The organism is Ferruginibacter yonginensis (genome assembly GCF_042651465.1).
Taxonomy (GTDB): domain Bacteria; phylum Bacteroidota; class Bacteroidia; order Chitinophagales; family Chitinophagaceae; genus Ferruginibacter; species Ferruginibacter yonginensis.
Genome location: NZ_JBHSCZ010000001.1, coordinates 288,357 through 346,027 on the forward strand (window position 1 = coordinate 288,357; position 57,671 = coordinate 346,027).

Below are 57,671 nucleotides of genomic sequence, written 5' to 3' on the forward strand. Positions count from 1 at the left end.
TCATTACTTGTTTTACCTGGTGTAGTGGCATTGGTTTTTGTGATGTTTCAGGGTTTTCAAGACCCTACTAAAATGATGGTAGGACAAACAGGTGACCAAAAAACCATTAACAACATTCGTAAAGCGTTGCATTTAGATGCTCCAAAATGGCAGCAATTTTTATATTATTGTAATGATGTTTCACCCATTGCCTATCATTCTGTAACAGAAATTGAGCAAAAGCAACTCAAAGGTTTTTTTTGGGGTGGCGAACATAAAATAGGTTTAAAAGTACCTTATTTAGGCAGCAGTTATCAAACCAAAAAACCAACTACTAGTGTATTGGCAGAGGCATTACCAGCCACTTTAATATTAGCACTTACAGCTATGCTATTTGCTTGTTTTGTAGGCATTTCATTAGGTGTAATAGCAGCCATTAAAAAAAATACTTGGGTCGATCGGTTTGCTATTATCACTAGCATTGCTGGTATTTCAGCACCTTCATTTTTTATTGCCATTTTAATCGCATATGTATTTGGCTTTTTATTACAGCCATACTTAGGTTTACACATTACTGGTAGCTTATATGCTTTAGATGAAGTAACTGGTGAGCAATATTTGTCGCTCAAAAATTTAATTTTACCAGCTATAACATTAGGTATCCGGCCAATGGCCGTCATTGCACAATTAACGAGAAGTACTTTATTAGAAGTGTTACAGCAAGATTATATAAGAACAGCTTATGCAAAAGGGTTACCAACACGAACCATCATATTTCGACATGCACTTAAAAATACCTTAAACCCAGTAATAACAGCTATAACAGGTTGGTTTGCTGAACTATTAGCAGGTGCTTTTTTTGTTGAGTATATTTTTGGGTGGAAGGGGTTGGGTAAAGTAACCGTGACAGCTTTAGAAAAATTAGATTATCCTTTAGTATCAGGTGCTGTATTGTGTAGTGCAGTTATTTTTATCGCCATTAATATTCTGGCAGATGTACTTTATACGCTTATTGACCCTCGGGTACGTTTATGAAAAAAGCCGTTGAATTAACAACGGCTTTTTTGTATAATGTAAAAATTAGTTTTTCTTGTTATCATCACCTAAAATTACTATTAAGGCATAAATAACACCTGGTAAAAAGAATAATAAAGTTAATAATAAAGAAATCCAGAATTTACTATTGATTTCACCTTCATGTAAATAAACAGCTAATGGTGGTAATAAAATAGCTAATATCACTAATAACAAAGTGTTGGTACTTGGCTCTTTACCAGCTTTTTTTGCTTTTTTGTACTCTTTTAAAGCAATTTTTGCATCTTTTATTCTTGATTTTTTTTCTGCTTTGCTCAAGCTTGAAAATCCTTTAACAGCTTCTTTTACTGAAATTGATTGTGGTTTGGCTACTGGCGCAAATGGTATAACTACATTGGGTGCAGGTGTAATAGTAGGTACAAATGGAACTATTATACTGGTATTGGTAATAAAATTGGCAGCGTCAACAGAACTAGCTAATAAACTTACCATCGTAAATGCTAATAAGCTTTTGAGGATAATTTTTTTCATGTGTTTGATTTTTAGTGAATGTATTTTAACACAATTTAACAAATTTCGTTCCAACAATAAAAAGTATTGGTAACTGATTATTTCTATTGAAAATGTTCAACTTTTAGGTAGTATTAAAATAAAAACTTCACAACTTATCTCAATTGAGTAAATCGTTACACAATTTCATTATAGTTGATGTAATTGCATCATGTTGCATCAATTTTAAAACTAACTTTGCGACACAAAAAAATTAAACCATGCAAGAAGTATATATTTTATCAGCCGTACGTACACCACTCGGTAGTTTTGGAGGTTCACTTAAAAGTATGACTGCAACTCAATTAGGTGCAGTGGCTATAAAAGGCGCCTTAGAAAAAAGTGGCGTAGCACCTGAAATGGTGAACGATGTATTAATGGGTTGTGTAATACAAGCCAACTTGGGGCAAGCGCCTGCAAGGCAAGCCGCAAAATTTGCTGGCTTACCAAATGAAGTAAATTGTACAACCGTAAATAAAGTATGTGCTAGTGGAATGAAAGCCATTGCACAAGCTGCCCAAAGCATTATGCTGGGCGATGCTGATATTGTAATTGCTGGTGGTATGGAAAGCATGAGTAATGTACCATTCTATTCTGAAAATGTACGATGGGGCAATAAATATGGTAACGTTACAATGGTTGATGGTTTGGCCAAAGATGGTTTAACTGATGTATATGATGGTAACGCCATGGGTAATGCAGCAGAGTTTTGTGCCACTACTTGTAACATTTCAAGAGCTGATCAAGATGCGTTTGCCATAGAAAGCTACAAACGTTCACAAGCAGCGGTTAACGAAGGCAGGTTTGATGCTGAAATTGTACCAGTAAGTATTCCACAACGCAAAGGCGACCCTATTTTATTTGCGAAAGATGAAGAACCGTTCAACGTAAAATTCGATAAAATTCCAACTTTAGGAGGTGCATTTGTAAAAGATGGTACCGTTACAGCAGCCAATGCCAGTACTATGAACGATGGTGCAGCTGCGTTGGTGCTTATTAGCAAAGCGAAAGCCGATGCATTAGGTTTAAAACCCATTGGTAAAATTGTGAGTTATGCAGATGCTGAGCAAGCGCCAGAGTGGTTTACTACTACACCAAGTATTGCTGTACCCAAAGCTGTTGCAAAAGCAGGTTTAAAAATGGAAGATATTAGCTACTGGGAATTAAACGAAGCTTTTAGTGTAGTTGGTATTGAAAATACCAAACGTATGGGGTTAGATGCTGCCAAAGTAAATGTAAATGGAGGTGCAGTTTCTATTGGTCACCCATTAGGTGCAAGTGGTGCAAGAATCATTGTAACATTGTTACATGTACTTAAACAAAACAATGCACAATATGGTGCAGCAGGTATTTGTAATGGTGGCGGCGGTGCAAGTGCAATGGTGATAGAAAATATTTAGTTTAAATTTTATAAACGTATCAATAACAATGAAAACTTTTTTAGTAATCATTGCAACAGCTTGTTGCTCATTTGTATGTGCACAAGATAGTGCTTATGTAATTAAGGGTAACGTTGGCACTGGTGTTAATGGTAAATTGGTATTTGCATATTTTAAAAATAGCATGTACAATTACGACACTGCTGTTGTAACAAAAGGTCAATTTACATTTAAAGGTTTTACCACCGAGCCGTTGCAGGGAACCATGTTTTGGGTAAAAAAACAATACCCTGGTAATGTGCAGTTTTATGTGGAGCCTGGTGGTACTACCATTTTAAATGGCAGTGCAGATTCTTTAAAAAATATAACCATAACTGGCGCTAGTATTAATAAAGATATGGTGGCATTGAAAGCTCTTTTTGAAAATGAAGATAAAGCATACGAAGCCAATGCGAAAGGCTACGATTTACCTGAAAATAAAACCAATAAAGCAGCGCTTGATAGTTTAGATGAAGTTGAAAAACAAATACAACGTAACAAACGAGCATTGTTGGTATCATTTATAAAACAACATCCACAATCATTATTAGCCGCTTACAGTGTTATTGAAAATTATAGTTATGATGTTGAGCCTGCTGAAATTAGGAACGTTTATAACCTGTTTCACAGCAACATAAAAAAAGCAGCAATAGGTAAAAAAATAAATAACATTGCTACTATTTTTGAAAAATACAGCGTTGGTAAAAAGTTAGATAAAATCAATCAACCTGATACAAGCGGCCAAATGATTAGCTTGGCCTCTTTAAAAGGTAAGTATGTATTGGTTGATTTTTGGGCTAGTTGGTGTGCACCTTGTAGGGCTGAAAACCCAAATATTAAAAAAGCATACGACATGTATCATTCCAAAGGGTTAGAAATATATGCTGTTTCGTACGATGATGCTAAAGGCAAAAAGAAATGGATCAACGCTATCAATAAAGATGGTTTGCCATGGATACAAGTGAGTGAATTAAAAGGCTGGTCAAATGAAACATCAGAAAATTTTTACATAAAATCAATACCAGCAAATTTTTTGCTTGATAAAGATGGTACCATTGTAGCAAAAAACATTTTTGGTGATAAATTATTAGCAAAGTTGGCAGTATTATTACCTTAGTTTTAATGTCATTTGTTATTTTTAAATTTTAAAGATAATTTCGCATTCATTAAAAGTTTAAAAATTATTTCAACAATAGTAATATGAGACAAATTGCGTTTAGAGAAGCCCTAAGGGAAGCCATGCAAGAAGAAATGCGTAAGGATGATAGGGTGTTTTTAATGGGAGAGGAGGTTGCTGAGTACAACGGTGCTTACAAAGTGAGCCAAGGTATGTTGGAAGAGTTTGGTGAAAAGCGCATTATTGATACACCTATTGCTGAACTGGGTTTTTCAGCTATTGCAGTAGGTGCAGCTCAAAATGGGTTACGTCCTATTGTTGAATTCATGACATGGAATTTTGCTGTATTGGCGTTAGATCAGATATTGAATACTGCCTCAAAAATGTTAGCCATGAGTGGCGGACAAGTGGGTTGCCCTATTGTATTTAGAGGTGCTAACGGTAGTGCTGGTCAGTTAGGCGCTCAACATTCAACGGCATTTGAAAGTATGTATGCTAATATTCCGGGTTTAAAAGTAATATCTGTAAGTAACCCTTACGATGCTAAAGGCTTATTAAAAGCTGCTATTAGAGATGATGATCCGGTAATGTTTATGGAAAGTGAAGTGATGTATGGCGATAAAGGTGAAGTGCCAGAAGAAGAATATGTATTACCTATTGGAAAATGTTTTGTAAAACGCCCTGGTAAAGATGTTACCATTGTATCATTCAATAAAATGATGAAAGTGGCATTAGGTGCGGCTGAAGCATTATCAAAAGAAGGTATAGAAGCTGAGGTTATTGATGTTGCCACTATTCGTCCGTTAGATTGGTTTACTATTTTAGAAAGTGTGAAAAAAACCAATCGTTTGGTAATTGTTGAAGAGCAATGGCCGTTTGCTTCAGTAAGTTCAGAAATTGCTTACCGTATACAAAAAGAAGGGTTTGATTATTTGGATGCTCCTATTAGAAGAATTACATCTGCTGATGCACCCATGCATTATGCACCCAATTTAGTAGCTGCTTATTTACCAAATATTGAAAGAACGGTAAAGTTGGTAAAAGAAGTTATGTATATGAAAAAGTAATTTAATTACATACCATATTTTAAAACCCCACTTTTTTGAAGTGGGGTTTTTTATTGAAATCAACTTAATCATGTTTAATCAACTGTTACATAGCTGTTGTATAACTGTTACATAGCTGTAATACAGCTGTTAGTACGGAGTAAGTGGGCTGTTGTGGTGCAATGATACTACTCTTAATTAGCTTTTACTGTACGCTATTGTATCTTCTTTTTTAATTTTTCTGCTAGTGCAGCATCAAGTGGAAGTAATTCGTTGTACATTTTTTGAGCATTGGTTTTGTCTTTCATTGCTATATAAACCAAACCAGCATAATACCTACACAGGGTTGATTTATTATCATAGCTAATACCTGTTTTTAAAGTTTTTAAAGCATCATCATTTTTTGAAGTCATGTATTCAGCATATCCTAATTCAGTATAAGCTGCCACTAAAGTATTATCAAGTGCTAAAGCTTTTTTTAAATAATACACTGCTTCTGAATAATTATTTTTTTCGTTGTAGCACCAGCCTAACCCATAATAAGAACCGGAACTATTGGGATTATATTCTATTGCTTTTTTATAATTTTCTAAAGCTTCATCAACTTTTGCTGGCGAAAAATTTCTGCGGTATACATCGCCAATGCCTTTGTAAGAAGTACCGTTATCGTATTTTAAATTAATCGCTTGATTATATGCATTGATGGCATCATCATTACGTTTAAGTTTATAAAATGCAAACCCTAGTTCATTGTAAGTAGTGTAATCTTTTTTTACATCGTTGCTTTTATTCAACCAATAAATAGCATCTTCATACTTTTGCGTTCCATTGTAGAGGTAGCCAATCTTGTAAAGCGCTATGTCATTTTTTGGATTATACTCCACACATTTTTTATAATTTGTAATAGCCGTTTCAGGTTGCTTTAATTGTTCGTACACATCACCTAGTTGTTTATACGCTAATGCATAATTTGGTTTTATAGCCACTGCTTTTTCTAATGCTTTTTGGGCTTCAGCATATTGCAGCGTTTTTTTGTAAGCATAGCCAAGTTCTTGATAGGCTAGGTGGTTATTTACATCAATTTTTACCAAATTATTGAGTGTTTTAATAGCAGCTTCAAATTTATTTGCATCATTATAACACCAGCCAAGTTTATATAAAACGTCTTTATTTTCTGCATCTAATGCTATAGCTTTTTCATAATATGGAATAGCCGCAGTATATTTTTTTTCATTATAAGCAGTATTACCTTTTACAACCCAGTCAGAGGCGTTTATTTGAGCAGAAAGGCTTGTAGCGATGCATATCGTTAATATGAGGCTCAATAATTTCATGTTAATTATTTTTAATCAAAAGTAATGAGATGGGGTAATAAAAAAATTACCCATTGCAGGGTATTTTAGTTGATTAATGGTATTTTTAGAAATATCAAACAAACGCTTCAGCATAATCATTTTTAGCTTGTTCAATAATGCTATTGGTTACATTTTTTGCTGCTAAATAATAAATGGTACCCAAATAAAGTAATGTCATAAAGTATATTCTAAATGCCGTACTATCAACATATTCTCCTGTAAATACATCACTAAAACAAAACATCATAAATTCTAAGTAAATAAACGTGCCTATACTAAAACCGGGAAACGTTGCTAACATTAATAATTTTTTACCTGTTTTTTTTGTGGGATTGATGAAGTTCCATCTTCTAAATAAAAAAACATCTACCAAATAACAAACAATATAAATAATCAATAAATTTTCTAGTGTTACATTAAAAGTTAGTGTAGCAATCAAGCATAGCAACCCCAAACTTCTTATAACATTTGGCCAAGTAAATTGTTTTTTTACAGCTTGCCATAATAATTGGTTGTTTTTTTTACGAAGATTAGCTTCTTTTTGCTGAACAATATGAGCAAATCCAAATATTCCAAAACTAGCATATACATTTCCAAGTGCTCTTTCAAAACTGAGCGTTTTATCTGCTTCCATTTCTGCTTCAATTTTAGAAGCTAAATGATCTACCAACTCCACTTGTAAATCATACCATCGTACCATTTTCTTTTCAGTAAAAGCAAATAATGTTGCTATTTCATGCGGTTGTAATGCCATTTTACATTTGAGGTTTTAATTGTAATAATTGTTGCATTTGGGCAATAAATTGGTGTACTTCCTGCAATTTATATTGCGTTTCTTTTTTACCATTTTTGCTTAGTGCATAATACTTTCTTTTACGATTATCTACCATTTCAATACTTGCCGTTACCAATCCATCTGCTTCTAATTTGTGCAGCGCAGGGTATAATGCACCTTCTGTAAGCTGCATTTCATCATTCGTTAATGTCTTTACTTTTTTGGTGATTTCGTAACCATACATTTTATCTTGTTCGGATAATAATTTTAAGATAATAGTACTCAACGAACCTTTAAATAACTGTTGTGCGGTATTCATAAATCAAATATACATAAGAAACTTATGTATACAACTTTTCCTCTTTCGATTACCGAAATTTACCTAACAACCATTCGTATTTCATCTAAATTTGTAAATCAAATAATGATGTGTTATGGCTTATCGTTCGTTAGAAGATTGTTTGTTAGATTTAGAAAAAAATGGACAACTACTCCGCATTAAGGAAGAAGTGGATCCATATTTGGAAATGGCTTCTATACATTTAAGGGTATTTGCTGCAAAAGGCCCAGCAATACTTTTTGAAAAAGTAAGAGGTTCAAAATTTAGGGCCGCCTCCAATATTTTTGGTACGTTAGAAAGAAGTGAATTTATTTTTAGAAACACTTTAAACGAAGTACGCAACCTTATCGATGTTAAAAATGATCCAATCAACGCCTTAAAACATCCCATCAAAAATTTTAAAACGCTATTGGCTGGTGCTAAAGCGTTGCCGCTAAAAAATCCGTTACAAAAACCAGTGATGTATGAGCAAATCAACATCAGCGATATACCACAAATTGTGCATTGGCCTATGGATGGGGGTGCTTATGTAACCCTACCACAGGTATATACTGAAGATATTGATAAGCCCGGTATTATGAATGGCAACATGGGTATGTATCGTATACAACTTTCTGGCAACTATTATGTAAAAAATGCAGAAATTGGCTTGCACTATCAACTACACAGGGGCATTGGTGTACACCAAACAAAGGCCAATAAAAAAGGGCAACCTTTAAAAGTGAGTGTATTTGCAGGTGGACCACCAGCACATTCCGTAGCAGCAGTAATGCCATTGCCCGAAGGTTTGGGTGAAGCTACTTTTGCAGGTGCGTTGGGAGGCAGGCGTTTTCGTTATACATACGATGATGGTTTTTGTATAAGCACCGATGCTGATTTTGTAATTACGGGAACGGTTGAACCCCAACAAAATAAGCCAGAAGGACCATTTGGTGACCACCTTGGTTATTATAGTTTGCAACACGATTTTCCTTTAATGAAAGTACATAAAGTGTATGCCCGTAAAAATGCCATTTGGCCTTTCACCGTTGTAGGTAGGCCACCGCAAGAAGATACTAGTTTTGGTCAATTGATACACTCAATTACAGGCAGTGCATTGCAAAATGAAATACCTGGTTTAAAAGAAGTTCATGCAGTGGATGCTGCAGGTGTACACCCCTTGTTATTGGCCATTGGAAGCGAACGTTATACACCGTATACACCTGCAACGCAACCAGCAGAAATATTAACGATTGCGAATCATATTTTGGGTACCGGACAATTAAGTCTTGCCAAATTTTTATTCATTACTGCCGATGCGTCTAACACAATTCATACGCATGATATTCAAGCTTTTTTTACTTATTTATTAGAGCGTATTGATTTAAAAAGAGATATTCACTTTTATACCAATACCACCATTGATACATTAGATTACTCAGGCACCTCTATAAACAGCGGTAGCAAAGTTGTGTTTGCAGCTAATGGCGCTGTAAAGCGGAGCCTTGGTACAACCATTCCTGATTGTGTGGCAGCCTACCAAGCACAATTGGTAATGCCTGGGGTGCTTTCAATACAGTTACAACCGTTCACCACTTATGAGCAATCGCACCAATTGCTAGAGCAATTGAACAATACATTGCAAGCGTATACCAATGAATTAGCCGCATTTCCGCTTATTATTTTAAGTGATGATGCCGCTTTTACCGCTGCTACACTCAACAATTATTTGTGGGTGGCGTACACAAGGTGTAACCCATCACATGATATTTATGGCATTAATCATTTTACTGAAAATAAACATTGGGGTTGTACCAATGTTATTTTAGATGCTCGTATTAAGCCGCATCATGCACCTGCATTGGTGTTAGATGCTGCTGTGGAGGCTCGGGTAGATGCTATTTTGCACAAAGCAGGTTATTAATATTATATTGAGCCTAAATTCAATTTAATTTGTTTGAATATCATCTACTTAAAATAAAATTATGAAGCCCATTGTTGTATGTTTTTTTGCTATTATAATGTTGAGTTGTAAGGCCCAACAGCAGCCCATTCAATTGCCAGTTAATAAAGATGATAATACGCTTTTATGGCAAATAAGCGGTAAAAATATTACAACACCTAGCTATTTGTTTGGTACGTTTCATATACTTTGTAAAGATGATATTTTACTGAGCAACCATTTAAAAACGGCTTTGCAAAACAGTGCAACAGTGTATTTTGAAATGGATTTAGATGACCCTGCTAATACCATGGGTGGTATCTTTTTCATGAATATGAAAGATGGAAAAAAGCTAACTGATTTTTATACGCCTACTGAGTATGAAAAGCTTAGTAATTTTTTTAAAGATTCGCTCAAAATTAGTTTGACGAGTCTGCAAAAAATGAAACCAATGATGTTAGAAGCCATGTTGTTTCCTAAAATGATGCCCTGCAAAACCACGAGTGGGGTAGAGCTGGTATTGATGGATATGGCTAAAAAAGCCAATAAAGAAATAAAGGGATTTGAAACCATTGCTTTTCAATCAGCTATGTTTGACAGTATACCTTATGCAGAACAAGCTAAAAGTTTATTGAAAGATATTGATAGCCTCAACAATTATAAAACCATGTTGAACAACATGATTACGGTATACAAAAACCAATCGGTAGGTGCTTTAATGAAAATTATGAACGATACCAGCAGTAATAATGTATTGGCTAATAACGATGCTTTTTTAAAAAATAGGAACATCAATTGGGTTAAACAATTGCAACAAATTTTGCCTAAAGAAAATATATTTATGGCAGTTGGTGCAGCACATCTTTTTGGTGAAGATGGTTTAATTGCTTTGTTAAAAAAAGAAGGATATACTGTTACACCTTTGCTTAATAAATAAATGTTGTAAATTGTAACATTAACAATCAGCACAAAGCATCAACACACATGAAAAAGTTTTTTAAATATTTTATTTGGATTTTGGTCATTGGTTTTATTATAATTCAGTTTTTTCAACCTAAACAAAATAAATCGGATGTTGTTGCTGTAAACGACATTGCTACTAAATATGCAGTACCTGCAGATGTAATGGCTACTTTAAAAACGAGTTGTTACGATTGCCATAGTAACAATACCAAATACCCATGGTACAGTAAAATACAACCCGGTGCTTGGTTTTTAAGTGATCATGTAAACGAAGGAAAAAGAGAGTTAAACTTCAACGAGTTTGCATCATATAGAATAGGTCGCCAATACCGTAAGCTTGAAGAAATTGGTAACGAAATAGATGATGAAATGCCATTAGCATCGTACACATTCATTCATAGAGATGCTGTACTTACTCCAGAACAAAAATCAGCTATTAAAAATTGGGTTATAGCTACGAGAGATAGTATTAAAGCTCATTACCCTGAAGATAGTTTGAAACGCAAAGCACCACCAAAACCAGTAGCAGTAAAGTAACTATCTAACTACCACTTCTTTTATTATTTTTTCGCCAAGGGCTTCGTTCACTCGTTGGATGATGGTATCTTTTTGGTACAATAATTCGTTTTTTAGTGGCGCTACATTGGTGTTTATAAACAGCGTACTGCCTACAATTTGTATTTTATCAGTGTATTTGGCAACAGTTTTACCCATAAGGGTTTCCCAAATGGTTTCAATTTGTACCGCTTGTACACCAGCTTTGAGCTTACTTTTTTTTAAGAAAAGCTGTAATGCTTCGCCAATTGATAATTCTGCCATACCATAAATTTATAATGCTATAATTTGCCCTTTAATATCCAAAGCATCAAAGATAGCTTCTAAACGTTGTTGGTGCGTATCTGTTATAAAAACTTGTCCATTATTTTCTTTACATACCCAATGTAACAACCGGTACATGCGCTTTTCATCAAGTTTTTCAAAAACATCATCTAGCAATAACAATGGGCTATAGCCTTTATCATTTTTCAATAACTGGTACTGTGCTAATTTTAAAGCAAACAACAAACTTTTGCGTTGCCCTTGGCTGGCAATGGTTTTAAATGGTTGTGCGTTTAGTGTAAAATGAATATCATCTTTATGAATACCAGCATTGGTTCGTTGTAATACGGCATCTTTGGTTTTATTGATTTGCAACCAATTGGCTAGTGTGTTTTGTTGTAATGGACTTATATATTCAAATGAAATGGCTTCATCATTGTCTGCAATATTTTTATAAAACGACGTAATTAATGGAATGAGTTGTTGGGTGTACAATGTACGTTTGTTAAAAACTATTTCAGCAGGGGTAATGAGTTGTTGATTAATAATGTCAAGCAAAGTTGCATCAACCATACCTTGCTCTGCAAAACGTTTTAATAAACTATTGCGTTGTTGCATTACTTTGTTGTATTGCATTAATTGTTGTAAATAATCGGCATCTAACTGGCAAATTATGGTATCTAAATAACGTCGCCTGCCTTCGCTACCAGCAATTATAATATCAACATCATCTGGCGCAATAATTACAGCTGGCAAAGTGCCTACATGCTGCGAAAGTTTTTCGTAGGGAATATCATTTACTGAAAACTCTTTTTTACTATTACCCCGGTTAATGCAAATTATTTTTTGTGGTATATCGTTATTGTAAAAATGGGCTTCAATTCTAAAACCATCTTTATCAAAATTGATATTTAAAGCATCGGTACTAGTAAAATAGCTTTTGGTGAAACAACAATAATAAATGGCATCAAGTAAATTGGTTTTGCCCTTGCCATTTAAACCACAAATGCCCACTACATTTTCATCAAAATTAAAACCATTAAAGGTGTAATTTTTAAAATGAGTAATGGCTATTTTTTTTAAAGTGAGCATCAGTTTGCAAAGGTAATTGTTCAAGTTGCAACAAAAATAGTTCTATCTAAATTCTTAGTAATTACAGCGTAATATGTGCTTTTTTACAAATAAAGTCCGAGATAAAAATCTTAGTATCAATATCATTTATCTAAAATAGTTTTATCCCTTATATTTGCAACCTAAATTATACTGCATTGGCAACAAAGTTTTCTAAAGAAACTTACCTTTATTGGTACGAAATGATGTTATTGCTTCGCAAATTCGAAGAAAAAACGGGGCAATTGTATGGTATGCAAAAAATACGTGGCTTTTGCCATTTGTATATTGGGCAAGAGGCTATAGCTGCTGGCTGTATGACGGCTACAACACCTGATGACAAGTTTATTACAGCTTACAGAGATCATGGTTTGGCTATCGCCAAGGGCGTTAGTGCAAAATCATGTATGGCTGAGTTGTATGGTAAAGCTACTGGTTGTAGCAAGGGCAAGGGTGGTAGTATGCACTTTTTTGGTGTTGAACAAGGCTTTTTTGGTGGGCATGGTATTGTGGGTGCTCAAATAGGAACTGGTGCTGGTATTGCATTTGCAGAAAAATACAAGGGTACTAAAAATGTTGTATTAGCATTTTATGGTGATGGCGCATCTCGTCAGGGTATGTTACATGAAACCTTTAACATGGCCATGTTATGGGATTTACCAGTTGTGTTTATTTGCGAAAACAACCACTACGCTATGGGTACTTCAGTAGCACGTACAAGTAAAACATTAGACATTTATAAAATGGCTGATGCTTATGAAATGCCTGCTGATACAGTTGATGGTATGTCGCCAGAAGATGTACACAACGCAGTTTTAAGAGCCGTTAACAGGGCTAGAGAAAAAGGTGGACCAACTTTATTAGAAATTAAAACATATCGCTACAAAGGGCATAGTATGAGTGACCCTCAAAAATACAGGACCAAAGAGGAACTTGAAGAGTACAAATTAAAAGACCCTATTGAGCATGTATTGAAAGTATTACAAACAGAATACGCAGTTGATGATGCAAGTATTGAAGCCATCAATGAAAGAGTAAGGTTAGAAGTAGAAGAGAGCGTACAATTTGCAGAGGAAAGTCCTTGGCCTTCTGATGATGAATTGTTGAAAGATGTGTATGTACAACAAGATTATCCATTTATTACTGACTAACATCGGTGTTCAACACCATCACTTTAAATTTTCAATTTACAAAAACGAACATGGCAGACAATAACGTTACAACAACAACTGAAACAACTACAACTGAAGCACAACCTATAAAAAAAGATTTTTGGGCCACTTATAGCAAACCGATTATTTATGTAGGAGGTGCTGTAATTATTTTAATTGCTGGCTATTTTGGGTACAAAAAGTTTGTTGTTGAGCCAAAAGAAATTAAAGCAAACGAAGCCGTTTTTCAAGCCGAATCACTATTTGATAAAATGGCTACCACTGGTTTTAATAAAGATTCTATAAACATCGTTTTAAACGGTGGTACAGTTGATAATGCTAATATTACGGGTCTTTTAAAAATTATAAGTACTTACAGCGGCACAAAAGCAGCTAACAGAGCTAACTACATGGTAGGTGCTGCATATTTACAAAATAAAGAGTTTGATAAGGCCATTAAATATTTAAATGATTTTAGTAGCAATGGTGCCTATCAATTAGATATTAAAAAGAACATCTTATTAGGTCATGCATATGCTGAATTGAAAAAAACAGACGATGCATTGAGTGCATACAAAAAAGCAACTACCATTAACGATAAAGATGAAGCATTAACAGCTGATGCATTAATTATTGCGGCTGCGTATGCACAATCATTAGGTAAAAAAGAAGATGCAATTAGTTTATACCAAAAAGCTAAAGACAATTACCCTGCTTTTCCTGCAGTTCAAAATGGTGATGTTGATAAAAACTTAGCTGTATTGGGCGTAACCAAATAATTAAAATAATTTTCATGGCAGTTAGTAATGAACAACTCACTGACACCACAGGCATCCAAATAAAAAAGGATGCCTTTGTTGTAATAGTAAAAACAACTTGGAACAATCATGTGATCAGTGTTTTAGAAGCTGGTTGCATCAAAATATTGGAGCAACACCAAGTAAATTTTAAAGTATTAGAAGTGCCTGGTGCTTTTGAAATACCATTTGCTGTACAGCATTATTTCAATAAAGCTACCAAAAAGCCCGATGCGTTTATTGCATTAGGTTGTGTAATTAAAGGCGATACACCCCATTTTGATTATGTATGCGAAGGGGTTACTCAAGGTATAATGCAATTAAATGTAACCTTGCCAGTTCCGGTAATTTATGGGGTTTTAACGGTGAACAACCAATTGCAAGCAGATGAACGTACCGGTGGTATACATGGTCATAAGGGAGAAGAAGCAGCAGCTGCGGCATTGCATATGATGGCATTATCGCAATCAATTATTTAAATCATTACGAATGAAAGTGCAACTTTTTATACCATGTTTTGTTGATCAATTGTATCCGCAAACTGCTTTTAATATGGTGAAAGTTTTAAAAAAAGCCGGTTGCGAAGTGGCGTACAATACCAACCAAACTTGTTGTGGACAACCAGCTTTTAATGCAGGTTTTTGTGATGAATCAAGAGCTGTTGCAGAAAAGTTTTTGAAAGATTTTGACCATACTGATTATGTAGTGGCGCCAAGTGCCAGCTGTGTGGGTTTTATAAGAAACTATTACCCTACTTTATTTGATAACGGTGCTGCTCATAACAAAGTAAAAGACCTTGGCAAGCGTACCTTTGAATTCAGCGAATTTTTAATCAATGTATTGAAAATAGATGATTTTGGTGCCTCATTACATACCAAAGCTACTTACCATGATAGTTGTGCCGCTTTAAGAGAGTGTAAAATAAAATCGGGCCCTCGTCAATTACTTAGTAATGTAAAAGGGTTGGAGTTTGTTGAGATGACAGATGTTGAAACTTGTTGTGGTTTTGGGGGTACATTTTCGGTAAAATTTGAAGGTATATCAGTAGCAATGGCCGATCAAAAAATAACCAATGTACAAGCAACAGGGGCTGATTGTATTATATCAACCGATTGTAGCTGTATGATGCAATTAAGTGGAGTTATTAAAGCAAAAAATTTACCTATACAAACCTTGCATTTAGCTGATGTATTGGCTAGTGGTTGGGAGTAAAAAATTATTATAGCAATGAATTATTGGTTGATAAAATCTGAACCATTTAAGTACAGTTGGGAGCAGTTTGAACATGATAAAGTAACCTTTTGGGATGGCGTACGTAATTATGCTGCAAGAAATAATTTACGTGATATGAAAAAAGGTGACCAGCTCTTTTTTTACCATAGCAACGAAGGCTTAGAAATTGTGGGTATTGCAAAAATTGTAAAAGAACATTATCAAGACCCCACCACACCAGTAGCAGCTTGGGTAGTGGTGGATGTTGCGCCTGTAAAAAAATTAAAAAAGCCTGTGAGTCTTGCCCAAATTAAAGCTGATGAACGTTTGCAACAAATGGATTTAATAAAATACATGCGCCTTTCTGTACAAAAAGTTCGTAAAGAGGAGTGGGATATAATTCTTCAAATGGCTGGAGAAAAAAAATAACTACACTGCTATTCGTTTACCATTCCTTTAACGATTGTGTACGGTTACAAGTATTTCAAATAAAGTATTAACGAGTATTCCATCACCGTTAAATTATTTGTTATGCGTACGAATATCGTAATTTTTGTTTTCAGTTGCTTTGTTTTGTTAAGTTGTAACAACAATCAAAATGATAAGTTGGTATAAAATATTGCTACTGAAAATAAAAAACCTTTATTAGAACAGAATACACCACAACCTTTACCCATTGCTGAAAACCAACTTAAAGCTGATTCAGTAACACTAACACCTTCAAAAACCACCGCTGTTGCTCCTATTGATTGGAGTAAAAAAATCATAAAAACTGCAACAGTAAAGGTAACGGTGAACGATTTTAAAAAATTTGCACAAACCCTTAATGAAAAATTACAACACTACGGAGCTTATATTTCGCAAGAAGATAACATCATCAACGGATTAAAAAACGAAGCTATTGTTACCATTAAAGTGCCTGTACCTTACTTTGATGAATTCGTTAATGATTGTAGCAATAATGCACAAAAAATTATAGAGAAGAGTATTAGAACAGACGATGTAACCGGACAAATTGTTGATACCAAAGCCAGACTAGAAGCTAAAAAACAAATGCGACAAAAATATTTGGAGTTTTTAAAAGAGTCGAAAAATGTAGGAGAGGTTATACAAGTACAAAACGAAATTAATGCCATTCAAGAGCAAATAGAAGCTACTACACAACGCTATGCTAGTCTTGCAAATCAAACAGCGTACAGCACCATACAATTAACGTATACACAATTGTTTGATGGGGTAGTGGCCGATGATGAAAAAAATGATGGCTTCTTTAAAAAAGTTATCAATGCCTTTACCACAGGCGGCAGTTTTTTAGGCGATATCATCATAGGCTTAATGAACATTTGGCCTTTAGTACTTATTTTTATAGGCGCTTTTTATTGGTATAAAAATAATAGGCAGGCAGCCAATGTAAAAGCCACTTCAAAAAGTAAATAATGAATAAAAAACATATAGTTGTTTTAACCGGAGCCGGTATTAGTGCTGAAAGTGGTATTAAAACATTTAGGGATAGTGATGGTTTATGGAACGGTCATAATATTGAAGATGTAGCTACCCCAAGAGGGTTTCATAAAAACCCTGCATTGGTACTCGATTTTTACAACCAACGCCGTAAAGAAATTGCAAAAGCCCAACCCAATGCAGCACATAAAGGCTTGGCTGCTTTAGAAACACATTATAAAGTAAGTATTGTTACACAAAATATTGATGATTTACACGAACGTGGAGGCAGCACTCATGTGCTACACTTGCATGGTGAAATTTTTAAAATGCGTAGTGTGAATGATAAGCACACAGTGTATGATATTTTTGATGATATAGCAGTAGGCGATACAGCGCCAGATGGCTTTCAACTAAGGCCACATATAGTGTGGTTTGAAGAAGAAGTACCATTAATTGAAGCTGCTGCAGCACTCATGCAAACTGCTGATATTTTTGTGTTAGTGGGCACTTCTTTACAAGTATACCCAGCCGCAGGACTCATTAATGTAGTGGCTCATGATGTGCCTAAATATATCATTGATAAAAATATACCACCTGTGGGTAACAACAAGTATATTATTCCATTACAAAAAAATGCTACTGAAGGCGTTGCTGAACTTGTAACACTTTTACTTGCTGGTCACTAGTTTTTTGTTTCAATAAATTGTATGCCATTTACAGCTAGTTCATGCAACACTGGTTCGTAAATGGCTTTTATAATTGGTAAATGTAAGCCGGTGAGTTGTATACTGCCATTTAAAATAAGCTTCGCAGCAATGCCTAAAGGTAATCCCACTGTTTTGGCCATGGCTGTATATATTGCATCTTCACCATACACAATGCAAGATGATGTTATGTAGTGTTTTGTTTGATGTAAATCGTATTCAATTTCATGTTGCATCACAATCATATCTTTATCATGTGGGTGCAATATCAATTTGGTTTCTAGTAAAAATTGTAACACATCTGCTGCACTTGCAAAGCCTTTGTTGATGAGGGTGGTATCATCATTAATACCTAAAAACTGTAATTGTTTTTCAATTATTTTTTCAATGGCTGTGTTTGCGTTATAGCTGTTTTTAAATAACTGCTTGATGTTGAAACGTTCAAAATGTTGCTTAAAAAATGCTGCGATTGACAACTCGTTGGTTTCATAATAGCCCACTTCATCCGTTAAATGAAGTGCCACAATGTGGTTCCAGCCATACATAAAATTTTGATAACGCAAGGTAGTGCGTACAAAAGTTTGGGCGCTTTGTAGTTGGTACAAATCTATATAAGGTAAGCTATTGCGGTTAGGGTAGTAGCTGAGGTTGCCAATATTTGCATCACCAGTATTAATAAACCTATTTGCATTAAAAAGCGTTTCGTAAGGTTCATCATAATGTTGTCCGTTTAATAAGTAGGAGGCACCTGCTTTACCTGCTAAAACTACATTTCGAGGGTTCCAACTAATTTTATAATGCCATGGGTTATCATCGCTTTCAGGGGCTACCAAACCACCACAATGGCTTTTAAATGAAGTAATAGTTGCACCAGCAGCTTTTATATTTTCTAATAACTGCAAAGCACTCATGTGGTCAATACCAGGGTCGAGCCCCATTTCGCATAAAAATAAAATGCCTTTGGCTGCAGCTTGTGGTGCCAGTGCTTTAATAGCATCATCAGCATAAGAGGCTGTGAGTAAGTGTTTGCCAAATTCAATACAATCAGTAGCAATTAAAATGTGTAAAAATGGCGGCATCATTGAAATAACAACATCTGCATTTTTAATGAGTGCTTGTCTTTCATTTTCCTGCGCTACGTTAGCAGCTACTGCTGTACTAGCTGGGTGTTGTTTTGTTTTTTGAAGTACCAATTGTGCATCCGCATCAACCACGGTTACATGCCAATTATTTGCTGCAGCATTATCTAATAAATAATCAATTAAAACCGAGGCAGATTTACCTGCACCAAAAAGCAAAATATGTTTCATAAAAACTAAAATGTGCGGCAATATACTTTAATTGGTGTAGGTATTTTGATATGTTACTTTTTTAGTTTGAAAATTATTAGGTTTAACAACCTGCATTCGTTTCATTAAAAGGCTACAGCTCAAGAGCAGCGGGATGGACAGCAGTACCGCTGCATGGTAGCGTAGCGAACAAAAGCGTACTGCCAACAGCCCGAACTACTGCTGCCATTTACTCAAAAGTTGAATGCCCCAAAGAAAAAAATGACTGTAAAAATGATTATCCACACCGTTCAAAAATATGTGTAAAACAATAGCATAATAATCCCTTTTTTAGGCGGAAAAAAGGGTAAAAATCGGTACTTTCGCTACCTACAATTTTATATGGAAAATAACGAACTAAATAACCAAGAGAACAACGACATTAATAGTCCGGGTAACACCAATAACCGTGGTAAAGTAATACCTGTAGTTATTGAAGAACAAATGAAAACCTTTTACATTGACTACTCCATGAGTGTAATTGTAGGAAGGGCTTTGCCGGATGTAAGAGATGGTTTAAAACCAGTGCACCGTAGGGTGTTGTTTGGTATGTATGAGCTGAGCAATAGTAGCAATAAGCCATACAAAAAATCGGCCCGTATTGTGGGTGAGGTAATGGGTAAGTATCACCCACATGGTGATGCATCTATTTACGATACCATGGTTCGTATGGCACAAGATTGGGCTATGCGTTATAAAATGATTGATGGCCAAGGTAACTTTGGTAGCCAAGATGGTGATGAGCCAGCTGCAATGCGTTATACAGAGGTACGTATGGAGCGTTTTACCGAAGCGATGATGGATGATATTGACAAAGAAACAGTTGATTTTCAACTCAACTTTGATGACTCATTAAAAGAGCCTACGGTATTGCCATCAAAAATTCCACAATTATTGGTAAATGGTGCTAGTGGTATTGCCGTAGGTATGGCTACCAATATGATGCCTCATAATTTATCAGAAGTTATTGATGGTTGCGTTGCCTACATTGATAACAACGATATTGAAATTGAAGAATTAATTAAGTATGTAAAAGCACCTGATTTTCCTACGGGTGGTATTATTTATGGTTACGAAGGCGTAAAAGCTGGTTTGTTAACGGGTAGAGGAAGGGTAGTATTGAGAGGTAAAACAACTATTGAAACAGATGGTAGAGGTCGTGAAAAAATAATTATTACAGAAGTACCTTACCAAGTAAATAGAGATGCCCTTACTGCAAAAATTGGTGAGTTGGTAAGTGAAAAAATTGTAGAAGGCATTAGTGATGTTAACAACGAAAGTAATAACAAAGAAGGTACTAGAATTGTTGTTGAATTGAAGAAAGATGCCGTAGCACAAGTGGTGATTAACCATTTGTTTAAACACTCAGAGTTACAAACATCATACGGTATCAACAACGTTGCGTTGGTAAATGGTCGTCCGAAAGTATTAAATATAAAAGATTTAATTAGTGAGTTTGTTGCTTTTAGGCATGAAGTAGTTACCCGTAGAACCGTATTTGAATTACGTAAAGCAAAAGAAAGAGCCCATATTTTAGAAGGCTTTATAATTGCGTTAGATAATTTGGATGCAGTTATTAAATTGATACGTGAAAGTGCTACACCTAATATTGCTCAAGAAGGTTTGATGAGCAATTTTGGTATGAGTGAAATTCAAGCCAAAGCTGTGTTAGAATTGCGTTTGCAACGTTTAACTGGAATGGAGATTGATAAAATTAGAGAAGAGTATGCCGAAATTATGGCATTGATTGAGCGTTTAGAAGCAATTTTAGCAAGTAAAGAATTACGTTTTGATATTATTAAAACAGAGTTGCTTGAGGTGAAAGCTAAATTTGGTGATGCTCGTAAAAGTGAAATTGAGTATGCAGATGATGAAATGAACATGCTCGATTTTATTGAAGAAGAAGATGTAGTAGTAACCATATCAAACCTAGGTTATATTAAGCGAACTTCGGCAACGGAATACCGTCAACAAAAACGTGGTGGTCGTGGAGCAAAAGGCAGTAGTACCCGACAAGAAGATTATATCGTAAACTTATTTGTAGCAAGTACGCACCATACGTTAATGTTCTTTACAGAGAAAGGTAGATTGTATTGGTTAAAAGTGTACCAAATACCTGAAGGCGATAAAACCAGCAAGGGTAGAGCGTTACAAAACATGATACAAATACCGTCAGATGATAAAGTGAGGGCTATTATTGATGTTAAAAACTTTGATGATGAAGCTTATGTAAACAGCCATTACATTGTATTGTGTACTAAAAATGGTATCATTAAAAAAACAGATTTAAAAGATTTTAGTCGCCCACGACAAACAGGTATTAACGCCATTAACATTTTAGAAGGTGATCAATTAATACAAGCTAAATTAACTGATGGTAACAGCGAAATTATGATGGCTGTACGCAGTGGTAGGGCTATTCGATTCCCTGAAGATAAAGTACGTTCAACCGGTAGAGGTGGTATTGGTGTGTACGGTATTGAAGTTGATGAAAAAACCGATGAAGTGGTAGGTATGATTTGTATTAATAAAGAAGACAAATCAAAAACCGTATTGGTAGTAAGTGAAAATGGTTATGGTAAACGTACTTATTTAGATGACCCAGAAACGGGTGAACCAAATTACCGTATTACCAACCGTGGTGGTAAAGGTGTTAAAACCATTAATGTTACTGAAAAAACAGGTGGACTTGCAGGTTTAATAGATGTAACTGAAACTCAAGATTTAATGATTACCTGCGTATCGGGCATTACCATACGTATGGCAGTTAATAAAATTAGTGAACAAAGCAGGGCTACACAAGGTGTTAAATTAATAAGGGTTGATGAAGGCGATAAAATTGCAGCCATCACCAGTATTGATGAGCAAGAAGAAGATGAAACTGTAGTAACCTTAGATGAAAATGGTAATGTTATTGAAAATGTAACAGCTAGCGATGAAATTTCATCTGACGAAAACGATACTACCGCAACAGGGGATGATGAAATAAACGAAACACCCACCGCATAAATTGAAGTATCAAACCATATATTTACAAAAGCCTCCAATTGTGGAGGCTTTTGTTTGATTATAAACGGGTGTATTTTGAAATTATCTATTTAACATAATATTAATTATAGGATATAATTTAATGGTAGAATAGCAGGCAATCGCATTACAATAAAATGATTATCAATACATTATTTATAGGTAACCAAAAACGTATTTTAAAACATAACTTTGCCAAATGAATATCAATGAATCAAATAGTCAACAGTATTTAGAAAGACTAAAAATTAAGCAACTCAACGAAATGCAATTAGCAGCGTTGAAAGCTACAGAAAATAACAATGAAATTGTTTTATTATCAGCCACTGGCTCAGGTAAAACCTTGGCTTTTTTACTACCTGTTTTAAATAGTTTAGATGTTGCAAATAAAAATACGCAGGCACTTATTTTAGTGCCTAGTCGTGAGTTAGCCTTACAAATTGAAACCGTTTTAAAACAAATGCAAACAGGTTTTAAAGTAACGGCTTGTTATGGTGGACATAAACGTGAAATTGAAGAAAATAATTTGGTACAAGCCCCTGCCATCATTATTGGCACGGCTGGTCGTACGGCTGATCATATTCGCAGAAACAACATCATTACAAAAGATATTAAATTTTTAGTGTTAGATGAGTTTGATAAAAGTTTAGAATTAGGCTTTTTAGAAGAAATGGCTTTTATTTTGCAAGCTTTACCCAACGTGCAAAAACGCATGCTTACATCAGCTACCAATGCTGTTGAAATACCTGCGTTTGTTGCAATGAAAACGCCTGAAACACTTAATTTTTTGCCAGATGAACCGGTTGCCAACGAAAAGTTACGCATCAATACTGTATTGAGCGATGATAAAGACAAGTTACAAACCTTGCTACAAATGGTTTGTTATTTTGGTAATACATCAACTATTATTTTTTGCAACCATAGAGATGCGGTTGAACGTACCAGTAATTTCTTGGCTGAACAAGGTATCATCAATGTTTTTTATCATGGTGGTATGGAGCAACACGATCGTGAAGTTGCTTTAACAAAATTTAGAAATACTACATCAGATATTTTGGTAACTACAGATTTGGCTAGTCGTGGTTTAGATATAGCCGATATCAGAAATATTGTGCATTATCATATACCGCATGAAGAAGCCGCTTTTACACACCGTAATGGCCGTACTGCACGTATGAATGCAACAGGTAATGTGTACGTTATTTATGCTGAAGATGAAAAATTACCGGAGTACATTACAACCGACGCCACTGTTTTTACTATTCCTGAAAAATTAAGTTTACCAGAAAAACCAAAATGGAGTACCCTATTTATTGCAGCTGGTAAAAAAGATAAAATTAATAAAATTGATATTGTTGGTTTTTTAAGCAATAAAGCTCACTTGAAAAAAGATGATATTGGTCTTATTGAAGTAAAAGATTTCACCGCTTTTGCAGCTATTAGAAAATCAAAAATTGGTAATGTGGTTGAGTTGGTGAAGAATGAAAAAATTAAAAATAAAAAAGTAAAAATAGCAGTAGCAAAATAAGTTTTAAAGTAATACGCAAAAAAATGTCGTGCAAATTGCACGACATTTTTTTATAAAGAAACTTTTGTTTTTTTGATTAAAAACCCGGACCACCCATCATTCTCATGCCACCACCAGGGCCGCCCATTTGCATGTTAGCGCCTGCTTTGCTACCATCAAACTTACTAAAACGAAATACAAAAGTAAGTAAGTAATAACGCCCTAACCTGTTTGAACGAGTATCAGTAATTGAATATGCAGTAACATTTCTGCTCACACTCGTATTTTGATTTAACAAATCAAATACTTGTGCTTTTATAGCAGCGTTCTTCTTTTTAAAGATGCTTTTTTCTAATGTACCATTAATGATTAATGGGTTGGCTACTACATTATCAGCGTATCCTTTATTAATTGTTTTTTCAAGATCGTAACTGAAATTAACATCATTTTTAAAGAACATTCTTGATGAATGGGTGATATTAAAAGCTTTGATATTACTGTTACTATTGCTCGATTGTACTAATGAATACTTATTTTCGTTAAACGTGAAATTAAAGCCTGCGCTGGTTTCTAGCCATTTTTTTAATTTATAATCAGTAGAAAAACGCTGTGCAACTATCCAGTTTTTACCCGTATTTTTTTCGAAATTAATGAATGAAATATTGTTGTTATAGTTAACCGTACCACCATAATTCACTACATATTTTCTATTTTTAAATGGTATTGAGTAAGTATAAAATGCATTTACATTGTAATATCCTTTTGCATTCAAATACCTGGTTTCTTGTAAACCAAAACCTTTTGGTAATACATTACTTACAATCTTATCAGAAACAAGCGATGCACTAATGTTACCAAAAAATACTTTACCGCTAATAAAATCAAAATTGTTATAACGCATACTGAAAGTGTTGGTAAACTCAGGACGTAAATTGGGGTTACCTAAAATGATATTTTGTCTGTTAGAAAAATCATACACCGGTTGTAATTGTTGGTACGTTGGTTGGTTACTACTACCATTATAGTTTAAGTTAAACGACCTGCTTTTTGAGAAGTTATATGCAAAACGTACTACCGGAAAAAAGTTTACGATATTTTGTTTGTATTGTAATTTATTACCCGTTAACGTGTTGCTTTCAATGGTTGCAGGTTGCACAGCCAAACCTACTGAGTAATTGTATTTCTTTTCAGTTGTTCTAAAGTTTACACCAAAACGATTGGTAGTGTAAATATTATCTAAAATATTGGTCAAACTATCAACCATTGTTTTGCTATTACCATTTACATCAAAAGTTTCTTTATCGTTACCCACAAAACGACGGTTGTAAGCATAATTAAATTCTAAACTTCTTTTTTTAGTTAATTGCTCGTTGAATGATGCACTTACACCATAGTTATGGTTGTTATTATTTTGGGTAATATTTTGGTTGATGATGGAATTGAATACCGGCGTACCATTGTTGTAAAAAATAGTGGTATTCACAATATCATCATTAGCATCTGTACCTGAACCACCACCTGTAAAGTTGAGCGATAAGGTTCTACCCTTCTTTTTAAAACGGTGATTAAATAAAATACTACCACTAATGTTGGGGGTTTGTGATGTATTAAAATCTTTGTTTGTACCGTTGTTGCGTAGGCTACCTTTTGAATCGAAAAAGTTGAAAGCCGATTGATAATCATCACTCACTTTACGGTACGTAACATTCGGGTTAATTTTAATGTAGTTGAATGAATCAATTTTATACTCCACATTAAATGAAAAACGATGGTTATCAGTAACTGAATAATCGGTTGTTTGTTGTTGGTTTAATTGCGAACTATCACGTTGAATGTTTATTTGATTCACATTATTTAAAACAGTATTGGCTTTTTGAGAAAAACTATAACTACCATACAACGATAATTTTGGTGAAATTTCATCACGATAATTGGCACCTATTGATTTGGTTACACCAATACCATCGCTACTACCTAAACCGCCAAAAGGTGAACCTGCCCCTCCAAAAGCCCTGATCATAGAACCGGCAATAGCCCCTGCCCCTCCGGTTAAATTACCAAAGTTGAACAAACTTGCATTGGTATTATTGAGGTTACCAAACACTGAAATTTGTTGGTTGTTATTAAAACGATTGACTGAAAGTGAGGTTTGATAACGCTCTTCAGTACCACCACCTAAACTTACGTTACCAAAATAACCTTTGTTTTTATCTTTTTTAAGTTGAATGTTAAGGGTTTTTGTAGGGTCACCATCTTTAATACCGGTAAAGGCAGCTTGGTCGCCATAATCATCAATAATTTGTACTTTATCAACCATATCAGCATTTAACTGTCGGGTTGCTGTAGTTACATCACCGCCAAAAAACTCTTTACCATTTACTTTTACTTTGGTAACTTCTTTACCTTGGGCGGTTACTTTACCATCTTTATCAACTTGTACGCCGGGTAAGTTTTTTAAAATTTGCTCTACATTATCGTTTTTACGAAACATAGTGCTATCAATTTTGTACGATACGGTATCTTCCTTAATTTGTACCCTTGCCGATTCAATGGTTACAGTTTCCAAGGTATTGCTACCAGGCGTCATTATCACATCATTGTTATTTACGGCTGATGTTGCGCCAGTAAAATCATACGTATCAACAAACTTTTTAAAGCCTATGTATGAAATTGTTACTACAGCCTTTGTTGGTTTTACTTTTGTAAAAGTATAAACACCTTTTGCGTTGGTTATTGCTTTTAAAGTATCTTTTGAGCCAATGTACGATAAAGTAACAGTAGCATTTACCAATGCTTTTCCATCATCTGCCTTCACTGAACCAGTTACCACAATGTTTTGTTGCGCCTGTGTGGTTAAAATTGCAAACAAGCCTAAAAACGTAAAAATTACTTTCATTTGATGTTGTTATAGAGGTTGTAGTTAATATTTTTAATTGCAAATACTTATTAATTGAAGTAATTGCAATTAAATCAGCACAAAAGTACGCATACGTAACTTGTCGTAGTTGCCGTTTATCAAAAAAATATTGCCTTTAAAGTGATTAACTAACTATGCTTGTGGGATAGCGGTACCTGATTTTTTAAAATTTTCAATAAAATTGATCACCATTTCATTGAAAACTGGTGCTTCGTTAAATAGAAATTGTTGTTGTATAGGCAACGAATAAATGGGTAAATCGGCTAATTCTTTTTCGAATTTTTTTAAACGAACACCATCTTTTTCGGTGGTGATAATCATTTTATTTGTAGATACTATTTTTTGAAAATGCTTTTTAATATCCTTTAAATCGGTACTTGTAAAAATATGATGATCTGCATATTTTATCATATCGTAGCTATGTACCAAGCCTGTAATAAATTCCTTCATAGGTTTTGGGTTGGCTATACCTGTAATTAACAACACATCGCTATTGGTACTAATGCCTACGGTTTGTTTACTAAAAAGATGATAGGGATCACCATAAACAATTTCAGTAAAAAATATTTTTTGATGTGGTAACATCTTCAATTCTTTTTCAATAGCATCTTTTTCAGCGATTGTTAAATCAGGTTTACATTTGGTTACCACAATAATATCCGCTCTTTTGCTACTTAACTTCACATCTCTCAAATCGCCTGCTGGCATCATCAAATCTCTACTGTACAAATTTTTATATTCAGTAAGTAAAATGTTTAAACCTGCTTTTACACTCCGGTGTTGAAAAGCATCGTCTAAAATAATTACATCCGTAAAGGGTTTATCTTGCAGTATTAATGGTATAGCAACCAAACGCTCCTCACCTACTGCAACTGAAATATCAGCAAACTTTTCATGAAACTGCATGGGTTCATCACCAATTTCTAAAGCTGTGGTTCGTTCGTTTGCTAAAGTGTACCCTTTTGTTTTGCGTTTGTAACCCCTACTTAAAGTGGCTACTTGATAATTTTTTTTAAGTACGCTTATTAAATATTCTGCCATGGGTGTTTTACCCGTACCACCTACAGCCAAATTGCCTACACATATTAATGGGAAATTAAAAGAAGCTGATTTGAAAATTTTTTTATCGAACAAATAGTTTCTCACAATAATAATACCTCCATAAATCAATGAAAAGGGAAATAATAAGTATCTAAAACTTTTAAGCAAGTGGTTAATTTTTAAAATGCGTAAATACGATTGGGCGTTATGCAAAAGTCTAACTTTTCATCCAAATAATGAACATCATCAATGATGGCTGGTTCAAAAAAACTGATACCAATTAATATGATATTTTGTTTGCATTGGGCAATAAATTTATCGTAAAAACCCTTGCCATAACCAACCCTGTAGCCTTGTTCATTAAAAGTAAGCAATGGCACCAACATCATATCAATATCAGTAGGTGCTAGTGGTGTACCATCAATAGGTTCATCAATACCATAACTATTCACATCAAAATAAGTATCGGGTTCTACTTCAAAAGCTTGTAAAGTATTGTTGGTAAAATTAGCAACTGGGTAAACCAATCGTGTTGCTGGGTTTTTAAAAATACAATATTCTTCAATTAAAACCGGATTATACTCTGCTAGCTTTTGTATGGGTGCATACGTCATCACCACATCAGGAAAACTAATGGGTAATTGCTGAAACTGTATCAATATTAAATCTTCAAGCTTATCTTTTTTAGCAGCAGTAAGTGCTAATCTTTTCTGTTTGTATAATGTTCGTAAAGCAGCTTTGGTCATACCTACTATTTACTAATACTTAACGTTCGTTCATGCCTTTTACAAAATCACTCACCAAATAGCTGAGTAGTTTACCTACTGTTTCATCTTTACGCCCATCGTTTAAATGACAAGCAGCTTCACAAATATGCAAGTAGGCCACTTTGCTATGACTAGCAGTGTAAGTAATATATTGCCTTGCTTGTAAAGCCGTAATACCTGAAGGAGATGTGGCGCTGCTTAATGTATTTTGAATGGCATCCATATCTAACTCAATGCCAGTGTACGTATCATTGGTGAACTCCACTGCTTGTGCAATGGCTTGTATAAAATTCTTTTTTTCTCTTACAAAAATATCTTCATATGAGGTGTATTGCATAAATACATTCGATTGTACATCTGCCAATACATTTTGTGGGATGTAGTTTTCGTGTAAACCTACCATACTATATTTTCCTAAGTAACCATCTGTTTCAGCATAACGAAATCCGTTACCACTGTGCCTGCCCTCCATGGTTCTATAATCAGTATGTGCATCTAAATTGATACAGTTTAACTGGGCTAAAGGAATGGTATTATTTTTTGATAAACCTTTTGATACACCTTTCAATAATGGGTAAGCGTTGTTATGCCCACCTCCAATTACGATTGGTATTTTGCCCGATGCAGCAATGGTTTTCATTAAATTTTCAACTTCATCATCAATCGTATTTACAGCATGCCTATATGCATCAACTTTTTCAGCATCGTTGTAAGCATTGTTTTCAATAAGGTATTTAATATCGCCAAAATCAAAATGTCCGAGCAACAATACATCTTCACCCGTACAAAAATCGTTGCTTTGAATATTTAAAAAAGATTGTAAAAAAGGTGTCCAAGCTGTATCTGCACCACCAATACCATTATTTGCCTTCACTCCAATATCTTCTGGTATACCTACTAATACATACTTTGCTGGGTTTTGTTGTAACACTTGTGGCCACTCTCCTTTTGATAAATATTGTATACGTTCACCCAATTTGGTTTCAAACTTTCGTTGTTTGGTGAGTGAAATAATATCATGCTTATTTAAAAATTTGAAGTGTTTCATATGTTCAATTTTTTTGATGGAGTTTTTTTATGAATATTAATGTGGTTGTTGCACCCAATTACCTTTTATCATTACTTTATCAATATTATTGCTACTAAAGCTATAAAACAAATAATCAATAGAAGGTATTTTTTTTGTAAAAATTAAATCAGCTCTTTTGCCTATCATAATTGAGCCGGTGATGCTTTCGCATTCCATAGCATACGCACCATTTATGGTAGCAGCGTTTATTACTTCGGCAGGTAACATTTTCATTTGTATGCAACTTAAGGCGGTAACAAAATTCATATTGCCCGATGGTGATGAACCGGGGTTGAAATCTGATGCTAACGTTACAGCAGCCCCAGCATTAATTAATGCCCTAGCAGGTTGATAAGGCATGCGTAAAAAAAACGCAGCAGTGGGCAACAATGTACTGCACCCTTTGTATTGTCCTAATAAAGCAATATCATGATCAGTTAAAGTTTCTAAATGATCGAGAGAGAGGGCATTGTTTGCAATACCTACTTCAATACCACCAATACTGTTTAGCTGGTTTACATGTAGCTTTGGTTTTAAACCAATGGCCAAAGCGGCAGTGCAAATTTGTTGTGTTTCTTCTGGAGAAAAAAAGCCAGTCTCACAAAATACATCTATATAATCTGCTAAGTTTTCTTCTTTAATAATCGGCAACATTTCATGAATGATGCTATCAACATACCCTTGATGATTTTCTTTGTATGATAATGGATAAGTATGTGCACCTAAAAAAGTTGCTTTAATAATAACATCAGTGTGTTGTTGTAATCTTTTGATTACCCTGAGCATCTTTATTTCGGCTTCAACGGTTAAACCATAACCACTTTTTATTTCAATAGCGCCTGTGCCTAAAGCACTTAATTCATGTATTCTCTCAAGGGCTGCTTCAAATAATTCTTCTTCCCTGGTATTGGCTAATTTTTGAGCAGAGTTTAAAATACCCCCACCTTTTGCTGCAATTTCAGCATAACTTAGCCCATTAATTTTATCAACAAATTCATTTTCTCTGCTGCCTGCAAACACAATGTGGGTGTGGCTATCGCACCAACAAGGTAAAATAAATTGTCCATCAACATCTACAATATTATTGGGTAAATTAGGCATATCTTCTTGCAAAGTAGCCATAGCACCAAATGCTTTAATGATACCATCTTCTACCAATAAATAGGCATTGTCAATACACGGCAATGTGGCCAATGCTGCACCCCTCAATAATTGGTTGTGCGTACGTACATTTACCAATGATTGTATGTTTGTAAATAATTGTAATTGGTGCATGTTTTATAGGTTTTTAAAAATGCTGTTACTAAAATCTTCAAGACTAGGATCACGAGCACCCATTAACAATAGCACACAATTTTCGGTAAAATGCGGTTGCATGTGGTTTAATAATGTATTTCTATCTTCAACAAAAAAAGCTTGTTTACCTAATTGTTTTATATCATTAATTAAATCACTGGCAGAAATATCTTTAACTGCTGTGCCTCCTGCATAAAAAATTTCACTCATCCATATTTCATCTGTGGGTCGTAGTACAGCTGCAATTTCATGCACAAAATCATTTCTTAAAAATCGTGTAGGGCCATAGCCATGTGGCTGAAACCAAGCTATAACCTTTGGGGCAATGGGCTGACAAGCACTTATTGATGCTGCACATTTTGCAGGGTTGTGAGCATAATCATCAATTACTGTGATGCCATTTTTTACACCTAACAATTGGTGGCGACGATAAATACCTTCATATTGTTTTAAAGCAGCAGCAGCGCTACTTAAATCAATTCCGATAAGATGCGCTACTGTTGCCGCAGCCAACGCATTTTCCATATTGTGTTTTCCGACTGTATTCAGTGAAAATGGTACGTCATTTATTTTGAATGTAATATGCATACCCGATTGTACTAGGTCTGTGGCTTTATAACCTGCTGTATGCTCATCACTTGAAAAATCATGCTGAATGTTGATCGATAATTTTTTTGCTAATGGATGACTTTGATTGGTAACAAAAAAGCTTGAAGTATTTTGTTGATAGGTACTGAAGATGTTGATGAGTTCATCAATTTCTTGATGGTCTTTATCAATGTTCAACAATAAACCAACTTCAGGATGGTATTTTACAATGGAACCATCGCTTTCATCGGCCTCAATAATTAACCACTCTCCGTTGCCCACCATAGCATTACCAATTTTACCTTGCTGCATAATACGCACCAAACCAGCACCACTAATAATGCTCGGCTCATAACCAGCAAACTGTAAAATTTCGTACAACATGCCACCTGTAGTACTTTTGCCAGATGTGCCCCCTACCGCTATCGTTTTTTTACTAGCAGCTATTAATGCCAATAAATCGCTGCGTTTTATGATGGGTATTTGCAAAGCCAATGCTTGTTGTACTTCTGGTACGGTATCTTCAACAGCTGTGGATACCACTACCAAATCAATACCAGCATTAATACCACTACCATTTTGCTCAAAACAAGTAATACCAGCGGCTATCAGTTTTTGTTGGGTATCTGTTTGTTGATGCGCTGTAAAATAACGATCGCTTCCACTTACTTTTTTACCTATGCCTACTAAATATTGGGCTAAAGCACTCATACCTGTGCCAGCAACACCAATAAAAAAAACATGCTGAAGGTTATTTAATGAAATACTTTGTTGCAAAATGTTGTACTATTTATTGAAGTGCTAATTTACATTTATATTGATGTAATACACTGTTTATTATTTTATTTAATACACATTTTAACGCAAACGAAATACCATGAAAATTTGCCAATGGTTGGTAACAATTATAATCATTTTACAAATGAGTAAGGGTGCTGCTGCTCAAATAAATACAGCCATTATTTCAGTAGGTAGCACACAAAAACCCATAGCTAATGAGGCTGTAGCCACATTTGCTAGTGGCTGTTTTTGGCATACTGAAATTATATTTCAAAGTTTGGTTGGTGTGAGAGATGCAGTGAGTGGTTATGCAGGCGGACAAACCCCTAACCCTTCATACGAAGCGGTTAATAGCGGTAGTACTGGCCATGCAGAGTGTGTGCAAGTATTTTATAATCCGCAACAAATTAGTTTTCAACAATTGGTAAAAGCATATTTTGCTAGTATTGACCCCACCACTTTAAATAGGCAAGGCAATGATATTGGAACACAATACAGAACCATAGTTTTTTATAACAATGATGTTGAAAAAAATAGTATTGTCAACGAAATGAAAATGTTGGTGCAATCAAAAAAATACAACAAACCCATTGTAACTACATTAATGCCCTTTACAACATTTTATGAAGCTGAGCCGTATCACCAAGAGTTTGCTTTTAACAACCCTAACAACCGTTATGTGCAAAGTGTTGCTGTACCTGAGTTACGTAGTTTTATGAAAAACTTTAAAGGTCAATTTAAAGTAAAAATTAAATAGCGATTTGTAGCAGCAACTTATTGTAATCATATTGCTCCTCTTCATGAAAAGTAGCCACTACTTTTTTGATTTTTTTTATTTGACTATTGTATAAATTTAGTAAAGCCGTGTTTTTATACAAATCAATTTTTAGTGCTTTGATGGATGAGCACACATAAATAAGCACATCAGGCGCTGTTGTAGCTACATCACTATATTTAATGTATTTGTTAGCAGTTCTAATTATTTTACGAATGGTTTTTTTCGCAAAATATAATTGGCTAGTATTCACTGTTTCAAATAACTCCGAAAGTAAATTTTTTACATGTGCAACATATTCAGCCTCATTATGCTGTTCATACAATAAGTATGTTAGCAGCTCTTTGTTTTCTTTTTTAAATTTCGATAAACGAATACACAGTTCCAACAGCTCATCTGCTGGCGTTTGTTCCAATGTTTGTTTTATTTCTTTTATAGAAGCAGTCTTCATGGTTGAAAAATAACAATCTTATTGCTTTATTCAATATTTTTAAATCAAATTATTTGTATGAAGCGTTTTAAATTACCATCCCCCATCAGCATTTTAATGGTAGTAATTATTATTGCAGCCATTTGTACTTGGTTAATACCGGCTGGTAAATTTGATACCATTGCTTACAATAGTGATACGAATACATTTATCATCAACCAATCGGGAAAAGACCAAACGGTAGCTTTTACACAAACTGCTTTAGATAGTTTACATATAAAAGTGCCACTGCAAAATTTTAGTAATGGTGGTATTAAAAAGCCATTATCAATACCCGGTACGTATCATACTTTACCAACTAACAAACAAGGTTTTGTAGCGGTATTACAAGCTCCTATAAAAGGCATTTACGACTCGGTTGATATCGTTTTTTTTGTATTATTTATTGGTGCTTTTATGCAAATATTTAACCAATCGGGTGCTATGGAAAAAGGCTTAGCTTCATTATCATATACCATGAAAGGTAGAGAAGCTTGGTTGATAATTATACTCACTTTTTTATTTGCATTTGCAGGTGCTTCATACGGTATGGCAGAAGAAGGGTTGGTTTTTTATGCTATTTTGGTACCTATTTTTTTAACGGCTGGGTACGATTTAATAGTGCCAGTTGCCGTAATTTTTGGCGGTACGCAGTTGGGTACACTGGCTTCATTTACCAATCCTTTTTCAACCATTATTGCTTCAAATGCAGCAGGAATTAATTGGACCGATGGCCTTGCTGAACGTACCATTATGTTTGTGGTTACCACGGTCGTTTTTATCGCATATGTAATTCGTTATGCTAATAAGATTAAAAAAGATCCTACACAATCGTGGGTTTATAAAATTGATGGACCTACTGCACATTCATTTCAAAAAATGGATGTAACATCCACTGCACCTGCTTCCCTCGGTATAAAAAATAGTATGTTATTGTTGTTGTTTTTAGCAACTTTTTTAGGCATGATTGCAGGAGTTATTTGGTTTGATTGGTGGTTGAAAGAAATGACGGCTTTGTTCTTTTTATCAGCTATCATCGTTGCCATTATTTTAAAAATGAAGGAAACAGCTGTTATTAAAAATTTTATTGAAGGGGCACAATCTTTATTAAGTGTTGCTTTAATAATTGGGGTGGCAAGAGGCGTTACAACTGTTTTGAATGAAGGTAATATTAGCGATACCATTGTTCAATATGCATCGAATGCTATTAGTGGTATGCCACCTTCATTATTTATTGTGATGATGCTTTTGATGTTTGTAATGTTTACGCTATTTATTTCATCATCATCTGGTATGGCTGTATTAACCATGCCCATTATGGGGGCGTTGGCAGTAGTGGCAAATGTACCTGGTAGAGAAATTGTAAATGCTTATTTATTCGGTATGGGTATTATGGGTTTTATTACACCTACTGGTTTAATTTTACCCTCCTTGGCATTGGTGAATGTAAGTATTAAAGCATGGTTTAAGTTTATTACACCTGTATTGCTTATTTTAATTACGCTTTGTATAATTTGTTTATTAGTGGGTATTCACTGGCGGTAAAGTAGAACTTTCTTCTGTATAACTAATTACATTTTTTAAAATATCTGATGATATATTGTAGATGTAGGTAAACTGATCAACAATTGATTTGGTATCTATAAACTGTTTTTTTGTGGCTGTTTCTAATTGTCCGGTGGCAATTTCTACTTTTCGTTTTTCAATAATGTCATTCATTTCTTGTTTTAAAAATGATACAACACTATTATCAGGTGGTAATGGGTGGTAAGGTATTTCGTGTAACAAACTAATGGCTTGTTGTAACTGATTGTTGGTTTTATCAATAACAGGTAAAAAAGCGTCTGATTTAAAACTATTTTTTTGTTCGCTAATATAAAAGGCTAGTGCCGAAAAGTGAGAGGTTAAAATATGATTGAGCACCACAAAACGATAAATATATTCAGTATTTTTTTGATAGCGTTTGGGCTCCGAAAGCATCCTGTTAAATGCATCTGAAACATTGGCAAGTGCTGTTAATGCATATTGTCTTGCTTTTTTAAGTGTTTCTTTTGGTACTTCATTTTCAGCAACAAATTGGCTGGCTAATAACGTAAAGTAATCTATATTTTTTTGTAACGATAACTCCATGTAATGCTTTATAGTAGTATGCTCCCAAACTGGTACAAAAAATAAACTTGATATAAAAACAATAGCAGAACCAATGGTTGTATCAATTAAACGATCGGTTAATAACACGGTAATATTTGCAGGATAAATAAGGTGAAAAAATATTACCAAGTAGGGCGTCATTAATAACACACTTAAAAAATAATTGGTTCTTAAAAACATGTAACATCCTGCCATTAATACTATCATAATGGCCATTAAAGCCATGTTATTTTTGATAAGAAATAAAATAGCAACGCCTAAAACAAGTCCTACAATAGTTCCAATTAACCTGTCTTTATTTCTAGTTTTGGTAAGACTATAAGCTGGTTTTAAAATAACGATAATGGTTAGCAAAATCCAATAACTATGGCCAATATTAAAAAACAATGAAATTATATAACCAAGTAATAATGAAAATGCCACCCTTAGCGAATGCCTAAAAATATTTGATTTTAAATTGAGGTTATTCAAGAACAGTGTAGGGTCAATATTTTGGGCCTCATTAAATTTTTGTAAATCAAGACCAATGGCTGGTTCATTGCGTTGGCTTTTTTCGTAACGTGTGTAATAATGTAAACTGCTTATTTTTTCTGTTAATCCTTTTATGTTATTAAAAATGCGGCCTAACCCTATAAAGTCATTGAGATTATTAGCCGTCATAAAATTTTGACGCAATGCTTCAAACTTCTCCTTAATCAATATTAAGTTTTGTGTATTTTGATCTGTTTGTACCGAGGCATTACCAGCACCAATGGCCAAGCCTATTTCATGCAACTCATCTGCTAAATATATTAATTGTTCTCTATATGCATCTAATATACCCGTTTCATCAAAGCGTTGGTGCAACACTTCATATTGTTGATAGGTCGACATAATACTTTCAAACAAATCAGCAACATCTATATAAATTTTGAGTAAACTTCTCCCCGCCTTTGTGGAATTTTGGGTAATAGCTCTTGTTTTAAACAATATTTCATTTAAAGTAGCTTGTTGTGTTTGTATTGCAACTTGTTGTTGCAACAATGATTTATATGTGGCTTCATAGTCGGGATGGTCATTATAAAACGAAGCCCGTGTTTTTAAATATGCTGCAACCCCTGTTATAAACTCACCCGATAATTGTTGAATTATTTTATACGGCTTTAATGTATGTAGCAGTAAACTAAACACCAAATACCATACACCTCCCACCAACAAATACATAGCATGTTCATAAATAGCTGCACCTTTTAGTGGGTTTTGCATACACAATACCATAATGAGCAAAGCCGATAAACCAATAGATGATACCCTTGCATTGTAAATAGCTAACATCGAAAAAATAAAACCGAAAACACTGATAAGTATACCCGTAGTTATTTGATGTTGCAACGCCCAATAGGTAATGATGGCGGTTGCTACTACAACAGCATTACAATATAACATACCGTTGAGGCGGTGGCGAACCGGGCCCACACTATCTGTAACACTAATACACAAAGCGCCTGTTGAAATGATGATACCAATGGGTAATTGATCAAAATACCCTAATAAAAACGCAGGTAATGCAATACCAACGGTCATTCTAATACCTTCACTAAAGTATCGCCCATTGATAAAATTAGTATATGCTTTCAGAGAAATCAATCAATACAATTTGAAAATAAATGTACACATCATTTCAATAGTATTATTAATTAATTAAAGGCAATTACAAAGTTTGGCACAGTTTTTTGAAAGTGTATAGTAATTAAATGAAATGATTATGAAAAAGATAGGATTAATAGTAATGGCTGCAATTACGTTTACGGCTTGTAACAGTAAAAAAGATTTACAATCAGATAAAAATATTGTGATTTTAACAGATACATCAAAAGCTGCAAACAGTTACTTGTCTGATACTGGTGTTTCAAAAATGCCAGTAGTAGCAACACCTGCGCCAAGAGCTACTTCAAATAGTACTACAAGAACCACTCGTTCAACAAGAACGACCCAATCTACTTCAAACTCAGGTGGAGGTTCAAGCAATACAGGTAACAGCACAGCAAGTACAGGTACTACTTCAACAGCAAAAAAAGGTTGGAGCCAAGGTGCTAAAGGTGCCGTAATTGGTGGTGTTGGTGGTGCAGTTGCTGGTGCAATTATTGGTAAAGGTAAAGGTGCCGTAATTGGTGGTGCAGTAGGTGCAGCAGGTGGTTATATCATTGGTCGCCAACAAGATAAAAAAAGTGGTAGGGTTCAATAAAATAATTTTCCATTTTCTCTATATTAAATACAACAAAAGCCATTTCTTTGTATAAGTAATGGTTTTTTTATTTATAAAATTTGAACAATGTCAGCATGTAACTTCACCATTCCGTTCACAAAATCAGCTACGGAAATTTTAGAAAAAGCAAAAAAAACAGTTGAATCACAAGGTGGTACTTTTGAAGGCGATACCACAAAAGGAAATTTTGATGTGAGTATTTTTGGTAATACTATTAAAGGATCATACACGGTAAATGGTGCAGAACTTAATATTGATATTATTGATAAGCCATTTTTAGTGCCTTGTAATATGATTGAAAGCTACTTAAGTAGCCAATTAAATTAAAATAAAAACCCTTGTTGATGCAAGGGTTTTTTTATGCCATCTTATTTTAATTTTTTGCATCCATCATTTTCCCCCTACATTTGCAGCAGAAAATGGTTCATCATATTTGTTATGATGATTAAAAGGGAATCCCGTTAAATCCGGGAGCTATCCCCGTAGCTGTAAATTGCACACAGTTGATACTGTACATTTTTTACAAATTTTGCCACTGTTTACAAGTTAAATGGGAAGGCTGTAAAAAATGCAATGAGCCAGAAGACCTGCCAATTTCATCATAAATTCGAAGCTTTCGGGTGAAAGGCTGTAGATGCTTATGTAAGTTGCATTCGCAAATACTTCTTCATGCGTTAGCTGTATTTTAAACAGCTGTATTTGAACCATTTTTTTAAAATAGTATTTTATTGTTTTTTGTTTTGTAACACTGTTACAGCACAAAAACACGACACATTACAAACTGTAACGGTAACTACTGTTAGCAATGTTGCTCCTAGTAATACGGCTACCCCATCTCAAACAATTGTTACCAATAATGCAGCCCAATATAACAGCCTTTCTGTAGCTGATGCGGTAAAATTTTTTACTGGTGTAATTGTGAAAGATTATGGTGGCATTGGTGGTTTAAAAACCATAGCTGTAAGAAGTTTGGGTGCCAACCATACAGGTATTTTGTATGATGGTGTGCCTATTACAAATGCACAAGGTGGACAAATAGATGTTGGTAAATTCTCATTAGATAATATTGAACAAATTACATTGGATAATGCTGCCCCACAGGCATTGTTGAATACGGCATCGGCTTATGCGTATGCTGCTGTATTGTCTTTAAAAACTAGTAACAACATCTTACCTAAAAATGAAAAATTAGCTACCAAACTTTCATTGCAACAAGGTTCGTTTGGACACATCTCCCCTTCTTTAACAATAAAAAAAGCCATTACACCAAAATTACAGATGGCTTTGCAAACTCAATGGCAGCAAGCAAATGGTGCTTACAAGTTCAAATCATACGACAATAGCGGCGCTACTGAAAAACGAATCAATTCCGATGTTGAAAACGTAAAAATAGAATATGATGCTGCTTTAGTATTGAATGATACCAATGCCATTAAACTAAAAGCCTTCTATTATCGGTCAGATAGAGGGTTACCCGGTGCTGTTATATTTTTTAATAATACGAGTAACCAACGCTTGAAAGATGATAATTTCTTTGTGCAAACATCTTGGAAAAAAGCAATTCAAAAAAGCTGGTACGTACTATTGCAATCAAAATATGCAGCCGATAAAAACTACTATGTAGATAACAATTACTTTAATGCAGCAAGAAAATTAGTGAACGATTTTCGATTGAAAGAATGGTTTGCCTCGGCTGTATTGCAATACAAATGGAATGAAAAATGGATGGCTGCTATTGCTAATGATGTATACTACACCACATTACAGCGAAAAGATACATTCGCTATCAATTTCGCAACGCCTAAACGTACTACTTATCTTAACAATATTGCACTTCAATATAAATATAATAAATGGCTGGTAAATGGTAATGTGTTGTTTACTTCAATTCACGATAATGTTGCTGCGGCAAAAGCTGGTAACAATGTACAAAAGTTAACGCCAGCAATTGCGGTACGTTACCAACCATTTGCTTCACCTGTTTTAAAAATGAGGGCTTTTTATAAACAAATTTTTAGAGTACCCACATTTAATGATTTGTATTATACCAATATTGGCAATACCAATTTATTACCCGAAAAGGCACAGCAATACAACGTTGGAATTACGTTTGAAAAAAACAATACAAAGTTTTTGAATCATATAGATGTTACTATTGATGGGTATTACAATAAAGTAACTAATAAAATTGTTGCAGCACCAAGGCAAAATTTATTTCAATGGTCAATTCAAAATATAGGGATAGTTGATATTAAGGGGGTTGATGTTGCTGCACATCTACAGAAAAATATTGGTAATAAATGGCAAGTAAATTCGCAAGTGGCTTATACCTTTCAACAAGTGTTAGATGTAACAAACCCTGCTAGTGTATTATACAAAACCATGATACCGTATACGCCTAAACACAGTGTTAGTCTGCATACTACTATACAATACCAACAATGGGCACTGAGTTATAATATGCTTTTTTCATCATACCGATATCGTAATGGTGATCAAACAATAGAGAATTTATTGCAAGGTTATCAAACCAATGATGCCGCAATAAGTTATACCTATTTACATAAAAAAAGTACTACTATAAAATGTATTGCCGAAATCAATAACATTTTTAATATCCATTATGAAATCGTAAAGTTTTATCCTATGCCGCTCAATAATTATCGTTTAACCCTCATTATATCAACAAAAAAATAAAACAAATGATTACTCGTTTTTTCAAAACATCTATTTCTGTTATGGCCAGTGCCCTTTTATTTACTGCTTGTAAAAAAGATACTACTGTAACACCAGCACCCGTTGTATTAGCCCCAGCAACAGGTGCTTATATTTTAAGCGAAGGTGGCTTTGGTGCAAACAATGCTAAGTTGAGCTTTTACAACCTAACCAACAATACAGTAACAGGCGATTTTTACTTACAGCAAAACCCAACTATTACAACTGGTTTAGGCGATGTTGCAAACGATGCTATTATTTATGGTAGTAAAATGTACATTGTACTCAATGGCTCTGGCAGGGTTACAGTGGCAAATGCAAGCAATGCGGTATTTATTAAAAATATCAGTTTTTTAAGTGGCGGTATAAATAAATCGCCACGTTATGCCACTTCAGCAAGAGGTAAAGTTTATGTAACATCATACGATAACACTGTAAGTGTAATTGACACTACATCATTATCAATTGTTAAAACCATTACCGTTGGTGCCAACCCAGAGGGTATTGCTGCAAATGCTAACTTTTTATATGTAGCGAATTCTGGCGGTTTTAATGCAGTACCAGATTCAACTGTATCGGTAATTGATTTAAATACAGAGTTAGAGGTAAAGAAAATAAAAGTAGGTGTTAACCCATACAAAGTAGCAGTAAATACTGCTGGCAATGTATTAGTGAGTGCTTATGGTAACTACAGTAATATTCCAGCTTCCATTTACAGCATCAACGGCACTACCAATGTAGCGGCAACAAATTTAGGTACTGCTTTTCAATACAGTAATGTACGTATAGCTGGTGATATTGCTTATTGCTATAACAATTATGGTGGCGTAGGCACTGCTAAAGTTTACAACACTGTAACAAATACTGTTGTAAGAAATGAATTTATTGCTGATAATACCGTTATTACTACACCTTATGGTTTAAATATTGATGAACAAAATGGTGATGTATATATTGCAGATGCAGGTAATTTTTCTAACGCAGGTACGGTTACATGTTTTACCAGCGTAGGCGTTAAAAAGTTTTCTTTCTCTGTAGCACCAGGCGTAAACCCCAATACTATTTTATTTAAAAGATAATGGTTCATAAGTTGTAATAAAAAAGCGAAGTCCATGCATGACTTCGCTTTTTTATTTGGGCATCTTATTTGTTTAAGTCATCTTTAAATAAACTACAACTATATGAACAATTTATTTAAAGGATTAATAGCTGGTTATGGCGCAAAAAAATTAGGTGGAGGATGTTTCTCTACAATCTTAATTTTTATTATTATTTATTGGGCTTTAGGTACATGTAACAAAGAAAAAGCTCCTGCACCACAAACCACAGGCTATGTATACATACAATCTAACTCAATGTTGTAAGGTATTACAACTTACAAATAATACTATAAGGTTTTAAAAACCTTATAGTATTAAATAATTTATTGGTGGTATTTATTATTTTTTATAAGCCACGAAGCCGTTTGGTAAAATGCAGTAGCCACATTGGCCAAACTATCATTTAATGGTTGTGGCGTTGCTAAACCAGTTGTAAAATCTGGTTGGTATTGCTTTATTTTTTTTACTGGCGATTGTATAATAAGTTGGTTGTTTTGAATAAATCCTAAACCTTGGTAAGTGCTTATATATGCCCTTCTTTTATTAGCAGGTGTATGCAATACATCTTGACCAAAAAACTTTGATGTGTAATTAAACTGCAACAAACCTAGTAAAGTTGGTGCAATATCAATTTGTGCAGTAAGTTGTGAAACCCTTTGTGGTGCTATGTTTGCAGGAGAATAAATGAGCATCGGAATATGATAACCCGTTACTGGTAATTGTACACTACCTGCACTACCAGCACAATGATCGGCCACTATTACAAAAACGGTATTGTTAAACCAAGGCTTACCTGATGCTTCTTTAATAAATTTATTGATGCAATAATCGGTGTATTTTACAGCACCTTCTCTTGTTTGTGATGCAGATGGAATATCTATTCTACCATCAGGATAAGTAAAAGGACGATGGTTTGAAACCGTCATGATATGGGTAAAAAATGGCTTTTGTTGGGCAACATTTTTATCAATGGTTTGTATGGCTAAAGTAAATTCATCCTCATCAGCAACACCCCAAATATTTTGATAGTGTATACCACTTGGTTTAATTGCACTTCTATCAATTACCTCATAACCATTGCCTCCAAAAAAAGCTTGCATATTATCAAAGTAACTATACCCACCATAAATATATTGCGTAGTATACCCTTTGGTTTTAAATACATGCCCCAATGTAAACAAGCTGTCATTATCAGGTCGCTTTACAATGCTTTGTCCGGGTACAGGTGGTAATGCTAATGATAATGCTTCTAAGCCTCTAACCGTTCTTGTGCCCGATGCATAAAGGTTTTCAAAAAACATACTTTTATCAACCAGCGAATCTAAATATGGTGTAATATTTTGGGTGCCGCCTAAATGTTGCATATACGCACCACTTAAACTTTCTACACTAATCAAAACAACGTTTAACTTTTTTTCTGGACCAACACCTTTTATACTTCTTTCAATATTAAATACATCGTTACTTGTGAATGTACTGTTGCTATCGCTCAATTGTTCTCTTACAATTTTGAAAGCTGCTTCATCGGGCATGGTTTTGTAGAACTTGTAAAAATCTAATTCATTGTTTTTAAAGGCTACACCAAACTGATACAATCCATTGCCAGCAAGTTCGTTTGCGTATTCGTTATTGCTGTAACGGTGCCATTTTTCTTGAATTACAAAATAAAATAGCGCTGGTAATACCAATAAAATCAATGCCTTAACAGTACGTACGGTAATGGTTTCACATACATGTACCCATTGTTGTAATAACTTACGTACCAACCATACCCCTGCAAATGCTACTGCTGCTATAATGGGTATTATGATACCTAACGGATACGATTCTTTAATATTACCTACTACTTCATTCGTGTATATCAAATAATCTACCGCAATAAAATTATACCTGGTTGAAAATTCTTCCCAAAAAAACCATTCGCTTATTGCATTAAAAATGATGATGATGAAGGTAATAAGCAACATAAAATACATTAAATATATTCTTATAGTAGCCCTTGTTTTTGTAGTTACAAAACACAACAAAACATACAATGCAAACCTCCAAATTATGTACCCTACAAATAATTGATATACCAGTTTATTAAACTCTTTAGGTACTATGTTGGTAAACAAAACCAAGCCAATTATAATTATAAATGTTGCTATTACAAACGGTTTCCATTTTTTTTGATACATCATATCGTTTTGTAACCATACATATAATACAAAGGGTATACAAACGAATAAAGCTACCGCAACATCATACATTACACCCATAGAAAACGATACAGGGTACTGCCACCATTGCATTTGTGAATGGCTAGCAGTAACAACCATGAGTACCAAACGCAATAAAGCGGCAACTGCCACAAATGCTGTAAATACAATACCTACAGGTAAAAATTTTTTATTGAATAGTTTATGAAACATATTACTTTTTAAAATGAACGACAAAGTGTAATGACTATCTAAAAAAATACGATGCTATTTTAAATAGCATCGTATCATTATTATTTTTCTTAAATATTAAACATTATTTGCAGTAGCTGCTTGCTTTTCTTCTAACCACTTGTTACGACCCCAATTTTTAATAACATGTTTTTCGCTATGGTATGATGAACGTACCAACGGACCACTCTCTACATAGTCTAACCCCAAGCTATATCCAATTTCTCTATATTCAGCAAACTCATCTGGATGTATAAAACGATCAACAGGTAAGTGCTTTTTTGTAGGTTGTAAATATTGACCAATCGTCACTACGTCTACCCCACTATTATTCAAATCTTTTAAAGTTTGTATTACTTCTTCTTTGGTTTCGCCTAAGCCTAGCATGATACCACTTTTTGTACGCATGCCACCTTCTTTTAAAATTTTCAAGGTTTCCATACTTTGCCAATATTTGGCTTGTATGCGTACTTGTTTGGTTAAGCGTTCCGTTGTTTCAATATTATGACTCACTACATCGGGTGCTGCATCAATAATACGTTGGATGTTGTGCTTCTCTGCCTTAAAATCAGGAATCAATGTTTCTAAAGTAGTTGTTGGGTTGAGTGCATACACGGCTTTAATAGTGTTGTACCAAATAATACTACCACCATCTTTCAATTCATCTCTATCAACAGATGTAATAACCGCATGCTTTACTTTCATAAGGTGAATTGCTTCCGCAACACGTTGTGGTTCATCCCAATCAACAGCATCTGGCCTACCTGTTGCCACGGCACAAAATCCGCAGCTACGGGTACAAATATTTCCTAAAATCATAAAGGTGGCTGTGCCTGCACCCCAACATTCGCCCATATTCGGGCAATTACCACTCTCACAAATCGTATGTAATTTATGTGTATCTACTAAATTACGTACATGCTTATATTCTTCACCAATTGGTAGCTTAACCCTTAACCAATCTGGTTTTTTTATCTTTTGCTCTTCATTTACAATTGTCGCACTCATGTATAAAAAATTCAAATAAATGATTCAATATTGCAAAGATACTTATCTATCTCATGCATTACTTTCGCTTTCCAAAAAGGATGGCAACATAGGCTGAAAAAAATACTTTTTCATCTTTATTAAATGCCATTTGAGGAATCGCTTTTGTATAATATTCTAACATTACCCCCACTTCAACAGCACTCACCATTTCGTTGTATTTACCATAATCAAAACGAAGCCCTGATTTTACATAGGCGCCTGGCGTTACTTTTAACTTGCTAAAACCAGTGGTTAAATTAGGGCCACTAATGGGATCATCAAATAAAAATCTTGCAGAATCATCGGCTAATCCTCTAAAAATTCTGGTGCCTGCACTATCATAACCTAATAAATAAGGGCGCAGAAGGCCTAAAGTAACACCTCCACCTACATTGGCACTCAAACTCACCCCATTTTTATTACCCTTGTTGCCTAATAAAAACTGTTGTTGTACACCTAATTTTACAGGATAAAAAAAGTTGATTTTACCGTATATATAAGGACCAGCACCGGTATTATTATTAAATTGTTTTGACTCTTTTGGGTGTTTACGTTCTGTAATTTCAAATTGATACAGCAATGATTTTTTTACAGATTGTGGCCTAGCCCATTCTAAAAATCCACCGTAACCATCTGATGTGAGTTTAACGCCTCCGGCAAATTGTTTTTTATACTTTATAACACCTTCTTCTTCAAGCTTGGCAATGGCATCAATACGCTCTTTGCGCTGCTCTCTCCTTTCTTGTTTGCTTGTTTTGGTTTTATCTTGTGCAGAGGCACTAACCGCTGTAGCTATTATTAATATCGAAAAAAATATTTTCTTCATGTAAACTATTTATCGGAGTAAATTTATGCAAAAATACTTGCTTACTTTACAGTTCGTTGGTAATTAATTAAACTATAATCAAAATAAAATCATAAAAAATGACCGCCTCCGTAATTTATAAAGGCAGCCTTCGCTGCGAAGCCACTCATTTGCAAAGCAACAGTGTTATTGAAACCGATGCACCTAGCGATAACAGGGGCAAGGGCGAAAGGTTTAGTCCTACAGATTTATTGTGTGTTTCATTGGCAACTTGCATTGTTACCACTATGGGTATTAAAGCTATGGATATGAATATCGATTTATTAACAACTCGTATGGAAGTTACCAAGTATATGTTAGCAGAGCCACGTAGGGTTGGTAAAGTTGAAGTAGCGTTGTACATGCCAGCATCATTACAAATTGATGAAAAAGATAAATTGATTTTACAACGTGTAGGCGATAATTGTCCGGTTACCAAAAGTGTACATCCTGATATGGAAGTGATGATTCACTACAATTGGGCATCATAAAAAACCTTTACCTAGTATTCTTTCTTTAAAATATGATTGCCAATGGCACATTGTAAGCAATGCTTATGGTTGCAGTAATTATTTTTTAGTTGAATGAGTGCTTGCGAATCAAGGGCATTTGTGTTACTGATACCTAAGTTTGCAAAGCCTTTGGTGATGCTATTTTTTTCAGCTGGTAACTGTAAGGCCCACTCAATGGCTTTATCACTAAAAGATGGTTTGTTATGATACCAACCGTACACATATAACATAGGCAATACAACATTTATAATAAGATGGTGAATCATTTGTTTACCCAATTTTTTTTCTTTGTAAACACTTGGTTCATCAAATCGATAATGATATAACCAATAATCATTGGCAGCAACATCAAACAAAGCGTACACTTTTTTTAAATCATCAGCAGCCATTATTTGTGAAAATAAATGAACATTTTTATAAATGATTTGTGCCAATTGCGATAAACGTATCGTAGGAAAATTAGCAGGACGCATACGTAACCATTGTACCGTTGCATGTGTTGGTTGCAATTGGTATTTGTGTTGTAAAAATTGATATTCTTTCTGTAGCATTTTCGGATAATCATCTTCAAAACTGTGCTGTAACAATCCTGCTTGTCCGAGTAACAATGCTTCTAATTGATGGAGTTGATTTTTATGTTTTGCTAAAATTTGTATTGAAATTGTTTGAGCAATTTTTTCGAAAGCTTCTTTATTAGTTGTACCTCCAAAGTTTTTACACAATACTTGCCAAAACAAGGTTTCCCAAGGTTGTTGCTGTTGTAATTGTTGTTGAATAGCAGTTGTTTTTTGTTGTAAACGTTCAACAAACAGCCGTTGTTTCCAAGCAAAAATCACCATGTCGTTTACTTGTTGTAGTTGTTTACTACAAGGTATAAATGGTTGGTTACTTTGTAGGTGTTGGTACTGCTGTAATAAAATTTTTGAAACCCTATCATGCAACACCAATACCGGAAATTGAAGTGGCAATTGTACATCTTCTTGCCAAACTACATGCAATATTACATTGTTGTAATGTTGATCGTTACTGTGCTGGTGTTTCAGCCAATCACTGGCTAGCACATGCAATTCAATGGAACCAACCAATGTGGTAGTTGCACATTTAATTTTACCGTTTAAAAAATCTGGACCTTGGTTTTTATTGATACTGCCTTGCTGTAAAATTTGTAAAGCTTCACCTTTTGATGTTGTAAGCGCTTGTTTATTGTAATATTGAAATTGCCATATAAACTGTAAAAGTTGTTCGTTCATTTTTTATAGGGATTAAGATTAACCCTATAAATGTAAATATTTTTCTAAAAAGAAAATGCTATGAACAATTTTTAAGCTTGTAGCGCATTAATAATTTTTACAACCTTGTTAATCGGCAACCCCATTACGTTGTAGTAGTCGCCTTCAATTTTATGTATGCCAACAGCACCAATCCATTCTTGTATGGCGTAGCCGCCAGCTTTGTCGTACGGCTTGTATACATTAACATAGTGTGCTATTTGTTCAGGGGTGAGTGTATTAAAACTTACATGAGTAACATCGGCAAAACTCTGCTGGGTATTGTTTTTAAGTATACATACACCTGTTATAACTTGGTGAGTGGTGCCTGATAAAGCGGTTAACATAGCCATAGCTTCAGCGCTATCAATTGGTTTGCCCAATACTTTATTGTTGCATACAACAATGGTATCAGCAGCAATGATGATATTTTCAGGAGCAGTTTGTTTAGCAACTTCCATAGCCTTTTGTGTAGCAATATGAACAGCAATATCATTGTACGAAAGTTGAGGCGGATAACTTTCATCTGTATTGGCCACCAATACTTCAAATACAATATTGGCTAATTGTAATAATTCTTTTCTACGGGGCGATTGTGAAGCTAAAATGATTTTCGACATACCTAATTACATAAATTTAAAAAACAACATCGATAATATGCCAAACAACATCAACAACTTCACCCAATTACTGATGGTATGATAATGGGCTACTGTATAGGCTTTCGATAATTTGTATATAATAACAATGGCAGGTGCAATTACCAAAACCAACAAATAAACAGCGGCCAACCAATACCCTAGTTGCCAAGCATATAATTGTATTACGGCTAACGCAGCAATGGTAACACATAACCATACGGCTGTAAAAACTTTGGCAGCAGGTACCCCCCATGCAATGGGCATGGTATTACAATGGTATTTTCGATCACCATCCATATCTTCTAAATCTTTTACTACTTCTCTAATTAAAGTTGTAATAAAGGCAAACGCAGCATACACCATAGTAATTTTAAATAATTTACTGCTGTTAAAATTGTTGGAGGCATTGTACCAACCTTTCAATGAAAAAATTTCAGCACCTACAAAAAAATACACTACTAAAATGACCCAAGCTGTTAATGCAGCAATAATGATATTGCCCGATAATAATTTTCTTTTGAAAGTTGTGGAGTAAAACCACAAGGCAATTACACATAAAAAATTTATACTAATTACAATCCATTCATGTAAAGTGTAACCAATGTAAATGCTTAATAATATGCCTATTGTTGATAGTATGAAATGCCAAACAATAGCCCACCTGCGTTTAATGATTTTGTTTACTATAATTTTATCGGGCTTATTTACGATATCAATTTTAATATCAAAATAATCATTGATGATGTACCCTGCCGCTGCTATACAAACAGATGCAACACATAGTAAAATAAATAAGGTTTGATGTTGCGTTGGGTTAGAAGTTTGTGCATGCAACAAAGGCAAATAAACGCAACTGTAAAATAAAATTTGTGTAATAACAATGAACAGTAAATTGGGCCACCTCGTTAACCTGAAAAATGCTATTATTAATTTCATGTAGATAATTTCAGGGGGTTAAAAAGAGGGTTTAAATAGAAGCAACACTTTCAGTAACTTCCCAATCATTATTGAGTTTTAATACTTTTTCAATTACGTCTCTCACACAACCGTTGCCACCACTCAATGGCGAAATATAATGCGCTACAGCTATAACTTCGGGTACCGCATCATTGGGTGCACATGCTACACCAACCATTTGCATTGGTGCTACATCGGGCACATCATCGCCCATATACAAAATTTGATCCCAAGTGTATGTTGTGCTGGCTACATACTCAGCCAACAACGTTTTTTTATCGGTAATACCTAAATGAATTTGTTGTATACCGAGTCGCTGTAACCTTGTTTTTACAGCTTGTGAATTACCGCCTGAAATGATTACAATTTCGTAACCTTTTTTTATAGCCAATTGCATGGCATAACCATCCTTTACATTCATTTTACGGGCCATTTCACCATTATCCATCAGCATTAAAAAGCCATCGGTTAATACACCGTCAACATCTAATACAAATAATTGAATATTTTTTAATTGGGCCAGAACGTTCATGTGGTTATTTTTGGTTGTCTCTCCATTCATACACCCAAGTGCTTTGAATCATCTCTAAATGACCTTCATTGCTTTCTTCAGGTTTGCCCACAAAATTCGGAATTTCTAACACCCACTTATGTAAATCGGTAAAGCGTATTCTGTATATTTTCCCCTCATTAAAATCATCACCAAAACGTTCGTATAACTTCATGGCTATATCTTCATAATCGTTCCAATGAATGGGTAATTCAAAACTCATAAATAATTGTTTAATGTAATAAGTACTTATTTATTCTCCCAAAAATTGGGTTTGGTCAGGCAATGTTACTGTTATGCTACCACCATCGGCCACCAATACACATTGGCAACCCAAACGTGAATTGAGCCTTGGGTTTATAGCCCTATCAATAAAATCTTCTTCTTTATCGCTTAGTTCTTCAATTAAAGTGTCGCCTTGTTCTACATACAAATGACAAGTACTGCAAGCACAAACGCCACCGCAGTTATGGTGCAATTCAATATCGTTCTTTAATGCAACTTCTAAAATAGATTGTCCTGCCTCAATATTGTGCAACGTTATGGGTTCAAGCCCTTTTTGTTCAAACTTAAAAGTAATATCGTACATAATTCGTTTTTCGAAATGCAAACCTACTGCAAAAACACTATTATCTAAAATCTGTATTGAAAATCAACACAAATAATCAATTAAATATGATTAATTTGCGGTAAAACGACACTTTACCAACTAACATCAATTTTTTGGATTGAAAATTGATATCTCCCAACCAAAATTTACGAATGATACGTTTTGTAACCACTACCTTATTATTTACAGTTACGCTTTTTTCAATAAGTTGTAAAAGCAAACAACCGGCTAATGTACCTCCCCCATTAGTAAAAAAAGAAAAACCATCGCAGCCAACTGATAAATTACAGAAGGGCCCCATTATTAATGTTATTGATACCATTACTCCCAAACAAGTATATATTATTATAAAAGACAGTGCAGCTACAAGTGCAGGTTTAAGTGTTAAACTCAACAATATTTACAACAAAAAATTAGTTGATTTTATTAAAACAAATAAATTAAAAGTAACAGGTGCTCCTACGGCTTGGTACAAAACTCAAAAAGCACCTTTCTTTTTTGAAGCAGGTTTACCTATTGAAAAGGCACCCAATAAATTGGCAAAAGGTATCATGGTAAAACGTACAGGTGGCGATAGCGCTTTATTGGCACATTTTTTTGGCCCCTACGATTTAACCAATGTTGGCTACGAATCTTTAGCAGAAATTTTGAAAGATAGAAAGAAACGCAAATCTGCTCCAGCTTTTGAAATTTATGTACAAAACCCTTTTGAACCATCAAAAGTTAAAATTGATCCGTATAAAATGCAAACAGATATTGTAATGCCTTATAAAAACTAAGGGTTCATAATGCCATCTGTCATGCGCATATAAAGCGTTCTTAATTTTGGGTAAGTGCTTAGTAAACGTAAATGTTTATCCAAAGTAGCAATATCACCCCTAATGGCTGGCCCAGTTTGCAATGCTTTTGGCGATAAATGGGTAATTCTATTGGCAGTTTCACTAATGAGCGGTTTCAGTAAATCAAAATTAATGTGTTCATCTACACAAAAATTTTCAGTAATTCCATATAAATAATTAGTAAAATTACTAACAATAACACCGGCAGTATGTAAGCGTAAACGTTGTGCTTCAGTTTGAATTTCAACCTGTTCTGAAATAGTTTTAGCAAAATTAACAAGTATATTTTCCGTAAATGTATTATTGGCTTCTACAATAAAGGGAATGCACGGAATGGCCTCCATTTCTTTCCTCAAACTTTGCAACGGGTATAATACGCCGTAATTATCACTTACGTTTTTTAATATGTCAATACTCACCGAGCCTGCTGTATGCACCGTTGGCGTACTGCCAAAATTAAAGCTCGAAAGTGCATCAGATATAGACCTGTCGGACGTTGCAACAATAATTAACTCACTACTTTCTATGTTTTTTGAAGTTAATTCATAAAAATTTGCACCTACTTCTTTCGCAAGCAAAGTGCCTGCTTCTACATTTCTTCCTATAATTTGATGTACAATATGTCCTTTACTGTTACAAGCTTTTGCTAATACACTAGCAACATTACCGGTTCCAATAAAACTAATGTTCATAAGCCTCGTTTTTTTTCAAAGTACGAAAAATAAATAATTTATATATGTGCATATAATCAGATATTACATTCGGAAAAAAACAATTTTAAGATTGTATTATTTTTTCAATTTGAACATATTTTCATTTTTAAAGTAATATTGCATAATTATTGTGCTGCATTGCTAAATTGCTTTTAAGTAGCAATGGTGAAGTAGAATCGATGAATTGAACAACTAAAGCAAATTATGGCAAAGAACTTATTAATAGTGGAGTCACCAGCGAAAGCGAAAACGATTGAGGGTATTCTAGGGAAAGATTTTGAAGTAAAAAGTTGTTATGGACATATTCGTGACCTTGAAAAAAACGATATGGGTATTGATATCAACAACAACTTTACCCCCAAATATATTATACCAGCCGAAAAAGAAAAGGTGGTTAAAGAACTCATCAGCATCGCAAAAAAATCAAATGAAGTATGGTTGGCTTCCGATGAAGACCGTGAAGGTGAAAGCATAAGCTGGCACTTAGCGGAAGTATTGAAATTAGATCCTAAAACCACCAAACGTATTGTTTTTCATGAAATTACCAAGCCTGCCATTCAAAAAGCCGTAGCCAACCCACGTTTTATTAATATGGATTTGGTGAATGCACAGCAAGCTCGTAGAGTAGTTGATAGAATTGTGGGTTTTGAATTGAGCCCTGTACTTTGGCGTAAAATCGGTATGCAAGGTGGCCTTAGTGCTGGTCGTGTTCAAAGCGTTGCCGTTAAACTTATTGCAGAAAAAGAAAGAGAAATTAACCAATTTACCCCTGTTGGTAGCTTTAAAGTTGAAGCTATTTTAGGCGCCACCGATATTAATAACAAAACCGTTTTATTTAAAGCAGAAGGCGCTAAGTTTGATGAACAAAAAGATGCAGAAGCGTTTTTACAAAGTTGTATTGGTGCAGCATACACCGTAAAAGATATTCAAGTAAAACCGGGTAAACGTACACCAGCTGCTCCTTTTACCACCTCTACCCTACAGCAAGAAGCCAGTAGAAAACTTGGTTATGGTGTAAGTAAAACCATGTTATTGGCACAAAAACTTTATGAAAGTGGTAAAATCACTTACATGCGTACTGATAGTGTGAATTTAAGCGATACTGCAATGGCCGCCATCACCAACGAAATTACCAGCAGTTTTGGTGATAAATATTTACAAGTACGCAAGTATAAAAATAAAAACGAAAGTGCACAAGAGGCGCATGAAGCTATTCGCCCAACTTATATGGATGCCCGTACTGTGAGCGACCCCGAACTGAATCGTTTATACGAGCTCATTTGGAAACGTACCATCGCATCGCAAATGAGTGATGCTGTTTTAGAAAAAACAACTGCAAAAATTGAAATAAGCACCAATAAAGAATTATTGACAGCTAGTGGTGAAGTTTTAAAATTTGATGGGTTCTTAAAAGTGTATATGGAAAGTACAGATGATGAGGAAGATGATGCAGAAGGTGAAAGCAGGTTGCCGAATGTAACAGTAAACCAACAGTTAGCATTTAATGAAATGCTGGCCACAGAGCGTTTTACACGACCAAGTGCTCGTTACACGGAAGCCTCATTGGTTAAAAAATTAGAAGAGTTGGGTATTGGTAGGCCCAGTACGTACGCTCCCACAATTTCAACCATTATTAAAAGAAACTACGTCGTTAAAAAAGATAAAGAACCAATTAAACGAACCGTTCGTTTAGTAACATTAAAAAATGATACCATCACCAAATCTTCATCTGAAGAAAATACAGGTGCAGAAAAAGGTAAACTGTTTCCTACCGATTTAGGGTTAGTTGTTACCGACTTTTTAAATGAACATTTTAAAAGAGTAATGGACTACTCTTTTACTGCTAATATTGAACAAGAGTTTGACAACATTGCTGAAGGTAAATTGCAATGGAACAATATGGTACGTAATTGGTACGACCCTTTCCATAATGGTGTGGAGCATACCTTAGAAACTGCTGAAAGAGCTAAAGGGGAACGTATATTGGGTACGGATGAAGCTACAGGTAAACCCATTAGTGCTCGTATGGGCCGCTTTGGGCCTATGGTACAAATTGGTGCTCAAACCGACGAAGAAAAACCTCGGTTTGCTCGTTTAAAAGCCGATCAAAGTATTGAAACCATTACCTTACAAGAAGCATTAGACCTATTTAAATTACCACTTGCATTGGGTGAATATGAAGGTGCAGAAGTGGCAGTTAATGTGGGTAGGTTTGGCCCATATGTAAAATGGGGTGATCAATTTATTTCGATGCCCAAAGGCGAAGATGTATACAGTGTTGATTTAAAAAGAGCTTTGGCTATCATTGAAGCCAAGCAAATTGAAGAAGCTCCTATTGGTTTTTATGAAGATAAACCTATTACCAAAGGTAAAGGCAGGTTTGGCCCGTTCATTAAATGGAACAACCTTTTTATCAATATTCCCAAGGCCTATAATTTTGATGAATTAACCCAACATGATTGTAATGAGCTTATTGAAAAGAAGCTTGAAAAAGAAGCCAACCGCTATATTCAGCAATGGCCAGAAGAAAATATTGCTATTGAAAATGGCCGTTGGGGCCCCTTCATAAAGTTTGGTAAAAAAATGCTGAAAATTGTAGGTACAGGTGCTAATGGTAAGTTCACCTCAGAAGAGTTAGGTGCAATGGATTTAGATACGGTCAAAAAAATGATTGTAGCGCAAGATCCAAAAGCTTTTGATAAAAAATCACCAGCTAAAAAAACAGCTACAAAAAAAGCTGCACCTAAAAAGACGGCTGCAAAAAAAACGGCCACTAAAAAAACTGCTACCAAAAAAGCGACCAAGTAAAATGTAAAAAATGATAACGCTGCATTATAGTCTAACTAAAAACGATTACGTGGCTTTTTACACGTATACTTTTTGGGATGCACCAGGCCGTAAAAAAAAGCGTATAAAAAATGTATTGAGGCAAGCAACCTATTTACTAATTTTTGCAGCTATTTTAATATTTGGTGGTACAGTTTCGTTGTTTAGTATGTATGTGTATATACTATTGGGGGTAATGTTGTTTTTTACGCTGTTACCATTATTTTCAGGTAAAAATGATTTAGAAACGCAAGCCACTAACATTGCGAACGATCCTGAAAATGCAATCGTTTTTTTGCCAACTACAGTAACAGCTACACCCCAATCAATACAACTACAAAATGAGTTAAATACCAGTATTTATAACTGGGCAGCTTTTGTAAAAAAAGCTGAAAATACTGGTTATTATTTTTTATTTGTGAATGCTTTGCAAGCGATTATTATTCCCAAAAATGCTTTTCAAAATAAAATCGATTTGCAAACATTTGATACATTGCTCTCCAAACATTTGTCGTTTGATGTAGCACTAAAAGAAGCGATCGATGCAGGAAAATAGTGAAATAAAAGCCTTACTACAGTTAATTGATGATCCTGATGAAGTAGTGTACGAAACGGTGAGTACCAAAATTATGTCATTAGGTAAAGCCATTATACCTAACCTTGAGCACTTTAGCGAAACCAGCATCAATACGGAATTACAAGCCAAAATTGAACGATTAATTCAACAGCTCCATTTTGAAGATTTAAAAGCTGATTTTATTAAATGGAATGATGGTTCTCCTGATTTATTATCAGGTGCTATGTTAGTTGCTAAGTTTGTGTATCCCGATGTGGATGTAACGGCTGTATTAAAAGATATTGATAAACTCCGTAGAAATATTTGGCTCGAAATGAACAGCTACCTCACCCCTATGGAGCAAATAAATGTGGTAGGCAGCATTTTGTATAATTATTACAAACAAAGAGGTATTGAAATTAATTACAACAATCCTGATGGGTTTTTAATTAATAAAGTACTTGAAAAACAACACGGTAATGCCTTTGGTAATGGCACTTTATTGTTGATTTTATTTGGTTTGTTAGATGTGCCGGTATATGCCATCAATATTCCACAGCAATTTATTTTAGGCTATTTTGATAGTTTGTATGATGTACTAAACCCTGTTGGACATGCATCTGAAAAGATAAAATTTTACATTGATCCTATTAACGGACAAATGTATTCGCATAAAGATGTTGAAAATTATTTCAAAAAAATAGCCGTACCTCCAACTGCATCGTTCTTTAAACCAATTAACAATAAAAATGTAATCATTACTTTACTTACTGAATTACAAAAATGTTACACTGCGGAAGACAATGCTTTTAAAAACGAACAAATTTCTTCACTCATTAATATAATTGCTGCATGATTTTTCACGTTACTACCAAACAAGAATGGGCGCAAGCACAAGCCAATGGTGTATTTGAAGCACCTTCTTTACAATTAGAAGGTTTCATACACATGAGTGAGCAACATCAAGTTGCAGGTGTGTTACAACGTTACTATGCTGGCAAAACTGATTTAATTTTATTGCATGTTGATGAAACCAAACTCACCGCTCCGCTGAAATATGAAATTGCACCTTCTATCAACGAAGCGTTTCCGCATATTTATGGCACCATTAATTTAGATGCCGTTATTACCTCTTCAGCAATATGATTACCTGGAACGATTTTAAAAAAATTGACATGAGGGTGGGTACCATCATCAAAGCCCAACCGTTTGAAAAAGCCAAAAAACCTGCTTATCAATTATGGATTGATTTTGGAACTGATATTGGCATTAAAAAATCATCTGCCCAAATTACCCAACAGCATACCTTACATGAATTGGTAGGCATGCAAATAATTGCAGTGATCAACTTCCCACCCAAACAAATTGCTGACTTTATGAGTGAGTGCTTAGTGGTGGGCGTATACAATGAGTTAAATGAAGTGGTATTACTAACACCTCATAAAACGATTGTAAATGGCTGTAAAATTGGGTAAAGGCAGCTACCGCTATGTTTCTTGAGGCCACTAACCAAGTCGTATATTCTTTTAAAATATCGGCTTTATCATTTAAATTTAGTAACATGAAAAAGGTATCTGTAATAATTATAGCATTATTATTATTGACTGTAAAAAGTAAGGCTCAAATAGATCCTGTTCTGCCACACGATAGCACATTACAGGAGAGATTTTTAATGAGTGTTTTACAAGATTACCCGCTCTTCGAGATGTTAGCGTAGCGCATCTCGAAGTTTAAAGAAGCAGATTTTTAATCTGCAAAATACTTCACAGTATTCCTTCGCAGCAACGTCTCGGCCCTTGCCGGACGTTACGTAAGTATACATTTAATACTTTTATTATCGGTTGAAACCCTCACCAACCGAAACCCGCTCTTCGAGATGTTAGCGTAGCGCATCTCGAAGTTTAAAGAAGCAGATTTTTAATCTGCAAAATACTTCACAGTATTCCTTTGCAGCAACGTCTTGGCCCTTGCCGGACGTTGCGTAAGTATACATTTAATACTTTTATTATCGGTTGAAACCCTCACCAACCGAAATCAGTACGTCACTATTACTCTCAAAGTTTTAATAAAAAATCTATTCAACTTTCCTTCTTACACTTTAATGCTATAATACGCAAACTCCAAACCTAAACACCTTATTTCAAACTATCACCTCCAAATGAGAACGGTAATAATTGTGTAGCACTTTCAATAATCATCACTTTGCCTTCCATACCTGAAAGTATAATACGCATCGGTTGCTTGGTTCTATCTTCATATTCAGCAAGGCTTTGACGGCACATACCACAAGGCGATATGGGCTGGTCGCTTACACCTTTTCTCGATAAATTATTGTAGCTAATGGCCATCGTTTTAATTGGCTCATCTGTTTGTAACATAGCCGCA

General features: G+C 34.6%; 57 protein-coding genes and 1 riboswitch (2 of these 58 cut by a window edge). Of the genes, 30 read left to right on the forward strand and 27 right to left on the reverse strand.

Annotation, left to right across the window (positions count from 1 at the left end):
* A protein-coding gene (locus ACFOWM_RS01200) for an ABC transporter permease (RefSeq protein ID WP_379705902.1) crosses the window boundary here: on the forward strand, positions 1-1,014 show its 3' portion. It extends 30 nt beyond the left edge of the window; only the last 1,014 of its 1,044 coding nucleotides appear in the window; the start codon falls outside the window, past its left edge; the stop codon is at positions 1,012-1,014.
* Between the two features lie 45 nt (positions 1,015-1,059).
* Here the strand turns inward: ACFOWM_RS01200 and ACFOWM_RS01205 are convergent, their stop codons facing one another.
* On the reverse strand, positions 1,060-1,545 hold the full coding sequence (locus tag ACFOWM_RS01205; RefSeq protein ID WP_379705904.1) for a YqaE/Pmp3 family membrane protein: 486 nt from the start codon (positions 1,543-1,545) through the stop codon (positions 1,060-1,062).
* A 239-nt stretch (positions 1,546-1,784) separates the two neighbouring features.
* On the opposite strand from ACFOWM_RS01205, the gene ACFOWM_RS01210 reads away from it, so the two are divergent.
* The 3 genes from ACFOWM_RS01210 (at position 1,785) to ACFOWM_RS01220 (ending at position 5,165) form a co-directional block, all read left to right on the forward strand.
* Entirely contained in the window at positions 1,785-2,963 is a 1,179-nt protein-coding gene (locus ACFOWM_RS01210) for an acetyl-CoA C-acyltransferase (RefSeq protein ID WP_379705907.1), read from the forward strand.
* A 28-nt stretch (positions 2,964-2,991) separates the two neighbouring features.
* On the forward strand, positions 2,992-4,098 hold the full coding sequence (locus ACFOWM_RS01215; RefSeq protein ID WP_379705910.1) for a redoxin domain-containing protein: 1,107 nt from the start codon (positions 2,992-2,994) through the stop codon (positions 4,096-4,098).
* Between the two features lie 83 nt (positions 4,099-4,181).
* Positions 4,182-5,165 carry a pyruvate dehydrogenase complex E1 component subunit beta gene (locus ACFOWM_RS01220; protein WP_379705913.1) on the forward strand — a complete coding sequence of 328 codons (984 nt, stop codon included), beginning with the start codon at positions 4,182-4,184 and terminating at the stop codon, positions 5,163-5,165.
* Between the two features lie 194 nt (positions 5,166-5,359).
* Here ACFOWM_RS01220 and ACFOWM_RS01225 read toward each other — a convergent pair whose 3' ends face one another.
* The 3 genes from ACFOWM_RS01225 to ACFOWM_RS01235 form a co-directional block, all read right to left on the reverse strand.
* Positions 5,360-6,478, reverse strand: a complete 1,119-nt coding sequence (locus tag ACFOWM_RS01225) for a tetratricopeptide repeat protein (protein ID WP_379705915.1) — start codon at positions 6,476-6,478, stop codon at positions 5,360-5,362.
* Positions 6,479-6,572: 94 nt separating this feature from the next.
* The gene (locus tag ACFOWM_RS01230) at positions 6,573-7,253 is read right to left on the reverse strand and encodes a hypothetical protein (protein ID WP_379705918.1); all 681 of its coding nucleotides are present in this window, start codon (positions 7,251-7,253) and stop codon (positions 6,573-6,575) included.
* 1 nt (position 7,254) lies between these two features.
* Positions 7,255-7,593: a PadR family transcriptional regulator gene (locus ACFOWM_RS01235; RefSeq protein WP_379705921.1), complete on the reverse strand. Its 339-nt coding sequence runs from the start codon at positions 7,591-7,593 to the stop codon at positions 7,255-7,257.
* Between the two features lie 115 nt (positions 7,594-7,708).
* Between ACFOWM_RS01235 and ACFOWM_RS01240 the strand changes: the two genes are divergently transcribed.
* The 3 genes from ACFOWM_RS01240 (at position 7,709) to ACFOWM_RS01250 (ending at position 11,035) form a co-directional block, all read left to right on the forward strand.
* Positions 7,709-9,517 carry a UbiD family decarboxylase gene (locus tag ACFOWM_RS01240; protein WP_379705924.1) on the forward strand — a complete coding sequence of 603 codons (1,809 nt, stop codon included), beginning with the start codon at positions 7,709-7,711 and terminating at the stop codon, positions 9,515-9,517.
* Positions 9,518-9,578: 61 nt separating this feature from the next.
* Positions 9,579-10,472: a TraB/GumN family protein gene (locus ACFOWM_RS01245; RefSeq protein WP_379705927.1), complete on the forward strand. Its 894-nt coding sequence runs from the start codon at positions 9,579-9,581 to the stop codon at positions 10,470-10,472.
* A 47-nt stretch (positions 10,473-10,519) separates the two neighbouring features.
* On the forward strand, positions 10,520-11,035 hold the full coding sequence (locus ACFOWM_RS01250; RefSeq protein WP_379705931.1) for a heme-binding domain-containing protein: 516 nt from the start codon (positions 10,520-10,522) through the stop codon (positions 11,033-11,035).
* Here ACFOWM_RS01250 and ACFOWM_RS01255 read toward each other — a convergent pair whose 3' ends face one another.
* Both ACFOWM_RS01255 and recF read right to left on the reverse strand, forming a co-directional pair.
* Positions 11,036-11,317, reverse strand: a complete 282-nt coding sequence (locus ACFOWM_RS01255; protein ID WP_379705934.1) for a DUF721 domain-containing protein — start codon at positions 11,315-11,317, stop codon at positions 11,036-11,038. It abuts the gene before it with no gap.
* A 9-nt stretch (positions 11,318-11,326) separates the two neighbouring features.
* Positions 11,327-12,409: a DNA replication/repair protein RecF gene (recF, locus tag ACFOWM_RS01260; RefSeq protein WP_379705937.1), complete on the reverse strand. Its 1,083-nt coding sequence runs from the start codon at positions 12,407-12,409 to the stop codon at positions 11,327-11,329.
* 176 nt (positions 12,410-12,585) lie between these two features.
* Here recF and pdhA point away from each other — a divergent pair, with 176 nt between their 5' ends.
* The 5 genes from pdhA to ACFOWM_RS01285 are packed head-to-tail and all read left to right on the forward strand — an operon-like array spanning position 12,586 to position 16,016.
* Entirely contained in the window at positions 12,586-13,578 is a 993-nt protein-coding gene (pdhA, locus tag ACFOWM_RS01265) for a pyruvate dehydrogenase (acetyl-transferring) E1 component subunit alpha (protein WP_379705940.1), read from the forward strand.
* 50 nt (positions 13,579-13,628) lie between these two features.
* Positions 13,629-14,357 (forward strand): tetratricopeptide repeat protein, encoded by a 729-nt coding sequence (locus tag ACFOWM_RS01270; protein ID WP_379705943.1) that lies wholly within the window; start codon positions 13,629-13,631, stop codon positions 14,355-14,357.
* Between the two features lie 14 nt (positions 14,358-14,371).
* Positions 14,372-14,854, forward strand: a complete 483-nt coding sequence (gene ribH / locus ACFOWM_RS01275) for a 6,7-dimethyl-8-ribityllumazine synthase (RefSeq protein ID WP_379705946.1) — start codon at positions 14,372-14,374, stop codon at positions 14,852-14,854.
* Positions 14,855-14,864: 10 nt separating this feature from the next.
* A complete protein-coding gene (locus tag ACFOWM_RS01280; protein ID WP_379705949.1) occupies positions 14,865-15,587 on the forward strand; it encodes a (Fe-S)-binding protein in 723 nt (240 codons plus the stop codon).
* 15 nt (positions 15,588-15,602) lie between these two features.
* Entirely contained in the window at positions 15,603-16,016 is a 414-nt protein-coding gene (locus ACFOWM_RS01285) for an EVE domain-containing protein (RefSeq protein ID WP_379705952.1), read from the forward strand.
* Between the two features lie 164 nt (positions 16,017-16,180).
* Here ACFOWM_RS01285 and ACFOWM_RS01290 read toward each other — a convergent pair whose 3' ends face one another.
* Positions 16,181-16,354, reverse strand: coding sequence for a hypothetical protein (locus ACFOWM_RS01290; protein ID WP_379705955.1), 174 nt, complete (start codon positions 16,352-16,354; stop codon positions 16,181-16,183).
* A gap of 25 nt (positions 16,355-16,379) precedes the next feature.
* Between ACFOWM_RS01290 and ACFOWM_RS01295 the strand changes: the two genes are divergently transcribed.
* The gene (locus tag ACFOWM_RS01295) at positions 16,380-17,024 is read left to right on the forward strand and encodes a DUF4349 domain-containing protein (protein WP_379705958.1); all 645 of its coding nucleotides are present in this window, start codon (positions 16,380-16,382) and stop codon (positions 17,022-17,024) included.
* Positions 17,024-17,716, forward strand: coding sequence for an SIR2 family NAD-dependent protein deacylase (locus ACFOWM_RS01300; protein WP_379705961.1), 693 nt, complete (start codon positions 17,024-17,026; stop codon positions 17,714-17,716). Before ACFOWM_RS01295 ends, ACFOWM_RS01300 begins: the two co-directional genes overlap by 1 nt.
* On the opposite strand, the gene ACFOWM_RS01305 is transcribed toward ACFOWM_RS01300, so the two are convergent.
* Entirely contained in the window at positions 17,713-19,044 is a 1,332-nt protein-coding gene (locus tag ACFOWM_RS01305; RefSeq protein WP_379705964.1) for a saccharopine dehydrogenase C-terminal domain-containing protein, read from the reverse strand. The two genes, ACFOWM_RS01300 and ACFOWM_RS01305, sit on opposite strands and share 4 nt — an antisense overlap.
* Positions 19,045-19,404: 360 nt before the next feature.
* On the opposite strand from ACFOWM_RS01305, the gene gyrA reads away from it, so the two are divergent.
* Both gyrA and ACFOWM_RS01315 read left to right on the forward strand, forming a co-directional pair.
* Entirely contained in the window at positions 19,405-22,071 is a 2,667-nt protein-coding gene (gyrA, locus tag ACFOWM_RS01310; protein WP_379705967.1) for a DNA gyrase subunit A, read from the forward strand.
* Between the two features lie 217 nt (positions 22,072-22,288).
* The gene (locus tag ACFOWM_RS01315; protein WP_379705970.1) at positions 22,289-23,617 is read left to right on the forward strand and encodes a DEAD/DEAH box helicase; all 1,329 of its coding nucleotides are present in this window, start codon (positions 22,289-22,291) and stop codon (positions 23,615-23,617) included.
* Between the two features lie 76 nt (positions 23,618-23,693).
* Here ACFOWM_RS01315 and ACFOWM_RS01320 read toward each other — a convergent pair whose 3' ends face one another.
* From ACFOWM_RS01320 to ACFOWM_RS01345, 6 genes are all read right to left on the reverse strand, one after another.
* Positions 23,694-26,492 carry an outer membrane beta-barrel protein gene (locus ACFOWM_RS01320; RefSeq protein WP_379705973.1) on the reverse strand — a complete coding sequence of 933 codons (2,799 nt, stop codon included), beginning with the start codon at positions 26,490-26,492 and terminating at the stop codon, positions 23,694-23,696.
* 153 nt (positions 26,493-26,645) lie between these two features.
* Positions 26,646-27,722, reverse strand: coding sequence for a tetraacyldisaccharide 4'-kinase (lpxK, locus tag ACFOWM_RS01325; protein WP_379705976.1), 1,077 nt, complete (start codon positions 27,720-27,722; stop codon positions 26,646-26,648).
* Between the two features lie 11 nt (positions 27,723-27,733).
* Positions 27,734-28,300, reverse strand: a complete 567-nt coding sequence (locus ACFOWM_RS01330) for a 5-formyltetrahydrofolate cyclo-ligase (RefSeq protein ID WP_379705979.1) — start codon at positions 28,298-28,300, stop codon at positions 27,734-27,736.
* A 19-nt stretch (positions 28,301-28,319) separates the two neighbouring features.
* Entirely contained in the window at positions 28,320-29,369 is a 1,050-nt protein-coding gene (locus ACFOWM_RS01335; RefSeq protein WP_379705982.1) for a formimidoylglutamase, read from the reverse strand.
* Positions 29,370-29,405: 36 nt separating this feature from the next.
* On the reverse strand, positions 29,406-30,665 hold the full coding sequence (hutI, locus tag ACFOWM_RS01340) for an imidazolonepropionase (protein ID WP_379705985.1): 1,260 nt from the start codon (positions 30,663-30,665) through the stop codon (positions 29,406-29,408).
* Between the two features lie 3 nt (positions 30,666-30,668).
* Complete coding sequence (locus tag ACFOWM_RS01345; RefSeq protein ID WP_379705988.1) at positions 30,669-32,051, reverse strand: UDP-N-acetylmuramate--L-alanine ligase; 1,383 nt, start codon at positions 32,049-32,051, stop codon at positions 30,669-30,671.
* A 100-nt stretch (positions 32,052-32,151) separates the two neighbouring features.
* Between ACFOWM_RS01345 and msrA the strand changes: the two genes are divergently transcribed.
* Complete coding sequence (gene msrA, locus ACFOWM_RS01350) at positions 32,152-32,811, forward strand: peptide-methionine (S)-S-oxide reductase MsrA (protein ID WP_379705990.1); 660 nt, start codon at positions 32,152-32,154, stop codon at positions 32,809-32,811.
* Here msrA and ACFOWM_RS01355 read toward each other — a convergent pair.
* The gene (locus ACFOWM_RS01355) at positions 32,804-33,280 is read right to left on the reverse strand and encodes a hypothetical protein (protein ID WP_379705992.1); all 477 of its coding nucleotides are present in this window, start codon (positions 33,278-33,280) and stop codon (positions 32,804-32,806) included. The genes msrA and ACFOWM_RS01355 overlap by 8 nt on opposite strands.
* A gap of 57 nt (positions 33,281-33,337) precedes the next feature.
* Between ACFOWM_RS01355 and ACFOWM_RS01360 the strand changes: the two genes are divergently transcribed.
* Positions 33,338-34,843 carry a YfcC family protein gene (locus ACFOWM_RS01360; protein ID WP_379705994.1) on the forward strand — a complete coding sequence of 502 codons (1,506 nt, stop codon included), beginning with the start codon at positions 33,338-33,340 and terminating at the stop codon, positions 34,841-34,843.
* Here the strand turns inward: ACFOWM_RS01360 and ACFOWM_RS01365 are convergent.
* Entirely contained in the window at positions 34,820-37,075 is a 2,256-nt protein-coding gene (locus ACFOWM_RS01365) for an FUSC family protein (protein WP_379705997.1), read from the reverse strand. The genes ACFOWM_RS01360 and ACFOWM_RS01365 overlap by 24 nt on opposite strands.
* A 118-nt stretch (positions 37,076-37,193) precedes the next feature.
* Between ACFOWM_RS01365 and ACFOWM_RS01370 the strand changes: the two genes are divergently transcribed.
* The 5 genes from ACFOWM_RS01370 to ACFOWM_RS01390 all read left to right on the forward strand — a co-directional run bounded on the left by ACFOWM_RS01370 (position 37,194) and on the right by ACFOWM_RS01390 (position 41,773).
* Positions 37,194-37,673: a YMGG-like glycine zipper-containing protein gene (locus ACFOWM_RS01370; protein WP_379706000.1), complete on the forward strand. Its 480-nt coding sequence runs from the start codon at positions 37,194-37,196 to the stop codon at positions 37,671-37,673.
* Between the two features lie 87 nt (positions 37,674-37,760).
* Entirely contained in the window at positions 37,761-38,021 is a 261-nt protein-coding gene (locus tag ACFOWM_RS01375) for a hypothetical protein (RefSeq protein ID WP_379706003.1), read from the forward strand.
* A gap of 76 nt (positions 38,022-38,097) precedes the next feature.
* Positions 38,098-38,303: riboswitch (cobalamin riboswitch) on the forward strand.
* Between the two features lie 90 nt (positions 38,304-38,393).
* Positions 38,394-40,391 carry a TonB-dependent receptor gene (locus tag ACFOWM_RS01380; protein WP_379706006.1) on the forward strand — a complete coding sequence of 666 codons (1,998 nt, stop codon included), beginning with the start codon at positions 38,394-38,396 and terminating at the stop codon, positions 40,389-40,391.
* A 5-nt stretch (positions 40,392-40,396) separates the two neighbouring features.
* Complete coding sequence (locus tag ACFOWM_RS01385) at positions 40,397-41,488, forward strand: DUF5074 domain-containing protein (RefSeq protein ID WP_379706009.1); 1,092 nt, start codon at positions 40,397-40,399, stop codon at positions 41,486-41,488.
* Positions 41,489-41,590: 102 nt separating this feature from the next.
* Entirely contained in the window at positions 41,591-41,773 is a 183-nt protein-coding gene (locus tag ACFOWM_RS01390; protein ID WP_379706012.1) for a hypothetical protein, read from the forward strand.
* Positions 41,774-41,832: 59 nt separating this feature from the next.
* Here the strand turns inward: ACFOWM_RS01390 and ACFOWM_RS01395 are convergent, their stop codons facing one another.
* From ACFOWM_RS01395 to ACFOWM_RS01405, 3 genes are all read right to left on the reverse strand, one after another.
* The gene (locus tag ACFOWM_RS01395) at positions 41,833-43,923 is read right to left on the reverse strand and encodes an LTA synthase family protein (RefSeq protein ID WP_379706015.1); all 2,091 of its coding nucleotides are present in this window, start codon (positions 43,921-43,923) and stop codon (positions 41,833-41,835) included.
* A 96-nt stretch (positions 43,924-44,019) separates the two neighbouring features.
* On the reverse strand, positions 44,020-44,949 hold the full coding sequence (lipA, locus tag ACFOWM_RS01400; protein ID WP_379706016.1) for a lipoyl synthase: 930 nt from the start codon (positions 44,947-44,949) through the stop codon (positions 44,020-44,022).
* A 58-nt stretch (positions 44,950-45,007) separates the two neighbouring features.
* The gene (locus tag ACFOWM_RS01405; protein WP_379706018.1) at positions 45,008-45,796 is read right to left on the reverse strand and encodes a hypothetical protein; all 789 of its coding nucleotides are present in this window, start codon (positions 45,794-45,796) and stop codon (positions 45,008-45,010) included.
* A gap of 98 nt (positions 45,797-45,894) precedes the next feature.
* Between ACFOWM_RS01405 and ACFOWM_RS01410 the strand changes: the two genes are divergently transcribed.
* Positions 45,895-46,305 carry an OsmC family protein gene (locus tag ACFOWM_RS01410; protein WP_379706020.1) on the forward strand — a complete coding sequence of 137 codons (411 nt, stop codon included), beginning with the start codon at positions 45,895-45,897 and terminating at the stop codon, positions 46,303-46,305.
* Positions 46,306-46,316: 11 nt separating this feature from the next.
* Here ACFOWM_RS01410 and ACFOWM_RS01415 read toward each other — a convergent pair whose 3' ends face one another.
* From ACFOWM_RS01415 to ACFOWM_RS01440, 6 genes are all read right to left on the reverse strand, one after another.
* A complete protein-coding gene (locus ACFOWM_RS01415) occupies positions 46,317-47,576 on the reverse strand; it encodes a DUF2851 family protein (RefSeq protein ID WP_379706023.1) in 1,260 nt (419 codons plus the stop codon).
* Positions 47,577-47,647: 71 nt separating this feature from the next.
* On the reverse strand, positions 47,648-48,214 hold the full coding sequence (locus tag ACFOWM_RS01420) for a Maf family protein (RefSeq protein ID WP_379706026.1): 567 nt from the start codon (positions 48,212-48,214) through the stop codon (positions 47,648-47,650).
* A 6-nt stretch (positions 48,215-48,220) separates the two neighbouring features.
* Positions 48,221-49,171 carry a geranylgeranylglycerol-phosphate geranylgeranyltransferase gene (locus ACFOWM_RS01425; protein WP_379706029.1) on the reverse strand — a complete coding sequence of 317 codons (951 nt, stop codon included), beginning with the start codon at positions 49,169-49,171 and terminating at the stop codon, positions 48,221-48,223.
* A gap of 31 nt (positions 49,172-49,202) precedes the next feature.
* The gene (locus ACFOWM_RS01430; RefSeq protein WP_379706032.1) at positions 49,203-49,724 is read right to left on the reverse strand and encodes a KdsC family phosphatase; all 522 of its coding nucleotides are present in this window, start codon (positions 49,722-49,724) and stop codon (positions 49,203-49,205) included.
* A 4-nt stretch (positions 49,725-49,728) separates the two neighbouring features.
* Positions 49,729-49,965, reverse strand: coding sequence for a Fe-S cluster assembly protein IscX (gene iscX / locus ACFOWM_RS01435; RefSeq protein ID WP_379706035.1), 237 nt, complete (start codon positions 49,963-49,965; stop codon positions 49,729-49,731).
* Positions 49,966-49,995: 30 nt separating this feature from the next.
* Positions 49,996-50,331, reverse strand: coding sequence for a 2Fe-2S iron-sulfur cluster-binding protein (locus ACFOWM_RS01440; RefSeq protein WP_379706038.1), 336 nt, complete (start codon positions 50,329-50,331; stop codon positions 49,996-49,998).
* Positions 50,332-50,504: 173 nt separating this feature from the next.
* On the opposite strand from ACFOWM_RS01440, the gene ACFOWM_RS01445 reads away from it, so the two are divergent.
* Positions 50,505-51,131 carry a hypothetical protein gene (locus tag ACFOWM_RS01445; RefSeq protein ID WP_379706041.1) on the forward strand — a complete coding sequence of 209 codons (627 nt, stop codon included), beginning with the start codon at positions 50,505-50,507 and terminating at the stop codon, positions 51,129-51,131.
* Here the strand turns inward: ACFOWM_RS01445 and ACFOWM_RS01450 are convergent.
* Positions 51,128-51,883 (reverse strand): Rossmann-like and DUF2520 domain-containing protein, encoded by a 756-nt coding sequence (locus tag ACFOWM_RS01450; protein WP_379706044.1) that lies wholly within the window; start codon positions 51,881-51,883, stop codon positions 51,128-51,130. The genes ACFOWM_RS01445 and ACFOWM_RS01450 overlap by 4 nt on opposite strands.
* Before the next feature lie 225 nt (positions 51,884-52,108).
* Here ACFOWM_RS01450 and topA point away from each other — a divergent pair, with 225 nt between their 5' ends.
* The 5 genes from topA to ACFOWM_RS01475 are packed head-to-tail and all read left to right on the forward strand — an operon-like array spanning position 52,109 to position 56,761.
* Positions 52,109-54,712 carry a type I DNA topoisomerase gene (gene topA, locus ACFOWM_RS01455; RefSeq protein ID WP_379706047.1) on the forward strand — a complete coding sequence of 868 codons (2,604 nt, stop codon included), beginning with the start codon at positions 52,109-52,111 and terminating at the stop codon, positions 54,710-54,712.
* 49 nt (positions 54,713-54,761) lie between these two features.
* Positions 54,762-55,286 (forward strand): YcxB family protein, encoded by a 525-nt coding sequence (locus tag ACFOWM_RS01460; RefSeq protein ID WP_379706050.1) that lies wholly within the window; start codon positions 54,762-54,764, stop codon positions 55,284-55,286.
* Positions 55,273-56,142 carry a transglutaminase family protein gene (locus ACFOWM_RS01465; RefSeq protein ID WP_379706053.1) on the forward strand — a complete coding sequence of 290 codons (870 nt, stop codon included), beginning with the start codon at positions 55,273-55,275 and terminating at the stop codon, positions 56,140-56,142. Before ACFOWM_RS01460 ends, ACFOWM_RS01465 begins: the two co-directional genes overlap by 14 nt.
* Entirely contained in the window at positions 56,139-56,432 is a 294-nt protein-coding gene (locus ACFOWM_RS01470; protein ID WP_379706056.1) for a DUF952 domain-containing protein, read from the forward strand. Before ACFOWM_RS01465 ends, ACFOWM_RS01470 begins: the two co-directional genes overlap by 4 nt.
* A complete protein-coding gene (locus tag ACFOWM_RS01475) occupies positions 56,429-56,761 on the forward strand; it encodes a tRNA-binding protein (RefSeq protein ID WP_379706059.1) in 333 nt (110 codons plus the stop codon). The genes ACFOWM_RS01470 and ACFOWM_RS01475 overlap by 4 nt, the downstream gene beginning before the upstream one ends.
* Before the next feature lie 660 nt (positions 56,762-57,421).
* Here ACFOWM_RS01475 and ACFOWM_RS01480 read toward each other — a convergent pair.
* Positions 57,422-57,671 carry the 3' portion of a cytidine deaminase gene (locus tag ACFOWM_RS01480; protein ID WP_379706062.1) on the reverse strand. 239 nt of this gene lie beyond the right edge of the window, so only the last 250 of its 489 coding nucleotides appear in the window; the start codon falls outside the window, past its right edge; its stop codon occupies positions 57,422-57,424.

Coding starts and splice junctions, on each gene's coding strand:
- ACFOWM_RS01205 (WP_379705904.1), bottom strand. CDS start 1,545: ATGAAAAAAATTATCCTCAAAAGCTTATTAGCATTTACGATGGTAAGT.
- ACFOWM_RS01210 (WP_379705907.1), top strand. CDS start 1,785: ATGCAAGAAGTATATATTTTATCAGCCGTACGTACACCACTCGGTAGT.
- ACFOWM_RS01215 (WP_379705910.1), top strand. CDS start 2,992: ATGAAAACTTTTTTAGTAATCATTGCAACAGCTTGTTGCTCATTTGTA.
- ACFOWM_RS01220 (WP_379705913.1), top strand. CDS start 4,182: ATGAGACAAATTGCGTTTAGAGAAGCCCTAAGGGAAGCCATGCAAGAA.
- ACFOWM_RS01225 (WP_379705915.1), bottom strand. CDS start 6,478: ATGAAATTATTGAGCCTCATATTAACGATATGCATCGCTACAAGCCTT.
- ACFOWM_RS01230 (WP_379705918.1), bottom strand. CDS start 7,253: ATGGCATTACAACCGCATGAAATAGCAACATTATTTGCTTTTACTGAA.
- ACFOWM_RS01235 (WP_379705921.1), bottom strand. CDS start 7,593: ATGAATACCGCACAACAGTTATTTAAAGGTTCGTTGAGTACTATTATC.
- ACFOWM_RS01240 (WP_379705924.1), top strand. CDS start 7,709: ATGGCTTATCGTTCGTTAGAAGATTGTTTGTTAGATTTAGAAAAAAAT.
- ACFOWM_RS01245 (WP_379705927.1), top strand. CDS start 9,579: ATGAAGCCCATTGTTGTATGTTTTTTTGCTATTATAATGTTGAGTTGT.
- ACFOWM_RS01250 (WP_379705931.1), top strand. CDS start 10,520: ATGAAAAAGTTTTTTAAATATTTTATTTGGATTTTGGTCATTGGTTTT.
- ACFOWM_RS01255 (WP_379705934.1), bottom strand. CDS start 11,317: ATGGCAGAATTATCAATTGGCGAAGCATTACAGCTTTTCTTAAAAAAA.
- recF (WP_379705937.1), bottom strand. CDS start 12,409: ATGCTCACTTTAAAAAAAATAGCCATTACTCATTTTAAAAATTACACC.
- ACFOWM_RS01270 (WP_379705943.1), top strand. CDS start 13,629: ATGGCAGACAATAACGTTACAACAACAACTGAAACAACTACAACTGAA.
- ribH (WP_379705946.1), top strand. CDS start 14,372: ATGGCAGTTAGTAATGAACAACTCACTGACACCACAGGCATCCAAATA.
- ACFOWM_RS01280 (WP_379705949.1), top strand. CDS start 14,865: ATGAAAGTGCAACTTTTTATACCATGTTTTGTTGATCAATTGTATCCG.
- ACFOWM_RS01285 (WP_379705952.1), top strand. CDS start 15,603: ATGAATTATTGGTTGATAAAATCTGAACCATTTAAGTACAGTTGGGAG.
- ACFOWM_RS01290 (WP_379705955.1), bottom strand. CDS start 16,354: ATGATTTTTTTACTCCAATCAATAGGAGCAACAGCGGTGGTTTTTGAA.
- ACFOWM_RS01300 (WP_379705961.1), top strand. CDS start 17,024: ATGAATAAAAAACATATAGTTGTTTTAACCGGAGCCGGTATTAGTGCT.
- ACFOWM_RS01305 (WP_379705964.1), bottom strand. CDS start 19,044: ATGAAACATATTTTGCTTTTTGGTGCAGGTAAATCTGCCTCGGTTTTA.
- gyrA (WP_379705967.1), top strand. CDS start 19,405: ATGGAAAATAACGAACTAAATAACCAAGAGAACAACGACATTAATAGT.
- ACFOWM_RS01315 (WP_379705970.1), top strand. CDS start 22,289: ATGAATATCAATGAATCAAATAGTCAACAGTATTTAGAAAGACTAAAA.
- ACFOWM_RS01320 (WP_379705973.1), bottom strand. CDS start 26,492: ATGAAAGTAATTTTTACGTTTTTAGGCTTGTTTGCAATTTTAACCACA.
- ACFOWM_RS01330 (WP_379705979.1), bottom strand. CDS start 28,300: ATGACCAAAGCTGCTTTACGAACATTATACAAACAGAAAAGATTAGCA.
- ACFOWM_RS01335 (WP_379705982.1), bottom strand. CDS start 29,369: ATGAAACACTTCAAATTTTTAAATAAGCATGATATTATTTCACTCACC.
- hutI (WP_379705985.1), bottom strand. CDS start 30,665: ATGCACCAATTACAATTATTTACAAACATACAATCATTGGTAAATGTA.
- msrA (WP_379705990.1), top strand. CDS start 32,152: ATGAAAATTTGCCAATGGTTGGTAACAATTATAATCATTTTACAAATG.
- ACFOWM_RS01355 (WP_379705992.1), bottom strand. CDS start 33,280: ATGAAGACTGCTTCTATAAAAGAAATAAAACAAACATTGGAACAAACG.
- ACFOWM_RS01360 (WP_379705994.1), top strand. CDS start 33,338: ATGAAGCGTTTTAAATTACCATCCCCCATCAGCATTTTAATGGTAGTA.
- ACFOWM_RS01370 (WP_379706000.1), top strand. CDS start 37,194: ATGAAAAAGATAGGATTAATAGTAATGGCTGCAATTACGTTTACGGCT.
- ACFOWM_RS01375 (WP_379706003.1), top strand. CDS start 37,761: ATGTCAGCATGTAACTTCACCATTCCGTTCACAAAATCAGCTACGGAA.
- ACFOWM_RS01385 (WP_379706009.1), top strand. CDS start 40,397: ATGATTACTCGTTTTTTCAAAACATCTATTTCTGTTATGGCCAGTGCC.
- ACFOWM_RS01390 (WP_379706012.1), top strand. CDS start 41,591: ATGAACAATTTATTTAAAGGATTAATAGCTGGTTATGGCGCAAAAAAA.
- ACFOWM_RS01395 (WP_379706015.1), bottom strand. CDS start 43,923: ATGTTTCATAAACTATTCAATAAAAAATTTTTACCTGTAGGTATTGTA.
- lipA (WP_379706016.1), bottom strand. CDS start 44,949: ATGAGTGCGACAATTGTAAATGAAGAGCAAAAGATAAAAAAACCAGAT.
- ACFOWM_RS01405 (WP_379706018.1), bottom strand. CDS start 45,796: ATGAAGAAAATATTTTTTTCGATATTAATAATAGCTACAGCGGTTAGT.
- ACFOWM_RS01410 (WP_379706020.1), top strand. CDS start 45,895: ATGACCGCCTCCGTAATTTATAAAGGCAGCCTTCGCTGCGAAGCCACT.
- ACFOWM_RS01415 (WP_379706023.1), bottom strand. CDS start 47,576: ATGAACGAACAACTTTTACAGTTTATATGGCAATTTCAATATTACAAT.
- ACFOWM_RS01420 (WP_379706026.1), bottom strand. CDS start 48,214: ATGTCGAAAATCATTTTAGCTTCACAATCGCCCCGTAGAAAAGAATTA.
- ACFOWM_RS01425 (WP_379706029.1), bottom strand. CDS start 49,171: ATGAAATTAATAATAGCATTTTTCAGGTTAACGAGGTGGCCCAATTTA.
- ACFOWM_RS01430 (WP_379706032.1), bottom strand. CDS start 49,724: ATGAACGTTCTGGCCCAATTAAAAAATATTCAATTATTTGTATTAGAT.
- iscX (WP_379706035.1), bottom strand. CDS start 49,965: ATGAGTTTTGAATTACCCATTCATTGGAACGATTATGAAGATATAGCC.
- ACFOWM_RS01440 (WP_379706038.1), bottom strand. CDS start 50,331: ATGTACGATATTACTTTTAAGTTTGAACAAAAAGGGCTTGAACCCATA.
- ACFOWM_RS01445 (WP_379706041.1), top strand. CDS start 50,505: ATGATACGTTTTGTAACCACTACCTTATTATTTACAGTTACGCTTTTT.
- ACFOWM_RS01450 (WP_379706044.1), bottom strand. CDS start 51,883: ATGAACATTAGTTTTATTGGAACCGGTAATGTTGCTAGTGTATTAGCA.
- topA (WP_379706047.1), top strand. CDS start 52,109: ATGGCAAAGAACTTATTAATAGTGGAGTCACCAGCGAAAGCGAAAACG.
- ACFOWM_RS01465 (WP_379706053.1), top strand. CDS start 55,273: ATGCAGGAAAATAGTGAAATAAAAGCCTTACTACAGTTAATTGATGAT.
- ACFOWM_RS01470 (WP_379706056.1), top strand. CDS start 56,139: ATGATTTTTCACGTTACTACCAAACAAGAATGGGCGCAAGCACAAGCC.
- ACFOWM_RS01475 (WP_379706059.1), top strand. CDS start 56,429: ATGATTACCTGGAACGATTTTAAAAAAATTGACATGAGGGTGGGTACC.